At 74.5% G+C, this 55,853-nt stretch carries 56 protein-coding genes (2 of these 56 cut by a window edge); 33 read left to right on the top strand and 23 right to left on the bottom strand.

All coding sequences use genetic code 11. The features are described from left to right. On the top strand, window positions 1-48 hold the 3' portion of the coding sequence (locus tag ACGF15_RS21545) for a hypothetical protein (RefSeq protein ID WP_392801088.1). Its footprint begins 1,248 nt before the window's first position; only the last 48 of its 1,296 coding nucleotides appear in the window; its start codon lies beyond the left edge, outside the window; its stop codon occupies window positions 46-48. Window positions 49-112: 64 nt separating this feature from the next. Here the strand turns inward: ACGF15_RS21545 and ACGF15_RS21550 are convergent, their stop codons facing one another. Then, window positions 113-1,777, bottom strand: a complete 1,665-nt coding sequence (locus tag ACGF15_RS21550; protein WP_392801091.1) for a bifunctional 3'-5' exonuclease/DNA polymerase — start codon at window positions 1,775-1,777, stop codon at window positions 113-115. Between the two features lie 421 nt (window positions 1,778-2,198). On the opposite strand from ACGF15_RS21550, the gene ACGF15_RS21555 reads away from it, so the two are divergent. Both ACGF15_RS21555 and ACGF15_RS21560 read left to right on the top strand, forming a co-directional pair. Beyond that, window positions 2,199-3,932 (top strand): SpoIIE family protein phosphatase, encoded by a 1,734-nt coding sequence (locus ACGF15_RS21555; protein WP_345614330.1) that lies wholly within the window; start codon window positions 2,199-2,201, stop codon window positions 3,930-3,932. Window positions 3,933-4,013: 81 nt separating this feature from the next. Then, window positions 4,014-5,171: a DUF2786 domain-containing protein gene (locus ACGF15_RS21560; protein WP_345614329.1), complete on the top strand. Its 1,158-nt coding sequence runs from the start codon at window positions 4,014-4,016 to the stop codon at window positions 5,169-5,171. A 36-nt stretch (window positions 5,172-5,207) separates the two neighbouring features. Here ACGF15_RS21560 and ACGF15_RS21565 read toward each other — a convergent pair whose 3' ends face one another. From ACGF15_RS21565 to ACGF15_RS21585, 5 genes are all read right to left on the bottom strand, one after another. Continuing rightward, window positions 5,208-5,846: an LUD domain-containing protein gene (locus tag ACGF15_RS21565; RefSeq protein WP_345614328.1), complete on the bottom strand. Its 639-nt coding sequence runs from the start codon at window positions 5,844-5,846 to the stop codon at window positions 5,208-5,210. Beyond that, window positions 5,843-7,555 (bottom strand): lactate utilization protein B, encoded by a 1,713-nt coding sequence (locus ACGF15_RS21570; RefSeq protein ID WP_392801096.1) that lies wholly within the window; start codon window positions 7,553-7,555, stop codon window positions 5,843-5,845. The genes ACGF15_RS21565 and ACGF15_RS21570 overlap by 4 nt, the downstream gene beginning before the upstream one ends. Beyond that, the gene (locus tag ACGF15_RS21575) at window positions 7,552-8,322 is read right to left on the bottom strand and encodes a (Fe-S)-binding protein (RefSeq protein ID WP_392801099.1); all 771 of its coding nucleotides are present in this window, start codon (window positions 8,320-8,322) and stop codon (window positions 7,552-7,554) included. The genes ACGF15_RS21570 and ACGF15_RS21575 overlap by 4 nt, the downstream gene beginning before the upstream one ends. A 5-nt stretch (window positions 8,323-8,327) precedes the next feature. Further along, window positions 8,328-8,759, bottom strand: a complete 432-nt coding sequence (locus ACGF15_RS21580) for a VOC family protein (RefSeq protein WP_345614325.1) — start codon at window positions 8,757-8,759, stop codon at window positions 8,328-8,330. A 128-nt stretch (window positions 8,760-8,887) separates the two neighbouring features. Then, a complete protein-coding gene (locus ACGF15_RS21585; RefSeq protein ID WP_362607817.1) occupies window positions 8,888-9,382 on the bottom strand; it encodes a hypothetical protein in 495 nt (164 codons plus the stop codon). Between the two features lie 268 nt (window positions 9,383-9,650). On the opposite strand from ACGF15_RS21585, the gene ACGF15_RS21590 reads away from it, so the two are divergent. Further along, entirely contained in the window at window positions 9,651-9,887 is a 237-nt protein-coding gene (locus ACGF15_RS21590; protein ID WP_256526574.1) for a DUF397 domain-containing protein, read from the top strand. A gap of 70 nt (window positions 9,888-9,957) precedes the next feature. Here ACGF15_RS21590 and ACGF15_RS21595 read toward each other — a convergent pair whose 3' ends face one another. Next, complete coding sequence (locus ACGF15_RS21595) at window positions 9,958-10,473, bottom strand: ATP-binding protein (protein WP_345614323.1); 516 nt, start codon at window positions 10,471-10,473, stop codon at window positions 9,958-9,960. Window positions 10,474-10,796: 323 nt separating this feature from the next. Here ACGF15_RS21595 and ACGF15_RS21600 point away from each other — a divergent pair, with 323 nt between their 5' ends. From ACGF15_RS21600 to ACGF15_RS21615, 4 genes are all read left to right on the top strand, one after another. Further along, window positions 10,797-11,708: a helix-turn-helix domain-containing protein gene (locus ACGF15_RS21600; protein WP_376427310.1), complete on the top strand. Its 912-nt coding sequence runs from the start codon at window positions 10,797-10,799 to the stop codon at window positions 11,706-11,708. Between the two features lie 82 nt (window positions 11,709-11,790). Then, window positions 11,791-13,248, top strand: coding sequence for an aldehyde dehydrogenase family protein (locus tag ACGF15_RS21605; RefSeq protein ID WP_345614322.1), 1,458 nt, complete (start codon window positions 11,791-11,793; stop codon window positions 13,246-13,248). A 333-nt stretch (window positions 13,249-13,581) separates the two neighbouring features. Then, window positions 13,582-14,124 (top strand): DinB family protein, encoded by a 543-nt coding sequence (locus tag ACGF15_RS21610; protein ID WP_362607822.1) that lies wholly within the window; start codon window positions 13,582-13,584, stop codon window positions 14,122-14,124. A gap of 404 nt (window positions 14,125-14,528) precedes the next feature. Continuing rightward, window positions 14,529-15,170 carry a PadR family transcriptional regulator gene (locus tag ACGF15_RS21615; protein WP_392801106.1) on the top strand — a complete coding sequence of 214 codons (642 nt, stop codon included), beginning with the start codon at window positions 14,529-14,531 and terminating at the stop codon, window positions 15,168-15,170. A gap of 17 nt (window positions 15,171-15,187) precedes the next feature. On the opposite strand, the gene ACGF15_RS21620 is transcribed toward ACGF15_RS21615, so the two are convergent. Both ACGF15_RS21620 and ACGF15_RS21625 read right to left on the bottom strand, forming a co-directional pair. Next, window positions 15,188-16,615: a glutamate decarboxylase gene (locus ACGF15_RS21620; protein ID WP_345614319.1), complete on the bottom strand. Its 1,428-nt coding sequence runs from the start codon at window positions 16,613-16,615 to the stop codon at window positions 15,188-15,190. A gap of 66 nt (window positions 16,616-16,681) precedes the next feature. Beyond that, window positions 16,682-17,047 (bottom strand): YbjQ family protein, encoded by a 366-nt coding sequence (locus ACGF15_RS21625; protein ID WP_362607825.1) that lies wholly within the window; start codon window positions 17,045-17,047, stop codon window positions 16,682-16,684. A 131-nt stretch (window positions 17,048-17,178) separates the two neighbouring features. Here ACGF15_RS21625 and ACGF15_RS21630 point away from each other — a divergent pair, with 131 nt between their 5' ends. Then, window positions 17,179-17,880 carry a VTT domain-containing protein gene (locus ACGF15_RS21630; RefSeq protein WP_345614317.1) on the top strand — a complete coding sequence of 234 codons (702 nt, stop codon included), beginning with the start codon at window positions 17,179-17,181 and terminating at the stop codon, window positions 17,878-17,880. A 126-nt stretch (window positions 17,881-18,006) separates the two neighbouring features. Here the strand turns inward: ACGF15_RS21630 and ACGF15_RS21635 are convergent, their stop codons facing one another. Beyond that, a complete protein-coding gene (locus ACGF15_RS21635) occupies window positions 18,007-19,674 on the bottom strand; it encodes a threonine/serine exporter family protein (protein ID WP_345614316.1) in 1,668 nt (555 codons plus the stop codon). Window positions 19,675-19,810: 136 nt separating this feature from the next. Further along, the gene (locus ACGF15_RS21640; RefSeq protein WP_187744513.1) at window positions 19,811-20,305 is read right to left on the bottom strand and encodes an inorganic diphosphatase; all 495 of its coding nucleotides are present in this window, start codon (window positions 20,303-20,305) and stop codon (window positions 19,811-19,813) included. 96 nt (window positions 20,306-20,401) lie between these two features. On the opposite strand from ACGF15_RS21640, the gene dacB reads away from it, so the two are divergent. The 6 genes from dacB (at window position 20,402) to folE (ending at window position 27,805) form a co-directional block, all read left to right on the top strand. Then, entirely contained in the window at window positions 20,402-21,808 is a 1,407-nt protein-coding gene (gene dacB / locus ACGF15_RS21645) for a D-alanyl-D-alanine carboxypeptidase/D-alanyl-D-alanine-endopeptidase (RefSeq protein WP_392801111.1), read from the top strand. A gap of 77 nt (window positions 21,809-21,885) precedes the next feature. Further along, window positions 21,886-23,031, top strand: coding sequence for a zinc-dependent metalloprotease (locus ACGF15_RS21650; protein ID WP_345614314.1), 1,146 nt, complete (start codon window positions 21,886-21,888; stop codon window positions 23,029-23,031). Window positions 23,032-23,259: 228 nt separating this feature from the next. Then, window positions 23,260-24,297 (top strand): tRNA lysidine(34) synthetase TilS, encoded by a 1,038-nt coding sequence (gene tilS, locus ACGF15_RS21655; protein ID WP_345614313.1) that lies wholly within the window; start codon window positions 23,260-23,262, stop codon window positions 24,295-24,297. A 40-nt stretch (window positions 24,298-24,337) separates the two neighbouring features. After that, window positions 24,338-24,877 (top strand): hypoxanthine phosphoribosyltransferase, encoded by a 540-nt coding sequence (hpt, locus tag ACGF15_RS21660; protein WP_345614403.1) that lies wholly within the window; start codon window positions 24,338-24,340, stop codon window positions 24,875-24,877. A gap of 185 nt (window positions 24,878-25,062) precedes the next feature. Next, entirely contained in the window at window positions 25,063-27,087 is a 2,025-nt protein-coding gene (gene ftsH / locus ACGF15_RS21665; protein WP_345614312.1) for an ATP-dependent zinc metalloprotease FtsH, read from the top strand. A 112-nt stretch (window positions 27,088-27,199) separates the two neighbouring features. Further along, on the top strand, window positions 27,200-27,805 hold the full coding sequence (gene folE / locus ACGF15_RS21670) for a GTP cyclohydrolase I FolE (protein ID WP_256526589.1): 606 nt from the start codon (window positions 27,200-27,202) through the stop codon (window positions 27,803-27,805). Between the two features lie 133 nt (window positions 27,806-27,938). Here the strand turns inward: folE and ACGF15_RS21675 are convergent, their stop codons facing one another. From ACGF15_RS21675 to ACGF15_RS21705, 7 genes are all read right to left on the bottom strand, one after another. Further along, the gene (locus ACGF15_RS21675; RefSeq protein WP_345614311.1) at window positions 27,939-28,427 is read right to left on the bottom strand and encodes a DUF3180 domain-containing protein; all 489 of its coding nucleotides are present in this window, start codon (window positions 28,425-28,427) and stop codon (window positions 27,939-27,941) included. A gap of 113 nt (window positions 28,428-28,540) precedes the next feature. Continuing rightward, window positions 28,541-29,140: a 2-amino-4-hydroxy-6-hydroxymethyldihydropteridine diphosphokinase gene (gene folK, locus ACGF15_RS21680; RefSeq protein WP_345614310.1), complete on the bottom strand. Its 600-nt coding sequence runs from the start codon at window positions 29,138-29,140 to the stop codon at window positions 28,541-28,543. Continuing rightward, window positions 29,137-29,496: a dihydroneopterin aldolase gene (gene folB / locus ACGF15_RS21685; RefSeq protein ID WP_256526592.1), complete on the bottom strand. Its 360-nt coding sequence runs from the start codon at window positions 29,494-29,496 to the stop codon at window positions 29,137-29,139. Before folB ends, folK begins: the two co-directional genes overlap by 4 nt. Window positions 29,497-29,684: 188 nt before the next feature. After that, entirely contained in the window at window positions 29,685-30,128 is a 444-nt protein-coding gene (locus tag ACGF15_RS21690; protein ID WP_392801119.1) for a nuclear transport factor 2 family protein, read from the bottom strand. Further along, entirely contained in the window at window positions 30,125-30,985 is an 861-nt protein-coding gene (gene folP / locus ACGF15_RS21695) for a dihydropteroate synthase (protein ID WP_345614307.1), read from the bottom strand. The genes ACGF15_RS21690 and folP overlap by 4 nt, the downstream gene beginning before the upstream one ends. 101 nt (window positions 30,986-31,086) lie before the next feature. Further along, on the bottom strand, window positions 31,087-32,964 hold the full coding sequence (locus tag ACGF15_RS21700) for a phosphatidylglycerol lysyltransferase domain-containing protein (RefSeq protein WP_392801122.1): 1,878 nt from the start codon (window positions 32,962-32,964) through the stop codon (window positions 31,087-31,089). A gap of 133 nt (window positions 32,965-33,097) precedes the next feature. Next, window positions 33,098-34,267: an ABC transporter ATP-binding protein gene (locus ACGF15_RS21705; RefSeq protein ID WP_392801125.1), complete on the bottom strand. Its 1,170-nt coding sequence runs from the start codon at window positions 34,265-34,267 to the stop codon at window positions 33,098-33,100. Window positions 34,268-34,431: 164 nt separating this feature from the next. On the opposite strand from ACGF15_RS21705, the gene ACGF15_RS21710 reads away from it, so the two are divergent. The 4 genes from ACGF15_RS21710 to ACGF15_RS21725 all read left to right on the top strand — a co-directional run bounded on the left by ACGF15_RS21710 (window position 34,432) and on the right by ACGF15_RS21725 (window position 38,081). Next, a complete protein-coding gene (locus ACGF15_RS21710) occupies window positions 34,432-35,127 on the top strand; it encodes an ABC transporter permease (protein WP_392801246.1) in 696 nt (231 codons plus the stop codon). Beyond that, window positions 35,127-35,810, top strand: a complete 684-nt coding sequence (locus tag ACGF15_RS21715) for an ABC transporter permease (RefSeq protein ID WP_345614302.1) — start codon at window positions 35,127-35,129, stop codon at window positions 35,808-35,810. Before ACGF15_RS21710 ends, ACGF15_RS21715 begins: the two co-directional genes overlap by 1 nt. 113 nt (window positions 35,811-35,923) lie before the next feature. Further along, a complete protein-coding gene (locus ACGF15_RS21720) occupies window positions 35,924-36,886 on the top strand; it encodes an ABC transporter substrate-binding protein (RefSeq protein WP_392801128.1) in 963 nt (320 codons plus the stop codon). Window positions 36,887-36,983: 97 nt separating this feature from the next. Then, entirely contained in the window at window positions 36,984-38,081 is a 1,098-nt protein-coding gene (locus tag ACGF15_RS21725) for a hypothetical protein (RefSeq protein WP_392801131.1), read from the top strand. Window positions 38,082-38,129: 48 nt separating this feature from the next. On the opposite strand, the gene ACGF15_RS21730 is transcribed toward ACGF15_RS21725, so the two are convergent. Both ACGF15_RS21730 and ACGF15_RS21735 read right to left on the bottom strand, forming a co-directional pair. After that, complete coding sequence (locus ACGF15_RS21730; protein ID WP_392801134.1) at window positions 38,130-39,272, bottom strand: NADH-quinone oxidoreductase subunit D; 1,143 nt, start codon at window positions 39,270-39,272, stop codon at window positions 38,130-38,132. 12 nt (window positions 39,273-39,284) lie between these two features. Then, window positions 39,285-40,331 carry an SAM-dependent methyltransferase gene (locus tag ACGF15_RS21735; RefSeq protein ID WP_392801137.1) on the bottom strand — a complete coding sequence of 349 codons (1,047 nt, stop codon included), beginning with the start codon at window positions 40,329-40,331 and terminating at the stop codon, window positions 39,285-39,287. A gap of 95 nt (window positions 40,332-40,426) precedes the next feature. Here ACGF15_RS21735 and ACGF15_RS21740 point away from each other — a divergent pair, with 95 nt between their 5' ends. Next, window positions 40,427-41,626 (top strand): sensor histidine kinase, encoded by a 1,200-nt coding sequence (locus ACGF15_RS21740; protein ID WP_345614297.1) that lies wholly within the window; start codon window positions 40,427-40,429, stop codon window positions 41,624-41,626. Window positions 41,627-41,703: 77 nt separating this feature from the next. After that, window positions 41,704-42,363: a response regulator transcription factor gene (locus ACGF15_RS21745; protein ID WP_345614402.1), complete on the top strand. Its 660-nt coding sequence runs from the start codon at window positions 41,704-41,706 to the stop codon at window positions 42,361-42,363. Between the two features lie 48 nt (window positions 42,364-42,411). Here the strand turns inward: ACGF15_RS21745 and ACGF15_RS21750 are convergent, their stop codons facing one another. After that, window positions 42,412-43,530, bottom strand: coding sequence for a DUF5937 family protein (locus tag ACGF15_RS21750; protein WP_345614401.1), 1,119 nt, complete (start codon window positions 43,528-43,530; stop codon window positions 42,412-42,414). Window positions 43,531-43,637: 107 nt separating this feature from the next. Here ACGF15_RS21750 and ACGF15_RS21755 point away from each other — a divergent pair, with 107 nt between their 5' ends. After that, window positions 43,638-43,814: a hypothetical protein gene (locus tag ACGF15_RS21755; RefSeq protein ID WP_345614296.1), complete on the top strand. Its 177-nt coding sequence runs from the start codon at window positions 43,638-43,640 to the stop codon at window positions 43,812-43,814. Window positions 43,815-43,871: 57 nt separating this feature from the next. Here ACGF15_RS21755 and ACGF15_RS21760 read toward each other — a convergent pair whose 3' ends face one another. Beyond that, entirely contained in the window at window positions 43,872-45,356 is a 1,485-nt protein-coding gene (locus ACGF15_RS21760) for a threonine aldolase family protein (RefSeq protein ID WP_392801142.1), read from the bottom strand. Window positions 45,357-45,473: 117 nt separating this feature from the next. On the opposite strand from ACGF15_RS21760, the gene ACGF15_RS21765 reads away from it, so the two are divergent. From ACGF15_RS21765 to ACGF15_RS21810, 10 genes are all read left to right on the top strand, one after another. After that, window positions 45,474-46,394, top strand: coding sequence for a DUF2520 domain-containing protein (locus tag ACGF15_RS21765; protein WP_345614294.1), 921 nt, complete (start codon window positions 45,474-45,476; stop codon window positions 46,392-46,394). After that, entirely contained in the window at window positions 46,391-47,413 is a 1,023-nt protein-coding gene (gene panC, locus ACGF15_RS21770; RefSeq protein WP_362607856.1) for a pantoate--beta-alanine ligase, read from the top strand. The genes ACGF15_RS21765 and panC overlap by 4 nt, the downstream gene beginning before the upstream one ends. Continuing rightward, the gene (locus ACGF15_RS21775) at window positions 47,410-49,140 is read left to right on the top strand and encodes an L-aspartate oxidase (protein ID WP_392801147.1); all 1,731 of its coding nucleotides are present in this window, start codon (window positions 47,410-47,412) and stop codon (window positions 49,138-49,140) included. The genes panC and ACGF15_RS21775 overlap by 4 nt, the downstream gene beginning before the upstream one ends. Next, on the top strand, window positions 49,137-50,144 hold the full coding sequence (nadC, locus tag ACGF15_RS21780; protein WP_392801150.1) for a carboxylating nicotinate-nucleotide diphosphorylase: 1,008 nt from the start codon (window positions 49,137-49,139) through the stop codon (window positions 50,142-50,144). The genes ACGF15_RS21775 and nadC overlap by 4 nt, the downstream gene beginning before the upstream one ends. Next, complete coding sequence (locus ACGF15_RS21785) at window positions 50,144-50,941, top strand: type III pantothenate kinase (RefSeq protein ID WP_345614290.1); 798 nt, start codon at window positions 50,144-50,146, stop codon at window positions 50,939-50,941. Before nadC ends, ACGF15_RS21785 begins: the two co-directional genes overlap by 1 nt. A gap of 189 nt (window positions 50,942-51,130) precedes the next feature. Further along, window positions 51,131-51,808 (top strand): hypothetical protein, encoded by a 678-nt coding sequence (locus ACGF15_RS21790; protein ID WP_392801251.1) that lies wholly within the window; start codon window positions 51,131-51,133, stop codon window positions 51,806-51,808. A gap of 76 nt (window positions 51,809-51,884) precedes the next feature. After that, window positions 51,885-52,058, top strand: coding sequence for a hypothetical protein (locus ACGF15_RS21795; RefSeq protein ID WP_256526609.1), 174 nt, complete (start codon window positions 51,885-51,887; stop codon window positions 52,056-52,058). Between the two features lie 131 nt (window positions 52,059-52,189). Then, a complete protein-coding gene (locus tag ACGF15_RS21800) occupies window positions 52,190-52,648 on the top strand; it encodes a BlaI/MecI/CopY family transcriptional regulator (protein WP_392801155.1) in 459 nt (152 codons plus the stop codon). Window positions 52,649-52,657: 9 nt separating this feature from the next. After that, on the top strand, window positions 52,658-53,185 hold the full coding sequence (locus tag ACGF15_RS21805) for an amino-acid N-acetyltransferase (protein WP_345614287.1): 528 nt from the start codon (window positions 52,658-52,660) through the stop codon (window positions 53,183-53,185). A 156-nt stretch (window positions 53,186-53,341) separates the two neighbouring features. Continuing rightward, entirely contained in the window at window positions 53,342-53,677 is a 336-nt protein-coding gene (locus tag ACGF15_RS21810) for an Lsr2 family protein (protein WP_256526665.1), read from the top strand. Here ACGF15_RS21810 and ACGF15_RS21815 read toward each other — a convergent pair. Then, window positions 53,656-54,231, bottom strand: coding sequence for an SCO3374 family protein (locus ACGF15_RS21815; RefSeq protein WP_392801158.1), 576 nt, complete (start codon window positions 54,229-54,231; stop codon window positions 53,656-53,658). The genes ACGF15_RS21810 and ACGF15_RS21815 overlap by 22 nt on opposite strands. Window positions 54,232-54,662: 431 nt before the next feature. On the opposite strand from ACGF15_RS21815, the gene ACGF15_RS21820 reads away from it, so the two are divergent. Next, window positions 54,663-55,853 carry the beginning of an ATP-dependent Clp protease ATP-binding subunit gene (locus tag ACGF15_RS21820; protein WP_256526613.1) on the top strand. Its footprint extends 1,335 nt past the window's final position, so 1,191 of the gene's 2,526 nt are visible here — the first part of the coding sequence; the start codon lies at window positions 54,663-54,665; its stop codon lies off the right edge, out of view.

Raw genomic sequence — 55,853 nt, forward strand, 5'->3', positions numbered from 1 at the left:
CAGCTGCGCGCCCTCGCGCTCGACCCGGCCTGGCACGCGCTGGGCTGAGGCGACCGGGCCCGGGGGCGCAGTCCGCCCGGGGCCGGGGCCGGGGCCCGTCCGGCGCCGCGGCTCACTTGGCGTCCGCGTAGCACTCCACCGCGGCGAGCGTGAACGGGAAGCGCACGGGGGTGTCGCCGAAGGCCAGCCGCCCGGCGACGGCCCCCGCCTCCCGGATGGCCACCGCCACCGCCTCCGCCTCCTCCGCCGGGCAGTGCACCACCACCTCGTCGTGCTGGAAGAACACCAGTTCGGCCCGCATCGCCGCAGTGGCCTGCCGCAGCGCCGCGAGCATCAGCAGCGCCCAGTCCGCGGCGCTGCCCTGCACCACGAAGTTGCGGGTGAACCGGCCCCAGGCGCGGGCATCCGCCCCGCCGGCCCGCTCGGCGCCCTCCGGGTCCCCCTGCGGCAGGCCCGCCTCGCCGGACTCCTCCGCCCCCGGGGCCCGCGGGCTGGTCCGCCCCAGCCAGGTGCGCACCAGGCGGCCCTCCTCGCCCGCCCGCGCCGCCTCGTCCACCACGGCCACCGCCCGGGGGAAGCGGCGCCGCAGGGCCGCCAGGTTCCGCAGGCCGTCGCCCGAGGTCTGGCCGTAGACCGCGCCGAGCAGGGCCAGCTTGGCGTGCTCCCGGTCGCCGGAGAACGCCCGGTCGGACAGCGCGGTGTAGAGGTCGCCCTCGTGGCCCGCCACCTCCATCAGGCCCGGATCACGGGAGATCGCGGCCAGCACCCGCGGTTCCATCTGGTCGGCGTCCGCGACCACCAGCCGCCAGCCCTCGTCCGCGACCACGGCCCGCCGGATCACCCTGGGGATCTGGAGGGCGCCCCCTCCGTTGGTGGTCCACCGCCCGGACACGGTGCCGCCGGGCACGTACTCGGGACGGAAGCGGCCCTCGTGCACCCAGTCCTGGAGCCAGCTCCAGCCGTGCGCCGTCCAGATGCGGTAGAGCTTCTTGTAGCGCAGCAGCGGCTCCACGGCGGGGTGGTCGATGCCCTCCAGCTCCCAGCGGCGCGTGGAGCGCACCCGGATGCCGGCCCCCGCGAAGGCCCGGACCACCTCCGCGGGCAGGTCGGGGCGCACCCGGCTGCCGAAGGCCCGCGACACCTCCTCGGCCAGCTCCGCGAGGCGCCGCGGCTCGCCGCCGCCCGGGTACCGCTCGCCGAGCAGTTCGTGGAGGAGCAAGCGGTGCACGTCCGCCCGCCAGGGGAGGCCCGCGCGGTGCATCTCGGCGGCCACCAGCGTCCCGGCGGACTCGGCGGCGGTCAGCAGCCGCATCCGGTCGGGAAGGGCCGTCGCCTCGTGCCGCTGCTGCTGCCCGGCGTAGACCTCCAGCAGCGCCTCCAGCGGCATACCGGCGCGCTGCGGCTCGAAGAGCGGCGACTGCGCCGAGGGGCCGGACCCGGGCGGCGGGAGGTCGGGCGGTACGGGCGCGTCGTGCAGCCTCGCCCACGCGGCCGCCGCCGACCGGGGCTCGCCGTGGCGGCCCTCGTGCCCCAGCAGCAGCCGCTCCGCGGCCTCGACGTCGTAGCAGCGCTCCACGCGGACCCCGGCGGCGAGCAGCCGGGGGGCCACCTCCGCGGTCGAGCGCCACACCCAGCGGCGCACCTGCGGGCGGGAACGGACCGCCGCCACCAGGTCGGGCTCGTCGACCGCGGGGCCGCTGGGCAGGTGGTCGCGGCCGAGGGGGACGAGGCGCGCCCCGTCCCCCTCGGCCGCCGCCAGAGCCCAGCGCTCGTCCACGGGTGCGAGTCTGGCATCCGGCTCGGACAGCGCCCGTGCGGCGCGTCCGGGACCGGGGCCGCCCGCCGGCCCGGCGGACGGCCCGCCGCGCACGGGCCGACGCTCCCCTCGCGGGGCGGCCGCAGGCTCCCCGCGCGTCTCCCGGGCCCTCCGGCGGGCCCCGGGCCGCCCGCGCGGCGTCCCCGCCGTCCCGGTTCCGGGAGTTTTCCCCGGTCGGTGTCCCCGGACCGCTGCCGCGCGGCGCAAGCTCCCCGTACGCTCTGATCCCAAGCGGACGGCCCCGCCGCCCGGCGGGCGTGTCCGCCCTGCGCGGGGCACACTGGGGATCGAGGCGCGTGCACGTGACCGGGAGGCCGAAACAGTGAACGGGGGCAGCCGCAAACGACGCCTGACGCAGCGCCTCTCCGCGAGGACCGCCGCGATGCAGTCCTCCGGTGTCCGCGGCCTCCGCTTCCGGCGCGGGCGCGGGCACCAGCCCTCCGACGGCTTCACCACCCGCAGCCGCCTGGCCTGGCTCAACTCCGCGAGCACCCGGATCGGCACCACGCTCGACCTGGAGCGCACGGCCCAGGAGCTGGCCGAGTTCACCGTCCCCCGGTTCGCCGACGGGGCGGCCGTCGACGTGCTGGAGCGGGTGCTCCAGGGCGAGGAGGGCTCCCGCTGGACCGGGGTCGGCATCCCGGAGAGCCGGGCGATGGCGGTCTGCGCCATCGACGAACTGGCCCTGCTGGAACCCACCCCCGTCGGGGACACCAACACCATCGGCGAGTCGGTGCACGAGACGCTGCTCCACCGCTACTGCCTGCGCCAGGGCAAACCGGTGCTGCTCTCCCGGATCGCCGACGAGGACTACCTCCGCATCGCCCCCACCGCCAGCGCCGCCGCGAAGATGCGGGACGCCGGGGTGCACAGCTACCTCGCCGTACCGCTGATCGCCCGGGGCGTGCTGCTGGGCACCGCCGACTTCGTCCGTGCCGGAGGCACCCCGCCGTTCTCCACCACCGATCTGGCGCTCGCCGAGCAACTCGCCTCCCGGGCGGCCGTGTTCATGGACAACGCCCGGATGTACGGGCGCGAGCGGGAGCATGTGGTCTCCCTCCAGCGCAGCCTGCTTCCCCGGGCCACCCCCCTCACCCCCGGGCTGAGGGTCCGCGCCGAGTACGCACCGGCCGCCGCGGCACGGGGCGTCGGCGGCGACTGGTACGACGTGATGGCGCTGCCCGGGGGCCGTACCGCGCTGATGGTGGGCGACGTGATGGGCCACGGGCTGCCCGCCGCGGCCACCATGGGGCGGCTGCGCGCGGTCGGCCGGACCCTGATGACCCTCGACATGGCCCCCGAGCGGGTGCTCGCCAGGCTGGACCTGGCCACCCGCGACCTGGAGGACGAGCAGGTCGCCACGTGCCTGTGCGCCGTCTACGACCCTGCGGACTCCACCTACACCTTCGCCAGCGCAGGGCACCTCCCGCCGCTGCTGCTCGACGGCCGCGGCGGGGCCGACCTCCTCGACGTCCCCGTCGGCGCGCCGCTGGGCGCCGGGGTCATCCCGTACGACCCGCTGCGGGTCGTGGTGCGCGAGGGGGCCCGTCTCGCGCTGTACACCGACGGCCTGGTCAAGAACCGCACCGACGACATCGACGTCCAGCTGGAGGGGCTGCGCGGCCGGGCGAAGTCCATGGAGCCGGAGCGGATGGAGGGCGGCGGGCTGCTCGCGGAACCGCCGGGTGCCCGGCGCATCGACGAGGCGGTGCTGCTGGTCGCCGGGAGCACCGGCGGCCCGGACGAGGACCTGCGGGTGTGGCCGCTCCCCCGGGAGGGCAACGTCGCCTCCGTCGCCCGCGGCCTGGTCACCGGGCAGCTCGCCGACTGGGGGCTCGCGGAGCTGGCGGACGTCAGCGAGCTGGTCGTCAGCGAACTCGTCGGCAACGCCCTGCGCTACGGCAACGGCCCCGGTCAGCTGAGGCTCCTCCGCGGCGAACGGCTCACCATCGAGGTCTCGGACACCGGCCCGGACCTCCCGCAGATCCAGCACGCCGACGTCAGCGACGAGGGCGGCCGGGGCCTCCAGCTGATCAACATGCTCTGCCGGCGCTGGGGTTCGTGCCGCACGGTGGGCGGCAAGGTCGTCTGGGCGGAGCAGAACGTCGCACCGTGACCCCGCCCCGGCCGGCGGCTGCCGCTTCCCGGCCCGGCCCGCGCGGGGCCCCCGGGGCCGCAGCGTGACACCATCCCGTGTGTGGGCACGGTGAACACGGTCGAGAAGGCACTGGCGGCGGCGCTGTACGCGGAGGGCGACGCCTCCCTCGACGCGGCCGCCTCCCTGCTCGCCGCCGACCCCGGGGCCGACGCGGAGCTGCGGCGGCGCGGCGAGGAGCTGCTGCGCCGCGCCTGGGAGCGCGGCTGGCAGCCCGCGGACGTCGCCCGGCTGGTCCGGCGGGACCTCGGGGAGGTGCACCACCGGCTGCTCGCGGAGCTGGTCGCGGCGGAGTCCGCGCACTACGGGCCGCGGCTGCCGCACCGCTGGGAGGCCCAGCTGCGGGACCTCGCCGGGGAGGTCCCGCCGCAGCGCGGCGACCGCTTCGGCCGTGCCACGGCGGTCCTGGAGCTGTACCGGCTGCTGGCCCGGCTGCCGCGCATCGAGGCCGTCGCCCCGCCGCCCGGCGCCGGGCCCCGGGCCGCACCGGCTCCCGGCCGCGAGGGCACCGGCCGGGAGCCGCGGATGCTCACCCGTGTCCGCGCCCTGCTGGCCAAGGCGGAGGCCACCGGCTACCCGCAGGAGGCGGAGGCGCTCACGGCCAAGGCCCAGGAGCTGATGGCCCGCCACAGCATCGACGAGGCGGTCCTCGCGCAGGGTGCGCCCGCCGCGCACACGCCGTCGGCGCGCCGCATCGGCGTGGACGCGCCCTACGAGACGGCCAAGGCGGTGCTGCTGGACGTGGTCTCCTCCGCCAACCGCTGCAAGGCCGTGTGGAACGGCCCCTTCGGCTTCTCCACGGTGGTGGGCTTCGAGGGGGACCTGGAGGCGGTGGAGCTGCTCTACACCTCCCTGCTGGTGCAGGGGACCAGGGCGATGACGGCCGCCGAGTCCGCCCAGCGGGCCGGGGGGCGCAAGCGCACCAGGACCTTCCGGCAGTCGTTCTGGACGGCGTACGCCTCCCGCATCGGCGAGCACCTGGCCGCCGTGGCCGAGGAGGCCGTCCCCGGGGAGCTGCTGCCGGTGCTGGCCACCCGCGACCTGGCCGTGGCCGACCGGACCCGGCGGATGTTCCCCGAGACGCGCACCGCTCGGGTGCGGTCGGCGACGGACGCCGCCGGATGGCGCGACGGCACCTCCGCCGCCGACCGTGCGCACCGCGCCTCCCCCGGGCGGCCCCTGCCCGGGCGCCGGGCCTGACCGCTCGGCGGCCCGGCCGGGGCCGGTCCGCACCGCTCAGGCGTCGGTGCGCAGGACCACCTCCAGGGTGCGCGGCCCGTGGACGCCCTCCACCCGCTCCAGTTCGATGTCGGAGGTGGCGGAAGGTCCGCTGACCAGCGTCGTCGGCCGCCCGGGTACGAGCAGGGCGAGCGCCTCGGGCACTCCCGCCGCGACGGTCGAGAGGTCGACCACCAGGACGTGGACGTCGGGGACGAGGGACAGCGCGCGGCGGCCCTGGCCGGGGGAACCGTCGAGGAGGACCGTACCGGTCTCGGCGCAGCCCGCGGCGGAGGCCGTGACCACGGCGTCGAGGCCGTCGAGCATCCGGGGGGAGACCGCCTGCGAGTCGACCAGGACCTCCCCGCCGAAGCGCTCCAGCCACGCCCGGTCCAGTCCTGGCGGTACCCCGACGCGCCGCGCCCCGTGGGCGTCCAGGGCCCCGGCCACGGCCTCGGCGGTGGCCGCGGCGGTGCAGACCCGGACGCCCGCCCGGTAGTCGGCCAGCCGCCCGGTGAACAGCGCCAGCCGCTCGTCGTCCGGCAGCGTGCGGCCCGTGCGGTAGGCGCGGGGGACGGGCTGCCGCCTGGGGGGCGCCAGCTCCAGGGCGTCCCGGATGCGCCCGAGCACCGCCTCCCGCGCCGTCGGCCCGGTCACCGCTCCTCCTCGCGCCGGTCGTGCCCGTGCGCCGGGTCGCCCCCGCCCGGCCCGTCGTGCCCGTGCGCCGGGCCGCCCCCGCCCGGACGGTCGTGCCCGTGCGCCGGGCCGCCCCCGCCCGGCCCGCCGTGTGCCGCGCGGCGGCGCTCGCCCTCGTGTGCCGCGGCGCGCATCGCCGCGGCACCCTCCGGCGAGGCGAACCACGACCGGAAGGCCTCCTGCGCGGGGACGGGCGCGTCCCGGGCCTCCGTCCAGCCGGCGAGCGGCGGGGGGAGCCGGGTGATCCGCCCGTCCCGCCTCGCCGCGGCGCGGGCGAGGCGGGCGGCGGTCCGCTGGGCGGCCGTGTAGAGCCGGGGCCGCCGCATGACGGCCCCGGCGGCCCGCATCGCGAGCGCCTCCGGGGTGCGCCCCGCCTCCTCCGTGTGGCGGCGGCGCAGGTCGACCAGCATCGCGGGGAGGTCGATCCGGACCGGACAGGCGTCCAGGCAGGCCCCGCAGAGCGTCGAGGCGTAGGGGAGGGTGCGGTTCGGATCGTCCCCGGTGGCGTGCATCCCGGCCAGGTACGGGCTCAGCACCGCCCCGATCGGCCCCGGGTAGGTGGAGCCGTAGGCGTGGCCGCCCACCCGCTCGTACACCGGGCAGACGTTGAGGCATGCGGAGCAGCGGATGCAGCCGAGCGCTCCCCGGCCGAGCGGGTCGGCGAGCGCCGCGGTGCGGCCGTTGTCGAGGAGGACCAGATGGACCTCCCGGGGCCCGTCGCCCGGGGTGACCCCGGTCCACAGGGAGGTGTAGGGGTTCATCCGCTCGCCCGTGGCGGACCGGGGCAGCAGTTGCAGGAAGACCTCCAGGTCCCGGTGGAGCGGGACCACCTTCTCGATGCCCATGACGGTGATCAGCGTCCGCGGCAGGGTCAGGCACATCCGGCCGTTGCCCTCCGACTCCACCACGCACAGGGTGCCCGTCTCCGCGATGCCGAAGTTGGCTCCGGAGACGGCGACGGGCACCGTGAGGAACCTCTCGCGCAGATGCGCCCGTGCCGCGGCGGCGAGTTCCGCCGGGTCGGATCCCAGCCGGGGGCCGGCATCCGGGATGCCGTCGCGGAGGATCCCGCGGATCTCCTCCCGGTTGCGGTGGATCGCGGGGACCAGGATGTGGGAAGGGCGGTCGCCGGCGAGCTGGACGATCAGCTCGGCCAGGTCCGTCTCGTGGGCGGTGATGCCCTGCCGTGCCAGGTGCTCGTTGAGCCCGATCTCCTGGGTGGCCATGGACTTGACCTTGACGACCTCCTCGGAGCCCGTCTCCCGGACCAGGCGGGTGACGATCGCGTTGGCCTCCGCCGCGTCGCGGGCCCAGTGCACGGTGCCGCCGCGCTCGGTGAACGCGGCCTCCAGCTGCAGCAGCAGTTCGGGCAGGCGGTCCAGGGCCTCGGACTTGAGCGCGGCGCCCGCGTCGCGCAGCTGCTCCCAGTCGGGCAGTTCCCCGGTGGCGGCCAGCCGCCTGGCGCGGATGGTGCCGGTCGCGCGGCGCAGATTGCCCCGCAGGGTGCCGTCGGCGAGGGCCGCGCGGGCCGCCCGGGGGAAGGGCGTGTCGCCGCGCAGGCGGCCGGTGCCCGGTGGAGCGTGCGGGGGCGGGGCGGGTGTCCCGGGGAGGGGACGCTCCGGCGGGTCGTCCCCGGACCCGGCGGCGCCGGGGCGGTCGGGACGGGTCATCGGGCGGCCTCCTCGGTCAGGGGGTGGGGCGCGTCGCGGGTGGCGGCGAGGATCTGCGCGAGGTGGAGGGTCCTCGGGCCGGACCGCAGGCGGGAGAAGCCCCCGCCGAGGTGCATCAGGCAGGAGGAGTCCGCCGCGGTGCAGACCTCCGCGCCGGTCGAGGCGATGCGGTGCAGGGTGTCCTGGAGCATCGCGGTGGAGGTCGCGGCGTTCTTCAGGGCGAAGGTGCCGCCGAAGCCGCAGCAGGAGTCCTCCCGGGGCGGCCGGAGGAGTTCGATGCCCTCGACGGACCGCAGCAGCGCCAGCGACCTGTCGGCCGACCGGAGCATCCGCAGGGAGTGGCAGGTGGGGTGGTAGGCGACGCGGTGCGGGAACCAGGCGCCCACGTCGGTGGTGCCCAGGACGTCGACGAGCAGCTCGCTGAGTTCGTAGGTCTTGGCGGCCACCTCCTTAACCGCGGCGGCCAGGCGAGGGTCGCCGTACCGTGCGGCGACCTGGGCGTGCTGGTGGCGGACGCAGCCCGTGCACGAGGCGGAAGGCAGGACCACCGCTTCCACGGCGGGGTCCCGGAAGAGCCCGGCGAACTCCCGCACGAGGGGCAGGGCGGTGCGCTGGTAGCCGGTGTTGACGTGCATCTGGCCGCAGCAGGTCTGCTCCGGCGGGAACACCACCTCGTGGCCCAGCCGGGCGAGGAGCAGGGCGGTGGCCCGTGCGGCCTCGGGGAAGAAGGTGTCCGCGAGGCAGGTCGCGAAGAGTCCGACACGCACGGCGGTCAGGCCGGGCCGGCGGCGACGCAGAACTCGTTGCCCTCGGGATCGGCCATGACGACATGGTGCCCGTCGAAGGTCTCCAGGACGGTGCCGCCCGCCGCGGCCAGCCGCCCGGCCTCGTCCCGGATGCGGGCCCAGCGCTCGTCGGCGGTGCCGTGGCCGGGGAGGCGGATGTCCAGGTGCAGCCTGTTCTTGGCGCTCTTCGGCTCGGGGACCTCCAGCAGGCTGAGCCGGGGGCCGCTGCCCTCGGGGTCGCACAGCCAGGCACCGCCGAGCCCGTCCTCCTCGTCCTCCCCGAACTGGGCCAGCCATTCCTCCCGTGTGGCGAAGGGCGGCGGTGGGGGCTCGTCGACGTAACCCAGCGCGGTGCGCCAGAAGGCGGCCAGCCGTTCGGCGTCCGCGCAGTCCAGCGTGAGATCCAGTCGGGATGCCATGGAGGGACGGTACTCCTCGCCGCCGACAGCGTCCCGGGACGCGGCCGGACCTGGTGGCGCGGCGGGACGCCGCGGGCGGGGGCGGGCGGGGGCGGCAGGCGGGCCCGGGCGGGCGGCGGTGCCGGGGCTCAGGGGGTGGGCAGCGCCGTGGGCAGGCCCTCGGGGAGCGAACCGCCCTCGCTCCTGCGCAGGGTGTCCTCCGTGCCGCCGTCCCAGGCGACCACCAGGGTGGTGCCGTCCCCGGGCCGGATGGTCCCCGAGGTCCGGTCGGTGCTGCCGTCCGAGCAGGTCAGTGCCAGCTTCCAGGGGCCGGCGCCGGTGACGTCGCCCGTGCAGGCGCGGCCCTCGGCCAGCAGGGCCGCCTTCCCCCGGGTGAGGGAGAGCACGACGGGCTTGGCGTCGGTCAGTCCGGCCCAGGTGCCCTCGATGCCCCCGGCGGCGCCGTCCGCCCCGCCGTCCTGGACGCCGGTCGGGTCGGGCGAGGCGGTGGCGGCGGGCGTCGTGGGGGCCCCGTCCTTGTCCTCGCCGTCCGCCGCCTCGTCGCCGCTGCCGCAGCCGCCCAGGACGAGGGCCGCGAGGGCGGCCGCGGTGGCGGCCGCCGTGCGAAGAGCGGTGGTGCGCATGGAGGTTCCCCCTGGGTGGTGTCGGAGAGACCGCGCAAAGCTACCAGGGCCCCGCGGCTGCTTCCGGAGCCCTCGCCGGATCTCCACAACCGGGCCGCGGGCGGGGGAGGCGAGGGGAGCCTGCCGTGGGCCGGGGCGTGCCGTGTAACCGGGGGAACACCCCCTGTGCACGTGCATCGACCCGTGCATTGGCTTCTGCACATGGCATATGAACGCGGCTATGATCCGGCGTAGTTGACACCTGCACCTTGTACCCCGGGAGCGACTTGTGCACCACGTGTACAGCGGCATGGCGGCCACGGAGCTTCAGGGGGTCGTCTGGCAGAAGAGCAGACACAGCAACTCCCAGGGCTCCTGCGTCGAGTTCGCCAAGCTGCCCGGCGGCGATGTGGCGATGCGCAACTCGCGGCACCCCGAAGGTCCCGCGCTCGTGTACACGACGGCGGAGATAGAGGCGCTGCTCCTGGGGGCCAAGGACGGCGAGTTCGACCACCTGGTGGCCTGAGCCTCCCGGGTGCCCGGCCGGTGCCGCCCGGGCGTCCGGCGGGGCGGGGGCGCGGCCCGTGGGGCGCGTCTCATCCCAGCCGGAAGAGCGCCCAGACGACCTTGCCCCGCAGCGCCCCGGCGAGCGGGTGCCAGCCCCAGCCGTCGCTGAAGGACTCCACCAGCAGCAGCCCGCGCCCCGACTCGGCGGCGAAGTCCTCCTCCGCCTGCCGGGCGGTGGGGCCCTCGTCGCTGGGGTCGCGCACCGCGCACACCAGGCGGCCGGTCCAGCGCATCAGGTGCAGCCGCACCGGCGTCTCGCCGCCCTGCTCGTGCACCTCGCCCCCGGGCTGCGCCGGCCCGCCCTCGGGGGCCAGTGCGTGCCGCAGGGCGTTGGTGACGAGCTCGGAGACGACCAGCGCCACGTCGTCGAAGCGGTGCGCGAGGTCCCACTGGCCGAGCGTCGCCCGGGTGAACTGCCGTGCGCCGCGCACCGCTTCATGGCGGGGCGGCAGGGCGCAGGAGGCGGAGGTGGCCGCGGTCGAGGGGTCGGTCGGGTAGAGCCCCTGCCTTAACGGCGCGAGCATGGTCGATCGATTCGTCCCCATGCGAGGCACTCCCGGGATTCGCTGCTGTGGCGCTACGACACGAACGAGCACGCAGGTGCGCGAGCACCATCGTTCCCAATGCGTAGGGCAGATGCAAGGGCAGATGCACGTGCACGCGCCGGACCTGTCCGTGCCCGTGGCGGTTGCTGCTCATTTCTTCCAGGGGCCGGTCGGGAGACCCGGCGGTGCTGTCTACTCTTTCCGTAACCGAGCGAGTACAGGCTGAAGCCTTTTGGTGGCAGAATCCGGCTCTTGGGTTTCGGGAGGTACTCGGCGACGATCGGACGCGGTGAAATGGTGCACGGGCAGGGAGGGTTCGGGTCGTGACAGCAGGAGTGTCAGGGGCGGCGTCGCCCGCATGGGGCGATCCCCGCGGCGAGGGGCCGGGCGGAGGGTCGGTCGTCCGGCGCATCCTGCTGGGGTCCCAGCTGCGGCGCCTGAGGGAGTCCCGGGGGATCACGCGGGAGGCGGCCGGGTACTCCATCCGTGCCTCCGAGTCCAAGATCAGCCGCATGGAGTTGGGCCGGGTGAGCTTCAAGGCGCGCGACGTGGAGGACCTGCTCACCCTCTACGGCGTGGGCGACGAGGCGGAGCGCGCCTCGCTCCTCGGGCTCGCCAGGGAGGCCAACGTCGCCGGCTGGTGGCACAGTTACGGCGATGTGCTGCCGGGCTGGTTCCAGACCTACATCGGCCTGGAGGGCGCGGCCTCGGTGATCCGTATCTACGAGGTCCAGTTCGTGCACGGGCTGCTGCAGACGGAGTCCTACGCCCACGCGGTGGTCTCCCGCGGGATGCCCGGCGCCCCTGCCCCGGAGATCGACAAGCGGGTCGCCCTGCGGCTGGAGCGGCAGAAGGCGCTGGTGTCGGAGAACGCCCCCCTGCTGCACGTCGTCCTCGACGAGGCGGCGCTGCGCCGCCCCTACGGCGACCGGAGCGTGATGCAGGACCAGTTGCGGCACCTGATCCATGTCTCCGAGCAGTCCAACATCACGCTCCAGGTGATGCCCTTCGGGTTCGGCGGGCACGCGGGCGAGAGCGGGGCGTTCACCCTGCTGAGCTTCCCCGAGTCCGATCTCTCCGACGTGGTCTACCTGGAGCAGCTGACCAGCGCCCTCTACCTCGACAAGCGCGAGGACGTCGCCCAGTACGCCCGGGTCATGGAGCGTCTGTGCGAGGACAGTCCGGATGCCGCCGACACCCGGGACCTGCTGCGCGGGCTCCTTCAACTCGCCTGAAACATGCGTACGATGACGAAGCATCAGACAACTTGACGCGCGCCGGCGCCCCCGCCGCCCCTGCCCATGGAGCAGTGATCACATGTCCTTCTTCAGCGACCTGGCACTCCAGTACATAGACGGCGAATGGAAGCCGGGCAGCGGTTCCTGGGACATCATCGACTTCAACCCCTACGACGGCGGGAAGCTGGCCTCGATCACGGTGGCCACCGCCGAGGAGGTCGACCAGGCGTACCGGGCGGCCGAGCGCGCGCAGACCGCCTGGGCCGAGACCAACCCCTACACCCGCCGGGGGGTCTTCGAGAAGGCGCTGCGGATCATCGAGGACCGCGAGGAGGAGATCGCCGCGGCGATCGTCGCGGAGCTCGGCGGCACCCACCTCAAGGCCGCCTTCGAGCTCCACCTCGTCAAGGAGTTCCTCCGCGAGGCCGTCCAGTTGGCCCTGCGGCCCGAGGGGCGCATCCTGCCCTCCCCGGCCGACGGCAAGGAGAACCGCGTCTACCGCGTCCCGGTCGGCGTCGTGGGTGTCATCAGCCCGTTCAACTTCCCCTTCCTGCTCTCGGTCAAGTCGGTGGCCCCCGCCCTGGCGCTCGGCAACGCGGTGGTGCTCAAGCCGCACCAGAACACGCCCGTCTGCGGAGGGACCCTGGTCGCCAAGGTCTTCGAGGACGCCGGTCTGCCCGCCGGCCTGCTCAACGTCGTCGTCACCGACATCGCCGAGATCGGCGACGCGCTGCTGGAGCACCCCGTTCCGAAGGCCATCTCCTTCACCGGCTCGGACCGGGTGGGCCGCCATGTGGCGACCGTCTGCGCCGCCCACTTCAAGCACGCCATCCTCGAACTGGGCGGCAACAGCGCCCTGATCGTGCTCGACGACGCCGATGTCGACTACGCGGTGGACGCGGCCGTCTTCAGTCGTTTCGTCCACCAGGGCCAGGTGTGCATGGCCGCCAACCGCATCCTGGTCGACCGCTCGCTCCAGGCGGAGTTCACCGAGAAGTTCGTCGCCAAGGTGCGGACCCTCGCCGTCGGCGACCCGGCCGACCCGGCGACCCACATCGGCCCGCTGATCAACGCCTCCCAGGCCGAGGCCGTCTCCGCCCTCGTGGAGCAGACCGTCGCGGCGGGGGCGACCGCCCTGCTGCGCGGCACGGTGGAGGGGAACCTGGTCTCCCCGACGGTGCTCGCGGACATCCCCGAAGGCGCACCCGTCCTGGGCCAGGAGATCTTCGGCCCCGTGGCGCTCCTCATCCCGTTCGAGGGGGAGGACGAGGCGGTGCGGATCGCCAACGACACCCCCTACGGGCTGAGCGGCGCCGTCCACACCGGGGACGTGGAGCGCGGTGTGCGGATCGCCAAGCGGATCCACACGGGCATGATCCACATCAACGACGGCACCGTGCACGACGAGCCGATCGTCCCGTTCGGCGGGGAGAAGCACTCCGGTCTCGGCCGCCTCAACGGCGACGCCATGCTGGACGCCTTCACCACGCAGAAGTGGATCTCGGTACAGCACGGCCGTTCGCGCTTCCCCTTCTGAGGCGCTTGAGGCGCTTCCGGTTCCGAGTCGCTTCCGGTTCCGAGGCGCTGCCGGGCCCCCGTGCCCCGACCGGACGCCCGCGCCCCGCCCGGGCCCGCCGCCCGTCGGCGAGCCCCGCCGGGCGCTCCCGCTCGCCGTGCCCCGCCGCCCGGTCCCTGCCGGGGGGCGGGGCTTCGCCGTGACCGGTGGCCCCCGTCCCACCGGATGCGCGTCTCTTCGGGGCCTCCGCGCCCGCCCCGGTCCCTTGCGGACAGAACCTGTCCGCAAGGCTTCGTAGCGTGGCAGGTGCAGCAGGGGAGAGGACCCCGGCGCGGATCGGAAGGCGGCACCACCATGGTCACCCACATTCCCGCGGAGGCACCCGGCGACGAGCGCGGCGCCCTGCTCGCCTACGTCGAGGGCCAGCGGGCGGCGATCCGGCGCTCGGTGCTCGGGCTGACGGAGGAGCAGGCCGCGAGCCGGCCGAGCGCCAGCCGGCTCTCACTGTCCGGACTGCTCAAGCACGTCGCCGAGATCGAACTGAACTGGCTGCGGTTGGCCCAGCAGCGCCCCAACGAGCGGCAGCGCACCGAGGAGACCTGGGAGGAGGGCTTCCGGCTGGTCGGGGACGAGACCGTGCCCGGCTTCCTGGCGTTCTGGGACGGAGTGGCGCGGGAGACCGAGGAGTTCATCCGCTCGGCGCCGAGCCTGGACCAGGTGTTCCCGCTCCCCGAGGCACCCTGGTTCCCGGTGGACGGCAGGATGTCGCTGCGCGCGCTGCTGCTGCACCTCGTCGAGGAGTTCGCCCGGCACGCGGGCCACGCCGACATCATCCGCGAGTCCCTGGACGGCAAGGACGCCTTCGCCCTGATCGACCTGGCCGAGGCCGGGCACTGAGGCGAGGGCCCGGGGCCGCGCGCCCGCACCGCCCCGGGCCCCCGCCCCGCCGCGCAGCTCACCCCGCCGGGCGAGCGCGTCCGCCGCCGCCTCGCGCTCCGCGGCGGTCGGCCCGTCCACGATCCCGGCGACCCCATGGCAGCCGGAGCGGGCGGCCGCGGGCCCGTGGCCCGCCCTACCCGTGGCCCGCCGTACCGTGGACGTGGAACCCGGCCGGGCAGCGGCGGACCGCGGCGCCGGGGGAGGGCCTGGCCCGGAGGCAGGTCGTCCCGGAGCCCGGGGCGGTGGAGAAGCGGTGTAGAAATCGACCACCGGCCGGACGGCCCGGCACGGCGGGAGCGGGACGGCCTTCTCCGCCATCCGGACCAGGCTGGCCACACCCGACGAGAAGGGGACCCCGGCAGATGTCAGCGATCCGGCTCCTGGTGCTCGGCGCCGTGCGGCAGCACGGACGGGCCCACGGCTACCAGGTGCGCAACGACCTGGAGTACTGGGGCGCCCACGAGTGGTCCAACGCCAAGCCCGGCTCGATCTACCACGCGCTCAAGCAGATGGCGAAGCAGGGCCTGCTGCGCGCCCACGAGACCGCGCCCTCGGACGCGGGCGGCCCCCCGCGGACCGAGTACGAACTCACCCCCCGGGGCACCGAGGAGTACTTCGGCCTGCTCCGGGAGTCACTGGCCGCCCACGACCAGCGGACGGACGTCCTGTCCGCGGCGCTCGGCTTCATCGTCGACCTGCCCCGCGCCGAGGCCGTCGGGCTGCTGCGCACCCGGGTGCGCGCCATCGAGGAGTGGCGCTCCTCGGTCACGGAGTACTACACGCCCCCGGAGGGGACGGCCTCGCTCGGCCACATCGGCGAGATCATGGACTTCTGGCTCGCCTCCGCGGACGGGGGCTCCGCCTGGACCCGCGGGCTGATCGCCCGCATCGAGGCCGGCGCCTACACCTTCGCCGGGGAGGGCGAGCCGTTCGTCGGCGTGCTGGCCGAGGGGCAGGAGAACCCCTACGCCAACGGGATCCCCCACGAGGGCGACGGCCGCTGAACGCCCCGGCGGCGTGCTCAGTGGTGGAAGGCCGTCGCGGCGGAGCGGTCCCGGGCCAGCGGCCCCGGCTGCCGCCGCAGCTCGGGCAGCACCTGGTCCAGGTCGTCCAGGAGCAGGTCCGCCAGGTCGACCGAGAAGCCGTTGCGGCACACGACCCGCAGCACCGACAGGTCCTCCCGGTTCGCCGGGAAGGTGTACGCGGGCACCAGCCAGCCCCGCTCGCGCAGCCGCTGCGAGACGTCGAAGACGTCGAAGGACCCCACGCCGTCCGCGGTGGTGAAGGCGAACACCGGCAGCTGGTCGCCCCGGGTCAGCAGCCGGAAGTCCTCCAGGGCGCCGATCCGCCCGGCCAGCCCCGAGGCCACGTCCCGTGCGGCCTGCTGCACCGCCCGGTAGCCCTCCCGGCCCAGCCGCAGGAAGGTGTAGTACTGCGCCACCACCTGCGCCCCCGGGCGGGAGAAGTTCAGCGCGAAGGTCGGCATGTCGCCGCCCAGGTAGTTGACCCGGAAGACCAGCTCCTCCGGCAGGGCCTCGGAGGACCTCCACAGCGCCCAGCCGACGCCCGGGTAGACCAGCCCGTACTTGTGGCCCGAGGTGTTGATCGAGGTCACGCGCGGGAGGCGGAAGTCCCAGGCCAGGTCCGGGTCGAGGAAGGGCGCCACCATCGCCCCGGACGCCCCGTCCACATGGACCGGCACGTCCACCCCGGTGCGCTCCCGCAGCGCGTCCAGCGCCGAGCAGACCTCCGCGACGGGCTCGTAGGAGCCGTCGAAGGTCGAGCCCAGGACGGCGACCACGCCGATCGTGTCCTCGTCGCACAGCGCGGCCGCCGCCTGCGGGTCGAGGTGGAAGCGGTCGCCCTCCATCGGCACCAGCCGCGGCTCCACCTCCCAGAAGGTGCAGAACTTCTCCCAGCAGACCTGGACGTTCACCCCCATCACCAGGTTCGGCCGCGCCCGCGCCGGGTACCGGTCGGCGTTCCGTTGCGCCCAGCGGCGCTTCAGCGCCATCCCGGCGAGCATGCACGCCTCGCTGGAGCCCGTCGTCGAGCAGCCGACCGCCGCCGTCGGGTCGGGGGCGTGCCACAGGTCCGCCAGCATCGCCACGCACCGGCGCTCCAGCTCCGCGGTCCGCGGGTACTCGTCCTTGTCGATCATGTTCTTGTCGCGGCACTCGCTCATCAGCACCGCGGCCTGGGGCTCCATCCACGTCGTGACGAAGGTCGCCAGGTTGAGGCGGGAGTTGCCGTCCAGCATCAGCTCGTCGTGGACCAGCTGGTAGGCGGTCGACGGTGTCATGGGCCCGTCGGGCAGGCGGTGGACGGGCGGAGCCGCGGTCATGTCGCCGACGGGGTCGGCCGCCCCGAAGAAGGGGTTCAGCGCAAGCCGGCGCCGCCGGGGGTCGTCGTCACCGCGCGTACCGGGGGAACCTGGGTGAAGTGCCATGGGACCCAGGCTCGCCTCGGCGGACACCCCCCGCAACGCGAGCCCCGCCGCACCGCCGGACGGGCCTCAGGCCTGCGCGACCACCACCGCCGTGCCGTAGGCGCACACCTCGGTGCCCACGTCCGCCGCCTCCGTGACGTCGAAGCGGAAGGCCAGCACGGCGTTCGCGCCGCGCGCCGCCGCCTGGTCGACCAGCCGCGCCATGGCCTGGTTGCGCGTCTCGACCAGGGTCTTCGTCAGCCCCCTGAGCTCACCGCCGACCATCGACTTCAGCCCGGCTCCGATCTGGCTCCCCAGGTGCCGCGAGCGCACGGTCAGGCCGAAGACCTCACCGATCACCCGCTCCACCCGGTACCCGGGCACATCGTCCGTGGTGACCACCAGCACGTCGACGCCGGGGTTCTGCCCGCCGCCGTATTCCTCGATACCCATGGGCCCAGCTTCGGGCCCACCGGCCCGGCCCGCATCCCGGTACCCCGTGGAACCGGAGGCGTTCATCGTGCGTTGATAGTTTTGGGCGGCCTACTGTCCCGAACGACTTACACCACAGGAGCCCGGACCTCGTGAACACCCTTGCGCTCGGACCGAGCTGGCTCGACCCGGACTACCTGATCACCACGTTCGGGCTGATCGGGGTCCTGGTCATCGTCTTCGCCGAGTCCGGCCTCCTGATCGGCTTCTTCCTTCCGGGCGACTCCCTGCTCTTCACCACCGGTCTGCTGGTGACCACCGGCAAGATCGACATGCCGCTGTGGCTCGTCTGCACCCTCATCGTGGTGGCCGCGGTCATCGGCGACCAGGTGGGCTACCTCTTCGGCCGCAAGGTGGGCCCCGCGCTCTTCAAGCGCCCGGACTCGCGCTTCTTCAAGCAGGAGAACGTCGAGAAGGCCCACGACTTCTTCGAGAAGTACGGCCCCAAGTCCCTGGTCCTCGCCCGTTTCGTGCCCATCGTGCGCACCTTCACGCCGATCATCGCCGGCGTGAGCCGGATGAACTACCGCTCCTTCGTCACCTTCAACATCATCGGCGGTGTGCTGTGGGGCGCCGGGGTGACGCTGCTCGGCGCGGCGCTCGGCAAGGTCGAGTTCGTGCACCAGAACATCGAGGCCATCCTCATCCTGATCGTGCTGATCTCCGTGGTCCCGATCGTGATCGAGCTGCTGCGCGCCCGCTCCAAGAACAAGAAGGCCGCCGCGGACGGCTCCGCGGGCGGCGACGACGACACGCCCCCCTTCCCGCAGCGCGGGCGCCACGCCCGCCGCTGACACCGCCCGCCCGTACCCCGGTACCGCCGCCCGAGCCCCCGCCCCGCGGGGGCTCGCGCGCGTGGCGGGTGCGGAGCACGCGGGCCCCCGCGACCGCCGTCGCGCGCGAGCGGACCGCCCGGCGCCTCAGAAGCCGCGGGTCCGCTTGGCCGCGCGGCGCCCGCCGGGCAGCTGGATCTCGCCGGGCGCCCCCGGTACCCGGAGGAAGAGCCGGGTCACCTCGGAGCCCAGGTTCACCCCGATCGCGATGGCCAGCGCCAGCGCCGCGGCCTTGCTCAGGGAGCCCAGCCCGTCGTTCAGGTCGCCCCGTGCGATGGACAGCAGCCCGAAGTACAGCGCGCTACCGGGGAGCAGCGGACCGATCGAGGCCGTCACGTACGGCATCGCCGAGGTGAACTGGTAGCGCGCGAGCATCTGGCCGAACAGGCCCACCAGTCCCGCCGCCGCCGCGGTGGCCGCCACGGGCGAGACGCCGCCCTGGATCGCCAGCGCCCCGTACACCACCCAGGCGACGCCCCCGTTGAGGGTCGCGAGCCACACCGTGTGGCGCTCCTGCTGGAGCATGACCGCGAAGCACAGCGACAGCGTCATCGCCGCGAGCGTCTGCACCTCCGGGCGGTCCACGCTGTGCAGCGCGGTCTCCGGCTGCAGCCCGGCGTCCAGCGCGAACCCGAGGTAGAGCACGCTGAGCACACCCACGACGATGCCGACGACCAGGTAGCCGACCTCCAGCAGACGCGCCGAGGCCGTGATGTAGAAGCCGGTCAGGCCGTCCTGCACGGCCGCGACCAGTGCCCGCCCCGGGATGAGCGCGAACAGGCCACCGGTGATCACCGCGGAGGCCCGGACGTCCAGCGGGGACAGGCTCAGCCCCACCCCGAAGGCCGCCGGGGGCATCGCCGCCACCACGAACTGGTAGAACTCCGGCAGGCCCCGCCCCGCCGCCAGCCACGCCAGCCGGTCCCCCAGCATCGCGCTGATCGCCGCGGCCAGGAAGACGATGACGTTACCGCCGACCAGCACGGCCGCGGACCCGGCCAGCAGCCCGCCCGCCAGGGTGATCGCCCAGCCGGGGAAGGGGTGCCGGTTGCGCCGGATCTCCGCGAGCCTGCGGTACGCCTCCTCCAGGGTGACGTCCGACTCCTCGACGCTGATGTCGTGCACCAGGCGGTAGACGGCCGCCAGCCGGGTGTAGTCCGTGCCGCGGCGGCGCACGGTGCGGTTGGCCGTCACCGGGTCGTCCACCAGCGACGGCTGGTAGGTGATCGACAGCAGGGTGAAGGTGACCGTGGGCTCGCAGCGGTCCAGCCCGTAGGAGCGGGAGACGGCGAACATGGCCGCCTCCACGTCCTCGGCGCCCTCGCCGCCCGCGAGCAGCAGCTCGCCGATCCGCAGGGTCAGGTCGAGCACGCGGGGGACCGCGGGCCCCTCCTCGTCGGCCCGCGGGACCGTGTCCGGCACCGGGCGCTCCCCGACGGGCAGCCGCAGCATCGCCCGCATCCGGTCCTGCCAGGGGGCGTTCTGCGTCACCCTGACCAGGGCCGTGCCGTGCGCCGGGGTGAAGGCCGCAGGAGAACTCCGGGCGCTGTACGTGGACGGCGGGGCGAAGGCCGAACCCTCCGGCTCGGCCTGCACGGGGTCCGCCAGGAAACCCTTCGGCACGGAGAACTCGGAACTGGGATGGTCCTCCTCCGGGGCCTCCCGGTGCTCCACGCCCACCGGCGGGGCGAAGGCGCTGTGCGCCTCGTCGGACTGAGGCTTCCGGTCTTCCGGACCCTCGGACTCCGCCACCACTCGCCGTCCTCGCTCCCTCTCGCTCCTGCCCTCTGCCCGGCACTCCTGCCCAGTATGGGCGCGGTCAAGGGGAGGTACGCGTCGCGGGCGGGACACCTGTGTGTCCCGCCCGCGACCGGGGCCCTGCGGCGGAGCGTCAGTGAGCGCCGCCCTGCGCCTCCAGGCGCTTGTAGCTGGCCTCGATCTCGGCCTCGGCCTCGGCGCGGCCGACCCAGTTGGCGCCCTCGACGGACTTGCCGGGCTCCAGGTCCTTGTAGACCTCGAAGAAGTGCTGGATCTCCAGGCGGTCGAACTCGGAGACGTGGTGGATGTCGCGCAGGTGCTCGACGCGCGGGTCCGACGCCGGGACGCACAGCAGCTTGTCGTCGCCACCGGCCTCGTCGGTCATCCGGAACATGCCGATGGCCCGGCAGGTGATCAGGCAGCCCGGGAAGGTGGGCTCGTCCAGGATGACGAGGGCGTCCAGCGGGTCGCCGTCCTCTCCGAGGGTGTTCTCGACGAAGCCGTAGTCCGCCGGGTAGCTGGTCGAGGTGAAGAGCCGACGGTCCAGGCGGATCCGACCGGTCTCGTGGTCCACCTCGTACTTGTTGCGCGAACCCTTCGGGATCTCGATGGTGACGTCGAACTCCACGGGTGGCTCCTCCATGATCAAGACATAGCAAGACGCGAATCTGGTGGTTAAGTGTCCCTCACGCACAGGTGTGATCGCGAAAGGGGCTGGTGCGGGGTGCCGAAGGTCGGAACATGGCAGCTCGCGACGGGTGCCGCCGTGGTCGGGCTCGTCCTGTCGGTCGGGGCGGTGACCCTGGCCGGACCCTGGGACACGGGCCAGCGTACGGCCGAGCGCCGATGGGCGGCCGCCCGCGCCGACCCGGGTGGCGCACATCACGACGCGTCCGCCGCCCACCGCCCGCCGCCCGCCCCGAGCGCACCCCCGGTGCTCGACCCGCTCGGCGGCACCCGTGCCGCTCCGGCGGACGCCCCGGGCGCCGCCCCCGGCGGCCTCGCGACCGCCCTCGCCCCGCTGCTGGCGGACCCGGCGCTGGGCACCGCCCCCACCGCCTGCGTCGTCGACCTCGCCACCGGCCGCCGCCTCTACGGAGCGGGGGCCTCCCGGCCGATGGTCCCGGCCTCCACGATCAAGATCGCCACCGCCGCCGCCGCCCTGGGCGCGCTCGGCCCCGACCACCGCGTCCCCACCACCGTCGTGGCCGTCCCGGGCGAGGTGCGGGTGGTCACGCTCGTCGGCGGCGGCGACGCCACCCTGGACCGGGACCGCCTGGACGACCTCGCCGACCGCACCGCCCGCGCCCTCGGCGACCGGGGCGCCGACGCGGTGCGGATCGCCTATGACACGGCCCTCTACCCCGGGGCCCGCCTGCACCCCATCGGCCCCAACGACAACATCGCCCCGATCAGCGCGCTCATGGTCGACCAGGGCCGCAACGACCCCGCGAGCAGCGGACCCGCCACCCGCTCGGCCGACCCGGCCGGCGAGGCCGCCCGCGTCTTCGCCGACCGGCTGAGCGAGCACGGCGTACGGGTGGACGGCACTCCCGCGCCGGGCCGCGCGCCCGAGGAGGCCGTGCCGGTGGCCCAGGTGCTCTCCGCCCCCCTGGCCCGGGTGGTCGAGCGGATGCTGACCCACAGCGACAACGACATCGCCGAGTCGCTGGCCCGGCAGACCGCCGTGGCCGCCGGCCGCCCCGCCGACTTCGCCGGGGCGGAACGGGCCGTCACCGACCAGCTCCGCCGCCTGGGCCTGCCGTTGGCCGGCACCCGGTTCGCCGACGGCAGCGGCCTCGACCGGCGGGACAGGGCCACCGCCGAACTGCTCACGGCCCTGCTCGCCAAGGCGGCCGACCCGGAGCACCCGGAGCTGCGCCCGGTGCTGACCGGGCTGCCCGTGGCGGGGTTCACCGGCACCCTCGACGGCCGCTACCCGGCCGCCTCCCCGGGCTCCGGGCTCATCCGGGCCAAGACCGGCACGCTCACCGGCGTCGACACCCTGGCGGGCACCGTGGCCGCCCCGGACGGCCGTGTGCTCGCCTTCGCCTTCCTGGCCGGCGACACCTCCTCGCCCTACGCCGCCCGGCCCGCGCTGGACCGCCTGGCGGCGGCGCTGCTGGAGTGAGACCGGGCGCCCCGTCCCGGTGGGAAGGCACCGCCGACACCTCTACGCGGCACCGGTCGAGAACGTACGGTTGACGCATGACGAGCATCGGTGGTGCCGAGATGGTCGACTGGAACCTCGCCGTGGCGACGGCCACCCGCTTCGTGCGGCCCGGGCCCGACGCGAGCCGGGACGAGGCGCGCGCCGTCGTCGCCGAGCTGCGGCGGCACGCCAAGGCGTCCGAGGAGCATGTGCGCGCCTTCACCCGCATGGTCCCCGAGGGGGTGACACCGCGGGACACACCGGTCCTCGTCGTGGACAGGGCGGGCTGGATCCGGGCCAATGTCGCGGGCTTCCGGGAACTGCTCAGCCCCCTGCTGGACAAGATGCGCGAGCGCCGCTCCGACACCGCGGGCGGGGCCGTCCTCGGCGCCGTCGGCGGCAAGGTGACCGGCGTGGAGCTCGGGATGCTGCTGTCCTTCCTCGCCTCCCGGGTCCTCGGCCAGTACGAGACCTTCGCCCCGGCGAGCCGGACGCTCCCCGACGGCGCTCCCGCGGGGCCCGGCGGCAACGGCGGCGGACGGCTGCTGCTGGTGGCCCCGAACATCGTGCACGTCGAGCGGGAACTCGACGTGGACCCGCACGACTTCCGGCTCTGGGTCTGCCTGCACGAGGAGACGCACCGCACCCAGTTCACCGGGGTGCCCTGGCTGCGCGACCACCTGGAGGGCGAGATCCAGTCGTTCCTCGCGGAGACCGACGTGGACCCGATGACCGTCCTGGAGCGGTTGAGGGAGGCCGCCCAGTCGCTGGCGGGGGCACGCCCCGAGGGCGAGGAGGACGAGGGCCGGTCCCTGGTCGAACTGGTGCAGACGCCCGCCCAGCGCGAGATCCTCGGGCGCCTGACGGCCGTGATGTCGCTGCTGGAGGGGCACGCCGACTTCGTGATGGACGGAGTGGGGCCCGCCGTGGTGCCCTCGGTCGCCGAGATCCGGGAGAAGTTCCAGCAGCGGCGCGCCCGCGGCGCCGGCCGTCTGGACCTGGCCCTGCGCAAGCTCCTCGGCCTGGACGCCAAGCTCCGCCAGTACCGTGACGGCGAGCGCTTCGTCCGGGCGGTCGTGGAGGAGGTCGGCATGGACGGCTTCAACCGGGTGTGGACCTCCCCCAACACCCTCCCCACCAAGGCGGAGATCGCCAAACCGGCGGACTGGGTCGCGCGGGTGCACCGCAGGGCGGAGTCGTGAACCGCGGGTACGGGGTCGCGAACGGCGGCTCGCCGGGAGCACGTGAGCGCCCCTCCAATCACCCGTCCGAGGGACCGTAGGCGTTGGATAGGCGTGCAATGCTCGGGTATTGGCTCGGCTCTGTCACCATCGACGCACTCTGAGTGACGAATGCGGGCGGCCGGTTCGCCGGCCCCGCACCGTCCTCGGGCCGACACCCCTCCCGACACTCCACGAAGGGCACCGGACATGGGTCCCCATCCTGCGGTCGCGGCGATACGCCTGGCGGTCCGCCGCGTTCTGAACGACGTCCTCACCCAGCACGCCCGGCACGCCGTCGGGGCCGGCACCCGCGCCCCGGAGCCCGCCGACGGCCCTCCCCTGGTGCTCGTCGCCTGCTCCGGCGGGGCCGACTCCATGGCCCTGGCCTCCGCCCTCGCCTTCGAGGCCCCCAAGCTCTCCGTCCGCGCCGGCGCCGTCACCGTCGACCACGGACTCCAGGCCGGCTCCGACCTCCGCGCCGCCGAGGTGGCCGCCCGCCTCACCGCGCTGGGCCTCGACCCCGTCGAGACCGCCACCGTGCGCGTGGGGCGCGCCGGCGGCCCCGAGGCCGCCGCCCGCGACGCCCGCTACGGCGCGCTCGACGCGGCCGCCGAGCGCCTCGGGGCCGCCGCCGTGCTCCTCGGGCACACCCGGGACGACCAGGCCGAGACCGTGCTCCTCGGGCTCGCCCGGGGATCCGGCATCCGCTCGCTCTCCGGTATGGCCGCCGTCTCGGGGGCGGCGGGCCGCTACCGGCGCCCGTTCCTGCTGATCGACCGCCAGACGGTCCGCAAGGCGTGCATGGTCCAGTCGCTGCCGGTGTGGGACGACCCCCACAACGCCGATCCGGCCTACACCCGCTCCCGGCTGCGCCACGAGGGGCTGCCGGCCCTGGAGAAGGCGCTGGGCAAGGGCGTCGTGGAGGCGCTCGCCCGCACCGCCCAGCTCTCCCGCGACGACGCCGACGCCCTCGACGCCTGGGCGGCCGAGGCGGCCGCCGGAGTCCGCAGCGCGGACGGCGGCCTGGAGTGCGCCAAGCTCTACGTGCTGCCCCCCGCCGTGCGCCGCCGGGTGCTCCGCCGGGCCGTGATCGAGGCCGGGTCGCCCGCCGGTTCGCTCTTCGCCCGCCACATCGAGGAGGTGGACCGCCTGATCACCGGTTGGCGGGGCCAGCGGGCCATCAATCTGCCCGGGCGGATCCAGGTGCTGCGCCAGGGTGGCAGACTGGTCATTCGGCAAGGGTGAACCGCCGAGACAGAAAGCGACGCGGGTGAACGAGAAGGACATGGGCAGCGACCTCCAGTCGGTGCTCATCACCAAGGAAGAGATCGACGCCAAGCTGGCCGAGCTGGCGGCGAAGATCGACGCGGAGTACGCGGGCAAGGACCTGCTCATCGTCGGCGTCCTCAAGGGCGCGGTGATGGTGATGGCGGACCTGGCGCGTGCGCTCGCCACCCCCGTCACGATGGACTGGATGGCCGTGTCGTCGTACGGCGCGGGCACGCAGTCCTCCGGCGTGGTGCGGATCCTCAAGGACCTCGACACCGACATCAAGGGCAAGCACGTCCTGATCGTCGAGGACATCATCGACTCGGGCCTGACGCTGTCGTGGCTGCTGAGCAACCTGGGGTCGCGCGAGCCGGCCTCCCTGGAGGTCTGCACCCTGCTGCGCAAGCCCGACGCGGCGAAGGTCGCCATCGACGTGAAGTGGATCGGGTTCGACATCCCGAACGAGTTCGTCGTCGGCTACGGCCTGGACTACGCCGAGAAGTACCGCAACCTGCCGTTCGTGGGCACACTCGCCCCGCACGTCTACGGGGGCTGAGCCGCCGGCACGCTGGGGAACCCAGCCCGCCTTTCCGCCGTTGGTGCAAGGGAAGGCGGTCGCCGGTGCCGAAGCTGGGGTACCGTCCGAAGAACAGTTGTCATTTCTCATAGCAGTCGCATAAACGAGTCAACAGCGGCATTTCACTACGGGCAGGAGGGACGGGGCGTTCTCGCTCCGTATGGATGGACGTGAAGCGATACTTCCGTGGGCCGGTCATGTGGATCGTGCTGGCCGTCCTCGCCGTGGTCGTGCTGATGCAGGTCGTCGGCTCGTCCGGCGGCTACAAGACGGTGGACACCGGCAAGGTCGTCCAGGCGATCGACAGGAACCAGGTCCAGCAGGCCAAGCTGACCACAGGCGACGAGCAGCTCGTCAAGATCGAGCTCAAGGAGGGCCAGAAGGTAGACGGCGGCACCAAGGTGCAGGCCAGCTACATCGGCACCCAGGGCGTCGACCTGGCCGACAAGCTGCAGGAGAAGTTCGAGGCGGGTGAGATCGAGAAGGGCTACACGGTCTCGGTCTCGAAGCAGAGCCCCTTCGTCTCGGTGCTCTTCTCCCTGCTGCCGCTGCTGCTCATCGTGGTGGTCTTCCTCTTCCTGATGAACCAGATGCAGGGCGGCGGCTCCCGCGTCATGAACTTCGGGAAGTCGAAGGCCAAGCTCATCACCAAGGACACCCCGAAGACGACCTTCGCCGACGTGGCGGGGTCGGACGAGGCGGTCGAGGAGCTCCACGAGATCAAGGAGTTCCTCCAGGAGCCGGCGAAGTTCCAGGCCGTCGGGGCCAAGATCCCCAAGGGCGTGCTGCTGTACGGCCCGCCGGGAACCGGCAAGACCCTGCTCGCGCGCGCCGTCGCCGGCGAGGCGGGCGTCCCGTTCTACTCGATCTCGGGATCCGACTTCGTCGAGATGTTCGTCGGTGTCGGCGCCTCCCGGGTCCGTGACCTCTTCGAGCAGGCGAAGGCCAACGCCCCGGCGATCGTCTTCGTCGACGAGATCGACGCCGTCGGCCGCCACCGCGGTGCCGGCCTCGGCGGCGGCCACGACGAGCGCGAGCAGACGCTCAACCAGCTGCTCGTCGAGATGGACGGCTTCGACGTGAAGGGCGGCGTGATCCTCATCGCCGCCACCAACCGGCCCGACATCCTCGACCCGGCGCTGCTGCGACCGGGCCGCTTCGACCGGCAGATCGCCGTGGACCGCCCCGACATGCAGGGGCGGCTGGAGATCCTCAAGGTCCACCAGAAGGGCAAGCCGGTCGCCCCGGACGTCGATCTCGGCGCCGTGGCCCGCCGGACGCCCGGCTTCACCGGTGCCGACCTGTCGAACGTGCTGAACGAGGCCGCGCTCCTCACGGCGCGCAGCGACCGCAAGCTCATCGACAACCACTCGCTGGACGAGGCCATCGACCGCGTGGTGGCGGGCCCGCAGAAGCGGACCCGGATCATGTCCGACAAGGAGAAGAAGATCACCGCGTACCACGAGGGCGGTCACGCCCTGGTCGCGGCGGCCTCACCCAACTCCGACCCGGTCCACAAGATCACCATCCTGTCGCGCGGACGGGCACTGGGCTACACCATGGTCCTGCCGGACGAGGACAAGTACTCGACCACGCGCAACGAGATGCTCGACCAGCTCGCCTACATGCTGGGCGGCCGGGCCGCGGAGGAGCTCGTCTTCCACGACCCGACGACCGGCGCGGCGAACGACATCGAGAAGGCCACGGCCACCGCCCGGGCGATGGTCACGCAGTACGGCATGACCGAGAGGCTCGGCGCCATCAAGTTCGGCGGCGACAACAGCGAGCCCTTCCTCGGCCGCGAGATGGCCCACCAGCGCGACTACTCGGAAGAGGTCGCCGCGCTGGTCGACGAGGAGGTCAAGAAGCTCATCGAGTCCGCGCACAACGAGGCGTGGGAGATCCTGGTCGAGAACCGCGACGTCCTCGACAACCTGGTGCTCCAGCTCCTGGAGAAGGAGACGCTGGGCAAGGAGGAGATCGCCGAGATCTTCGCCCCGATCGTGAAGCGCCCGGCCCGTCCGGCGTGGACCGGTTCCTCCCGGCGCACTCCCTCCACCCGCCCGCCGGTGCTCTCCCCCAAGGAGCTCGCACTGACCAACGGCGCGGCGAACGGAGCGGCCCCCTCGGTGACGGACCTCACCAAGGCACCGGCCGAGCCGGTAGCGGAGGAGCGCCCCGAGGCCTGAGCCCCAGGCCAGGGCACTGCCCCGGAATGACTGCCGCGCCCCCCGGGCTCTAGCCTGGGGGGCGCGGCATTCTCATATGCCCGCGCTGCGAGCAGACAGGAACGAGGCACAGATGACCGACCCGGTGACGCTGGACGGCGAGCGTTCGATCGCCGAGTTCGACGAGAAGCGGGCGGAGAACGCGGTACGGGAACTGCTCCTCGCCGTCGGGGAGGACCCGGACCGCGAGGGCCTGCGCGAGACGCCGGCGCGCGTGGCGCGGGCTTACAAGGAGATCTTCGCCGGCCTGCGGCAGCAGCCCGAGGACGTGCTCACCACCACCTTCGACCTGGGCCACGACGAGATGGTGCTGGTGAAGGACATCGAGGTCTACTCGACCTGCGAGCACCACCTGGTCCCCTTCCGGGGCGTGGCGCACGTCGGCTACATCCCCTCCACCACCGGCAAGATCACCGGCCTGTCCAAGCTGGCCCGCCTGGTGGACGTCTACGCCCGGCGCCCGCAGGTGCAGGAGCGGCTCACCACCCAGATCGCCGACTCGCTGATGGAGATCCTGGAGCCCCGCGGTGTGATCGTGGTCGTCGAGTGCGAGCACATGTGCATGTCGATGCGCGGCATCCGCAAGCCCGGCGCCAAGACCCTCACCTCGGCGGTCCGCGGGCAGCTGCGCGACGTGGCCACCCGCAACGAGGCCATGAGCCTGATCATGGCGCGCTGACCTGCGCTGACCCGTGCTGACCTGCGGGGCGCGCCGTTCGCTCCGGCTCCGGGACGCCGGCCGGGCCGGCGGCTCCCGCGCCGGGACTCCCGGGCCCCTGGCGCCGCCCCCTTCCGCGTCCGGGCCGGGCGGATCAGGCCGTGCTGGCCTTGGGGTCGTTGTCGTCGTCGCCGTCCTCCGGGAGCTTGCAGACCCGCTCCAGCCACAGGGCGGTCGCGATGACCGCGATCCCGGCCACCACCGCGAAGCCCGCGTAGATCGCCTGGTCGCGCCGGGCCGGAACGTCCAGGGAGCCCAGCAGAAAGACCCCGGCGCCGCCGTACATCCCGCTCACCAGCGCCGCGACCAGGGCGCTGGCCTGCGCGAACACCACGGCCCGCGCGGCCATCAGCGGCTCCACGCCCTCGGCGCCGGGACGCCGTTCGCGCTGCGCCTTCAGCCGGTTGCGCAGCGAGAGGGCCGTCGCCGCCAGCACGGTCGCGATCACCGCGAGCACGATCGGCGCGGCCAGCGGGACGCTCGGCAGCGTGCCGAGCGCGTCCCACAGGCGGGCGCCGCCCCAGGAGAGGACGCCGGCCGCGACGAAGATCCCGGCCAGCACTCCGAGCCGTAGTTGCCTCACCGCTGCGAGCCGCCCTTCACCGTGTCCACCTCGTCCGTACGGGGCCTCGTCCGCCGCGCCCGTACGGGGCCGCGCCCGTACGGGACGGTGATCGCCCCGTACGAGCCTAACGACTACTCGGGCAGCCGCAGTTCCAGGTCGGCGCGGGCGTGGACCGTGCCGTCGCCGACCCCGGCGAGCAGCTCGGCCACCGCACCGCGGCCCGGAAGCTGCGCCTCCGGCTGTACGTCGTGCCAGGGGGCCAGCACGAAGGCCCGCTCATGGGCCCTGGGGTGCGGCAGGGTGAGGGCCGGGTCGTCGGAGACCACGTCCGCGTAGGACACGATGTCCACGTCGATCGTGCGGGGGCCCCAGCGCTCCTCGCGGACGCGGTGGAAGGCCTCCTCGATCGCCTGGCCCCGCTCCAGCAGCGAGGACGGCGGCAGCGTGGTGCGCACCACCACGACGGCGTTGAAGTAGGAGGGCTGGCTGCCGGGCTCCACGCCCCAGGGCTCGGTCTCGTAGACCGGGGAGACCGCCTTGACGCGCAGCCCCGGCGTGTCCTCCAGCAGGTCCACGGCGCCCTGGAGGGTCTCCAGCCGGTTGCCGAGGTTGGACCCGAGGGAGATCACGGCCTGCTTCGGGTTGGACAGGGTCACGTCCGCGGCGTCCACCTGCTCGACCACGGATGCGGGCACCGGCTGCACGGTCGGGTCGCTCGCTGCCTGGTTCATACTCGGCTCCGGGTGATCGTGATGGTCACGTCGTCGAAGGGGACCGTGATCGGTGCGTCCGGTTTGTGGACCACGACCTCGACCTCCTCGACACCGTCGTGTTTCAGGCACTGGCGGGCGATACGCTCCGCCAGCGTCTCGATCAGGTCGACCGGATCGCCCTCGACGACCGCGACGACCTCCTCCGCCACCACGCCGTAGTGCACGGTCTTCGCCAGGTCGTCGTCGGCCGCCGCCGGGCGGGTGTCCAGGCCGAGCACCAGGTCCACGATGAAGGTCTGGCCCTCCTCCCGTTCACGGGGGAAGACGCCATGGTGCCCGCGGGCCTTGAGGCCGCGCAGCGCGACACGATCCACGCGAATCACTCCTGCTTTCTCTGCTGGCGGACGGGTCGCCCGCCACGTGCGGGTGGCGCGGTACCCGACGTCGAATCTACCGCCGGGCACCGACGGCCCGCGCCCACGGGGTCCCGCCGGGCCGGTTGTGCGGAGACGGGTGAGCGGCGCCTACCCGCCGAGGCGGGGGACGAACCTCCCCCGGGGCGTCAGGAGGCGCCGTCCTCCTCCTCGCCGTCGGAGTCCGCCAGCACGGGGGAGCCGTGGTGGGACCAGAGCTTCCAGCCGTCCGGCGTGCGGCGGAAGACGTTGGTGGCGACGACGAGCTGCCCCAGCAGCGGCCCGAGCTCGCCCGCCTCCTCCGCCGGCCCCCCGCTGAGGATGTTCTCCGTACAGGTCACCAGGGCGGTGTCGCCGGCCACGTCGACCGTGACATCGGTCAGGAAGAACTGGATGTACTCCGTGTTCGCCATGATCAGGGCGTAGGAGCGCAGTACCTCGCCGCGCCCGGAGAGCACCGGCCAGCCGGGGTGGACGCAGAAGACGCCGTCGTCCATCCACAGGGCCGACAGCCCCTCGAAGTCCCCCCGCTCCATCGCCTCGTAGAAGGCGGTGTTGGCCGACTCGACCCGCTCCGCGTCGCTACGGCTCACCGGGCGGCGCCCTCGACGGCCCGGGCGACGCGGACGGCGTCCGCGGTGGCCCGCACCTCGTGGACCCGGACCGCCCAGGCGCCCCGGTGCGCGGCGATCGCGGAGACCGCGGCGGTGGCGGCGTCCCGCTCCCGGGCGGGCGGGGCGGTGCCCTCCTTGGCCAGCACATGCCCGAGGAACCGCTTGCGGGAGGCGGCGACCAGCACCGGGCGCCCCAGGGCGCGCAGCGCGTCGAGACCGGCGAGAAGCGCGAGGTCGTGCTCGGCGTTCTTGGCGAAGCCGAGACCGGGGTCGACGACCAGCCGCTCGAAGGCGATGCCGCCCGAGACCACCGCGTCCAGCCGCTCGGCCAGCTCGGCCGTCACCTCGGCGACCACGTCGCGGTAGACGGCGCGGCTGTTCATGTCGGCGCTGAAGCCGCGCCAGTGCATCACCACGAAGGGCGCCCCGGCCGCGGCGACCACGGGCACCATCCGGGGGTCGGCGAGACCGCCGCTGACGTCGTTGACCAGCCGGGCCCCGGCGGCCACCGCCTGCTCGGCCACCGAGGCGCGCATGGTGTCCACCGAGACGGCGACGCCCTCGGACGCCAGCCCCCGTACCACCGGGACGACCCGGCGGAGCTCCTCCTCCTCGTCGACCCGGGTGGCGCCCGGCCGGGTGGACTCGCCGCCGACGTCGACCAGGTCGGCGCCCTGGGCGACGAGGTCCAGGCCGCGCTTGACCGCGGCCGTGGTGTCGAACCAGCGGCCTCCGTCGGAGAAGGAGTCGGGTGTCACGTTGACGACTCCCATGACCGCGCAGCGGTCCCACTCCGGCAGGCCGTCGGCCGTACCCCGTCCGCTTGAGCTCTTCATGCTCCCAGCCTAGGTCTTCCGTTCGGACGGGGCCGAGCCGGTCGGACGGCCGGGAGGCCGGTCCCGGCGGGGGCGCCGGCCGCCCTCGGGGGCGGCCCCCGTCACGCCGCCCTGGTCCGGGAGGACCCGTCCTGCGGGGGTCCGGCGGGGTCCCTCGCGGACCTGGCCAGGGCGGGGAGGTGCGCGCAGGGGGCAGGCTCCCGGGCGGGGCGGCGCCCGGCGAGGGGCCGCGGGAGGGAGAGGTCGACGAAACCCTCGGCGCGCAGCGCCGCCAGGCCGATCCGGGGCAGGTCGCGGGAGCCCCGGAAGACCACGAAGCGGGGCTCCCACCGGGGCCGGAACTTCGCGTTGAAGCGGTACAGCGACTCGATCTGGAACCAGCGCGACAGGAACACCAGCAGCGCGCGCCAGGTCCGCAGCACCGGTCCCGCGCCGATGCGCTCCCCGCGGGCGAGCGCGGCGCGGAACATCGCGAAGTTGAGCGAGACCCGCACCACGCCGAGCGCGGGTGCGCCGCGCAGCGCGGCGACGATGAGCAGCTCGTTCATCCCCGGGTCCGCGGCGCGGTCGCGGCGCATCAGCTCCAGCGACATCCCGTCGGCACCCCAGGGGACGAAGTGGATCACGGCCTTCAGATCGCCGTGGGGGCCGTCGCCGCCCGGCTGGTGCGCGGTCGCCAGGACCGCGTCGCCGTCCGCCGGGTCGCCGATGCGGCCGAGCGCCATGGAGAACCCGCGCTCGGTGTCGGTTCCGCGCCAGTCGGCGGCGGCGCGGCGGATCCGCTCCAGCTCCTCGGCCGGGACGTCACGGACGCGTCGTACGCGGGTGCGGTAGCCGGCGCGCTCGATCCGCCCCACCATCTGGCGCACGTTGCGCATGGCGCGCCCCGCCAGGGAGAAATCCGCGACGTCCACCACCGCCTCGTCGCCCAGCTCCAGCGCGTCCAGGCCCGTCTCGCGCGTCCAGACCCGTGCACCGGTCTCGGAGCAGCCCATGACCGCCGGAGTCCAGGAGTGCGCCGTGGCCTCGTCCATGAAGCGCTCGATGGCGCCGGGCCACGCCTCCACGTCCCCGACGGGGTCGCCCCCGGCCAGCATCACCCCCGACACCACCCGGTAGCAGACGGCGGCCTTGCCGCTCGGGGAGAAGACGACGGCCTTGTCGCGGCGGAGCGCGAAGTGGCCGAGGGAGTCGCGACCGCCGTGCTCGGCGAGCAGGGCGCGCAGGCGCTCCTCGTCCTCCGGGGTGAGCCGGGCCGCGGGGTGCTCGGGCCGCAGCGCCAGGTACACCGTGGTGACGGCCGTCAGCAGCCCCAGGGCGCCGAGCGAGTACGCGACGGTGCCGGAGGCGCCTCCGGTGTAGGCGAGGGGGCCCTCGATGCCGACCAGCCCGTACATGACGTGCTCCAGGCGGTCGGCGAGGCCGGGGCTGCCCCGGGTCGCGCCCGGGTGGGCGCTCACGATCACCAGGCCGAGGAGGATCGAGCCCGCGCCCATGGAGACGAAGTTGACCGGCGCCCGCCACCGGCTGCGGGGGTCGGGCAGAGCCGCGAACTGCCCGCGGTGGCGCACCAGCAGCCACAGCAGGGCCAGCGACAGCAGCACGCCGACGGGGGAGTGCCGGTAGGCGAACTGGGCGGCGGCGCCCAGCGGCAGCAGGACCACCGCGGCCCGCCACGCCCGGTGCTTGCGGCGCCGGAGGCCGTGCGCGAGCAGGAGCAGCAGGATGCCCGCGCTGAGCGAGAGCGCCGCGGCGAACGGGCCGAGCGCCCCGGGCAGCACCTCGGCGACCGTGTGCACCCGGCTGTGCCGGAACCGGGGGAACACCCCGGCGGCGATGTCGACCAGGCCCACGAAGGTGCAGGCGGCGCCGACGATCGCGGGCGCCGCCTCGGGGCGGGGGCCGCGCAGCCGCCGTCGGCCGCCCTTCGGCGGTCCCGGATCCGGCCGTGGGGCGTCCCTGTCTACCGTTGCGGACATCGCTCGCGTGACTCCGATGAGGTCGTGCGCCCGGACCTCGGGGGGTGCGGTCCGGGCGATGGCGCCTTCTATGACGGCACCCGCCCCGGCAGGGTTCATCCGCCCGCGGCAAAATCCCGGCGGACGGCGGGTCTCAGCCCCGGCCCGGACCCTCCGCGCCGGCCGCTCCGGGAGCGGACCCGGGCCTCGCGGAGCCGGCTCCGGCGGTCGGCTCCTGGGCGCCGACCGAGCGCCGGAGCGCCCGGTGCAGACGCGCGGGCGTCAGCACCCCGGCGAAGCGGTCGCCGTCCTCGGGGTCGACCACCGCGATCCACCCGGCGTCGTGCCGGAGCATCAGGGACAGCGCCTGCTTGAGCGGGGAACCGAGCGGAACGCTGGCGTCCATCCGGCGGACCCGGTCGCGCACCTCCCCGCCGAGCCGCACCTCCTCGGCCGGGATCCAGCCGTAGGGCTGCCCGGCGCCGTCGAGCACCACCGCGGGGCCCTCGGCGCCGCCCGGCAGCCGGTCACCGACCTGGAACACCGCCGGGTGCTCCAGGTCGACTCGCGCGAGCGGGGTGACCGCGAGCCGCTTCAGCCCCCGGTCGGCGCCCACGAACCCGGCCACGTACTCCGTCGCGGGGGCGCCGAGGACGGTGGCCGGGGCGTCGAACTGCTCGATCCTGCCCTGCCCGTAGACGGCGATGCGGTCGCCGAGGCGCACCGCCTCCTCGATGTCGTGGGTGACGAACAGGACCGTCTTGCGCACCCGCGACTGCAGGGCGAGGAACTCGTTCTGGAGGCGCTCGCGCACCACCGGGTCGACGGCGCCGAAGGGCTCGTCCATCAGCAGCACCGGCGGGTCCGCCGCCAGCGCGCGGGCCACGCCCACCCGCTGGCGCTGCCCGCCGGAGAGCTGCTCGGGGTAGCGCGGGCCGTGGACGGACGGGTCCAGCCCCACGAGTTCGAGGAGTTCGGCGGCCCGGGCCCGCGCCCGGGCCCGGCCCGTGCCGAGCAGCTGGGGGACGGTGGCGGTGTTGTCGAGCACCGTGCGGTGGGGGAAGAGGCCGACCTGCTGGATGACGTAGCCGATGCGGCGGCGCAGCTGCACCGGGTCGACCCCGGCCACGTCCCGGCCCTCCACCAGGACCCGCCCGGAGGTCGGCTCCACGAGGCGGTTGACCATCTTCATGGTGGTCGTCTTCCCGCAGCCCGAGGGGCCGACCAGGGTGACCAGTTCGCCCTCGGCGACCTCGAAGGAGAGGTCGTCGACGGCGCTGGTGCCGTCCGCGTACCGCTTGCTGACGTGCTCGAAACGGATCATGGCTCCCGATTCTCCCCCCTGCCGCGGACAGCGCCCCGGCGAGGTGGGGGCGGTGGGCACCGCGCCTGTCGGTGGCCGGGGTTAGGGTCGTCCCCGGTGTGCACCGTACGTGCCGTCGACATGCGTGCGGCTTTTCGGGGGAGGTGGGAAGGGTGACATCCGAGCTGGCCGCGGGCGACTGCCTGGTGGCGAACGACTGGATCTGCGGCGCGTATCTGCGCAGCCGCGGCCCGGAGCTGACCGACGCCACCCTCCAGCACGTCTGGATCACGGTCCTGTCCGTGGCGATCGGTGTGGCCGTCGCCCTGCCGCTCGCCCTGCTGGTGCGGGCGCGGCCCCGGTTCGCCGCGCCGGTGCTCGGCCTGACGACGCTCCTCTACACGATCCCCTCGCTGGCGATGTTCTCGCTGCTGCTGCCGCTCTTCGGGCTCTCGGCCGCCTTGGTGGTCACCGGGCTCGTGCTCTACTCGCTGACCATCCTGGTGCGCAACACCCTCGCGGGCCTCCAGGCCGTGCCGGAGGAGGCGCGGGAGGCCGCCCGGGGCATGGGCTACGGGCCGCTGCGCCTGCTGTGGGAGGTCGAACTGCCGCTCGCGCTGCCCGCGCTGATGGCCGGGGTGCGCATCGCGACGGTGTCGACGGTCGCGCTGACCACGGTCGGGGCGCTGGTCGGCAAGGGCGGCCTGGGCAACCTGATCGACGAGGGCCTGCAGACCACCTTCAAGGCCCAGGTGCTGACCGCCTCCCTGCTGTGCGTGCTGCTGGCGGCCGTCGCCGACGTGCTGCTGCTCGGACTCCAGCGGCTGCTCACCCCCTGGACCAGGACCCGGTCCGACCGGGCCGGAAGGGCGGCGCTCTGATGGGATTCCCGGCCGACGTCTGGACCTGGCTCACCACCGCCTCCCACTGGAGCGGGGAGGGCGGGGCCTGGCAGCGCCTGGTGGAGCACCTGTACGTCAGCGGGGCGTCCCTGCTCCTGGCCTGCGCGCTGGCGCTGCCGCTCGCGCTGTGGCTGGGCCACATCGGCCGGGGAGGGGCCCTGGCGGTCACCCTCGCGAACGCCGGGCGCGCGATCCCGGTCTTCGCCGTGCTGGCCCTGTTCATGCTCACCCCGCTGCGGAGTGCGGGCTACTGGCCGACCGTCCTCGCCCTGGTGCTCTTCGCGGTGCCGCCGCTGCTGACCAATGCCTACACGGGCATGCGCGAGGTGGACCGGTCGGTGGTGGAGGCGGCGCGGGGCATGGGGATGTCCGGGGGCCAGCTCTTCCTGCGGGTGGAGCTGCCGCTGGCCTACCCGCTGCTGATGACGGGCGTCCGCTCGGCGGCCGTGCAGGTGGTGGCCACCGCGACGATCGCCTCCATGGTGGGCCAGGGGGGCCTGGGGCGGATCATCACGGCCGGGTTCGCCACGTACGACACCCCCCAGGTGGTCGCCGGGGCGCTGCTGGCGGCCCTGCTCGCCCTGCTGGTGGAGGGCGTGCTCGTCGCCGCGGACCGGCTGCTGAGCCCGCTGCGCAGGCCGGCGACCGCCGCCGGGCGGTGAGGCGCCCCCGGTGCCCCGGCCCGCCCTGTTCGCCCTGTTCGCTGTGTTTGCTGTGTTCGCTCGATCGGTTGCCGACGACGGAAGGGTCCGAAGTGTCCAGAACGGAGAGCCTGATGGGAAAGACTTTGCGCGTGACGGGTGCGGTACTCGGCGCGGCGGCGCTGGTGGGGGGACTCACCGCCTGCGGCGGCGACAGCCTGGAACAGCGGTCGGGCGGCTCCCCGGGGGACCGGGGGAGCCTGGTCGTGGGGGCCGCCGCCTTCACCGAGTCCAAGGTGCTCGCCGAGCTCTACCGCGGAGTCCTCGACGAGGCGGGCTACACCGTCTCGATCACCACGGTGAAGAACCGGGAGCTGTACGAACCCGCCCTGGAGAAGGGCGAGATCGACATCGTGCCGGAATACGCGGCGACCCTTGCGGAGTTTCTGAACGCCAAGGTCAACGGCCCGGAGGCGCCCGAGGAGAAGCCGGTGGCCTCCAGCGATGTGGAGTCCACCGTCGCGGCGCTGACCGCTCTCGCGGAGCCGCTCGGGCTGAAGGTCCTCGACGCGGGAGGGGCCGTCGACCAGAACGCCTTCGCCGTCACCCGGGAGTTCGCCGAGAAGAACGACCTCGCGTCCCTTTCCGACCTCGGCCGGGCGAAGATCCCGGTGAAGATCGCCGCCGGTGACGAGTGCGAGGTGCGGCCCTTCTGCGCTCCCGGCCTCACGTCCGTCTACGGCATCGAGGTCGCGGGCATCGACCCCAAGGGAGTCGGTACGCCCCAGGCGAAGCAGGCCGTCAAGGACGGTGAGGACCAGCTCGTCCTGACCACCACCACCGACGCCACCCTGGAGTCCTTCGGGCTGGTCCTGCTGGAGGACGACAAGGCGCTCCAGAACGCCGACAACGTCCTGCCGGTGGTCAACGCGAAGGACGCCGGGGACCAGGAGATCGCCGATGTCCTCGGCCGCCTGACCGCGGCGCTCACCACGGAGGACCTGGCGCGGCTCAACCGCGCCGTGGACGCGGAGCGGGCGAAGCCGGAGGACGCGGCGCGGGACTACCTGGTGGAGAAGGGACTGATCGAGAAGTAGGGCCGTTCCGCAGGCGGCGTGCCGGCCCGGCATCGCGTTCCAGAGATTTGCCGGGCCGACACCCCATTCGGCCTCTACGCACGGTAAATTTCGGGCCATGCCACGTGGACGCCACCGCCATTCACCGCCCCTGCACAAGCAGCTGCCGCCCTCGGTCGTGGCCGGAGCCTCGGCCCTGTTCGCCCTCGGAGCGTGGTTCACCGGTGAGACCCTCGTGCTGCGTCTGCTGGTGGTCGCCGCCGCGGCGGCGGCCGTCACCGGCGCCGTGATCATGCGCAGCTGGGACCACGGCGCGGGCCGCCGGGTCGCCGAGCTGACCCGTGCACGCGCCAGCGACCAGTGGAAGGCCGAGGAGCGCATCGCCGAACTGGAGGCGGACGTCGAGGAGTCGCGCGAGCTGCGCGCCAAGCTCGACGCCAAGCTCCGGGCCAAGCGGGTGGAGCTCGCCGGGCTGCGCGGGGAGCACGCGGCCCTGTTGCGCCGCTACGCCACCGCCGAGACCGAGCGCGCCAGCGCCCTGGAGGGCCGGCGGCAGCTCGCCGTCGACTCCGCGTCCCCGGCCAGGGCGCTCCCGCCGGCCGGCTCCACGCCGACCCCGGCGGTCTTCGCCCGCGCGGCCCGCGCCCTGACGGAGCTGTCCCGCAACGCCGCCGCGCAGGAGGCACGGCGCACCGTCGAGGAGGCCCGTGCCCGGGACCTCGCCGACCGCTCCCGCGAGACGGAGGACGCCACCGGCCGGCACGCGGCCCGCTCCGCCGCCCCCCGGACCCGCACCGTTCCCGCGCTGCCCGCCCGGAAGGCCGTCCCGGCGGCCTCCGCCGTCCTCCCCCACGGTGCCCAGGGCCTGCGGGCCCGGCGCCCGGAGGGCGGCTTCGACTTCTTCGGCACACAGGCCGGTGCGGAGGGTTCCGCCCAGGGCGGCCCCGCGCCCCGGACCGGTGCGGAGCCGGCGGCCGGTACCCCGGCGGGGCCTGCCGGGGAGCGGGCTGCGGAGGAGGCCGCCCCCGCGGCCCCGGCCGCGCGGGAGCAGATCGAGGCGGTGCAGGACGAGGACCTGGCCGACGTGGTCGGCCCGGAGGCACTGGCGGCGGAACGCGCCAAGGACACCCGTGCCATCGGCAAGGTCATCGACCTCACCGCGCACGACGAGACGGAGCAGCTGGACGTGGCACGGCTGCGCGGCGCCGTCTCCTGAACCGTCCCGGCGCCTGCCGCGCGACCGCGGCGGGCGCCGTCCCCGGCCCTACTTGTCGATGTCGCCGACGACGAAGAACAGCGACCCCAGAATGGCCACCATGTCGGCCACCAGGGTCCCCGGCAGCAGCACGCCGAGCGCCTGGATGTTGTTGAAGGACGCCGAGCGCAGCTTGAGACGGTAGGGGGTCTTCTCTCCCTTGGAGACCAGGTAGTAGCCGTTGATGCCGAGCGGGTTCTCCGTCCAGGCGTAGGTGTGGCCCTCGGGGGCCTTGAGCACCTTCGGCAGACGCTGGTTGACCGGCCCGGGCGGCAGCTCCGCGATCCGGTCCAGGCAGGCGTCCGCCAGGTCGAGGGCGTTGTGGGTCTGGCCCAGCAGCACCTCGAAACGGGCCAGGCAGTCGCCCTCGGGGCGGGTGACCACCTCCAGGGCGTCCCCCAGTTCCCCGTACGCCAGGTACGGCTCGTCCCGGCGCAGGTCCACGTCCACCCCGGAGGCCCGGGCGATGGGTCCGCTGACCCCGTAGGCGTGCACCGCCTCGGCGGAGAGCACCCCCACTCCCCGGGTGCGGCCGCGGAAGATCTCGTTGCCGAGCACCAGGCGGTCGTAGACGTCCATCCGGGAGCGGACGGAGGCGACCGCGCCCCGGGCGCGGTCGAGCCATCCGGCCGGCAGGTCCTCCTTCAGTCCTCCGACCCGGTTGAACATGTAGTGCATCCGGCCGCCGGAGACCTCCTCCATGACGTGCTGGAGCTCCTCGCGCTCCCGGAAGGCGTGGAACACCGGGGTGATGCCGCCGAGTTCGAGGGGGTAGGAGCCGAGGAACATCAGGTGGTTGAGGACCCGGTTCAGCTCGGCGAGCAGGGTGCGCGTCCACACCGCCCGCTCGGGGACCTCCATGCCGAGCATCCGCTCGACGGCCATGACCACGCCCAGCTCGTTGGAGAACGCCGACAGCCAGTCGTGGCGGTTGGCCAGCATCACGATCTGGCGGTAGTCACGGGCCTCGAACAGCTTCTCGGCCCCCCGGTGCATGTACCCGATCACCGGCTCCGCCTCGCGGATGCGCTCGCCGTCGAGGACCAGGCGCAGCCGCAGCACGCCGTGCGTGGAGGGGTGCTGGGGGCCGATGTTGAGCACCATGTCGGTGCTCTCCGCCGCACCGCCGATGCCGACCGTGGTCTCCGTCATGTGCCCAGTCTCTCAGAGCGGACCCGCCGCCCACGGCCCGGCCGGGGCGCCCCGGCCGGGCCGTGGGCCGGGTTCCTCACCGGCCTCCGGAGCCCCCTCGGGGACGGGCTGGACCAGCCAGGTGAAGTCCCCGAGCCCGCCGCGCGCGGTCAGCTCGGCCGCCTCGCCCGCCCGCGCCAGCGCGCGGACGTACCCCGCCGGATCCGACGACGCCAGGGACAGCGGCGGCCTGCGGCCGGAGACGCCGAGCTCCCGGAGCACCTCGTGCTGCGGGCGCAGCCGCGCCCCGGGGGCCCCCGCGGCGCAGGCGTCCAGTGCCACATGGGCGGTGATGTCGCAGCTGCCGTCGGGCACCGGGCGCACCTGGCGGCCGTCCCGGAATCCGGTCAGGGTGCCGAGGACGGGGCGTTCGTCCGCGGTGTGGGCGTAGTCGACGGCGACCGCGAGGCCGGCCTCCAGACACCCCGCGGCCCGCGCCCACGCCTCGTCGCGCGGACGGCCGATCTCAGCCCGCGACCCCGGCCCGGCCGGGGGCCACCAGCGCTCCAGCCAGCGCGCGTCCGCCCCGGTGACCTCCCCGCCCAGGCGCTCGGTGCCCTCCCGGTCGACCAGCACCCGCCGGCGCCGCCCCCGTGCGTCCACCTCGGCCACGTCCACGGGGACGTTGTCCAGCCACTCGTTGGCGAAGAGCAGCCCGCTCTCGCCGCGCGGGACCTCCCGGTGCCAGCGGATGCGCGGGTCCAGCCCCTCCGGGCGCCCGGCGCGCTCCACGGCGTGGGCGCGCACCGGGAAGTCCGGCGGCAGCGCGGCCAGCACACCGCTCAGCAGCTCCCCGCGGCCCGCCCCCACGTCGATCAGCGCGGGTTCGCGCAGCCCGAACCGGTCCGCCGTGCCGACCAGCAGCCGGGCCACGGCCGAGGCGAACAGCGCGGAGGCGTGCACCGAGGTGCGGAAGTGCCCCGCGGGACCCTCGGGCCTGCGGTAGAAGCCCTCGGGCCCGTACAGCGCCACCTCCGCCGCACGGCGCCAACCGACCTGCTCACCGGCATCGGACCTCATGTGCACAGTCTCCACCTTGGGGAGTACGGCCCGGCCGGGCGGATCGCCCCTCCGGTTGACTCCGGCACCTATCCCGCTTCCTTACGCTTGGTCGCGTGCAGCGCCTCTACGACTTCATCCGCAGACACCCCACGGGCGTCGACTCGCTCTGGGCCCTCGGGCTCGTCGGGCTCACGCTGCTGTCCGCGGCCGGGGTCACCGAGGGACCGGCCCATTTCTGGACCGCCGTCGGGATCGCGGTGCTGTACGGCGTGGTCGTCGCGCTGCGCCGGCGGATGCCGGAGCGGATGCTGCTGCTGGCCGCGGCGCTGGGCGTGGCCCAGCTGGCGGCCGATGTGACGGTCTACCCGGCCGACTTCGCCATGCTGGTGATCATCTACACGGTCGCGGCGCACGGGGGCCCCCGATGGGCGTCCCGGCTGGCGCTGCTCGGCGGGATCCTCGCCGCGCCGCTCGCCCAGATCCGCTGGCCGCTGGAGGACGCCGGGCCCGGCGGGCGGGTGTTCTTCACCGTGGTCATGGCGCTGCCCTTCGTCCTCGCCTGGGTGCTGGGCGACTCGATCCGCACCCGGCGCGCCTACTTCGCCCAGCTGGAGGAGCGCGCCACCCGGCTGGAGAAGGAGCGCGAGGCGCAGGCGAAGGTCGCCGTGGCGGCGGAGCGCGCCCGGATCGCCCGGGAGCTGCACGACGTGGTCGCGCACAACGTGTCGGTGATGGTCGTCCAGGCGGACGGTGCCGCCTACGTCCTGGACTCGGCCCCCGACCAGGCGAAGCAGGCGCTGGAGACCATCTCCGGCACCGGGCGGCAGGCGCTCGCGGAGATGCGCAGGCTGCTGGGCGTGCTGCGCACGGGGGACGCCCCGGAGAGCGGGGAGTACGTGCCGCAGCCGGACGTCGGCCAGATCGAGGACCTGGTCGAGCAGGTGCGCGGCGCCGGCCTGACCGTCGACTTCCGCGTCGAGGGCACCCCGAGGCCGCTGCCGAGCGGGGTGGAGCTCACCGCCTACCGCATCGTGCAGGAGGCGCTGACCAACACCCGCAAGCACGGCGGCCCGGAGGCCGGGGCGAGCGTCCGGCTGGTCTACTTCGACGACGGCCTCGGGCTGCTCGTGGAGGACGACGGCCGGGGGGCCTCGCACGAGCTGTACGAGGACGGCGGCGCCGACGGCAGGGGCCACGGGCTGATCGGCATGCGCGAGCGGGTCGGCATGGTCGGCGGCACCCTGGACGCGGGGCCCCGGCCGGGCGGCGGTTTCCGGATCAGCGCCCTGCTCCCGCTCAAGCCCGCCCCGTAGCCGTACCGGCCCCGCTCCGGGGCCCTGCCCTTTCCGAGCCGAGAGAACGAGGACCGACCGTGACGCCCATCCGAGTGATGCTCGTGGACGACCAGGTGCTGCTGCGCACCGGCTTCCGCATGGTGCTCGCCGCCCAGCCGGACATGGAGGTCGTGGCCGAGGCGGGCGACGGGGCCGAGGCGATCGGCATCCTGCGCTCCACGGCGGTGGACGTGGTGCTGATGGACGTGCGCATGCCCCGGCTCGACGGGGTGGAGGCGACCCGCCGCATCTGCACCGGGCCGGACGCGCCCAAGGTCCTCATCCTGACCACCTTCGACCTCGACGAGTACGCCTTCTCCGGTCTGAAGGCGGGCGCCAGCGGGTTCATGCTCAAGGACGTCCCGCCCGCCGAACTGCTGGGCGCCATCCGGTCCGTCCACAGCGGGGACGCGGTGGTGGCCCCGTCCACCACCCGGCGGCTGCTGGACCGGTTCTCCCCGCTGCTGCCGAGTTCCGGCAGGGAGCCGGAGCACAAGGAGCTGGAGCGGCTCACCGAACGGGAGCGGGAGGTGATGCTGCTGGTCGCGCAGGGGCTGTCCAACGGCGAGATCGCGGCCCGGCTGGTCCTGTCCGAGGCCACGGTGAAGACCCATGTGGGCCGGATCCTGACCAAGCTCGCGCTGCGCGACCGGGTGCAGGTCGTGGTGCTCGCCTACGAGACCGGGCTCGTCCGCGCGGGCGGCGGCGCCGGCTGACCCGGCTGTCCGGAGGGCCCGTCGGCCGCAGGCGGTCGCCGGGCGCCCTCAGCGCAGCACGGTCTCCAGGAAGTCGCTGCCGATCCGGGCCACCGCGGCGACGTCCAGCTGGTGCAGGACATAGCGCCCGCGGCGGCGGGTCGTCACCAGCTGCGCCTTCTTCAGCACGGCCAGGTGCCGGGAGACCTCGGGGGCCGTGATGCCGCAGGTCTCGGCCAGTTCGCCGGTGGTGTGCGCGGCACGGGCCAGATGGCGGCACAGGCGCATCCGCAGCGGATGGGCCAGCGCCTCCATCCGCCGCTCCAGCAGCTGCACCGTGCCCGGGCCGGTGAGCTCGGGCGCGGAGACCGGGTAGTGGATCACGGGCCGCCAGCCGGGGGCGTGCAGCACCAGCAGATGCGGCCAGCCGAAACTGGTGGGGACCAGGGTGAGCCCGGCCCCCACGGCCGGGTCCACCGCCGTGGTGCGCCCCTGGGCGAGCTTGTCGGCCGTGATCCTGCCCCGGTCCTCGTCCACGGCGAGTGCCGGGGAGGCGGCGTGCAGCGTCTCGGCGAGGCCCTTGCGCCGCAGCAGGTCCGTCTTGCGGCGGGCGTCCGCGGCAAGCCGCCCGGCGGTGCGGCTCCAGGTGTCGGCGAAGAAGGCCTCGTCGCAGTCCTCGAACAGCCGCCTGACCCAGGAGCGCACCGCGGCGGGGTCTGCCAGCAGCCGCCGGGTGAAGTCCAGTTGCCGGGGCCCGCGGGTGGCCGCGAGGTCGAGTGCCTGCTTGCGCCGCCGCTCGTCGCTCAGGGCGGAGTAGCCGCCCGCCGAGTAGTGGCTGGCGCAGGTGAACTCCAGGGCGGCGGCCACGAAGCGCTCGTCGTCCAGCCGGTCGAGCAGGTCGAGGTCCTCCGCCAGCGTCGTCCCGGGACGGCCCCCGCCCTCGGCCGCCGTGAGCCCCGCGAAGGGCATGAACACATCGGAGAAGATCGTCCGCCACAGGAAGTCGGCCTCGCACAGCCGGTCGGCGAGGTCCGGCTTGAGCCCCGCGGAGGTGGCGGTGGCCCAGCCGTGCAGCCCCGGGTGGTGGCCGGGCTCGGTCAGCGCGTGCAGCGCCACGCCCAGCTCGGCCAGGGGGGAGATGTCGAAGACGATCCGCTCGGGCGCCAGGCCCGCGATCTCGATGGTCACGCTCACGGCACCCATCGTGCGCCGTCGAGGGCGTTTCGGCCGCATCGTTTGACGGGGGGCGTCAATCGGCGCGACGCGGGCGGCCCCGCCGCGCCAGCGTGGGCACCGTGAACGCGATGCACCAGCACATGATCGACCTCCGCCGGACGGCCCTGGAGGGCGGGGCCGCGCCCCCGCGGCCCGGCGAGGTGGAGGGGCGCCGGCTCCTCGCCTGGCTCGACTCCCGCCGCGCGGCCCGCCGCGCGCGGTACCGGGCGGCGGACGGCGGCGCGGACGGAGGCTGACGGGGCCGTCCGCCGCCGTGCCGGCGGCGCGCCCGGGCGGCGCGCGGCGGGCCGGGCTCAGGGCAGCCGGCGGGCGAAGTCCGCCGCGGCCTCGCCGACGTCCCCGGCCGACCACCGCAGCCCCTCGGCGGACACCGTCACCTCGGTGCGGCACATCCCCGGCGGCCCGTCCGGGAACCAGCGCCGGAAGAGGGTCACCCCGGTCTCCTCCGACTGCGCCAGCGCGGCCGCGTTCGCGGCGTCCGCCTCGACGGGCAGCCACACCTGGAACTGGTGGGTCTGCGGCACGGGCGGGTTGACGCGGTGCCAGGGGACGCCCGCGGCGGCCAGCCCCTCGCCCAGCGCGGCCGCCACCGTCCTGGCGTGGGCCACGTAGGACGGCAGGCGGGGCAGCTCCCGCTCCAGACCGACCAGCCCGGACAGCGCGGCCGGGTACTGCTGGAACACCTGCCCGCCGTAGCGGTGGCGCCAGGCCCGGGCCTCCTCCACGAGGGAGTGCGGGCCCGCGAGCACCGCCCCGGACAGTCCGCCCAGCGACTTGTAGAAGGACACGTAGACGCTGTCCGCGAGGCCGGCGATCTCGTCCAGCGGGCGCCCGAAGTGCGTGCCGCACTCCCACAGCCGGGCTCCGTCCACATGCACCACCGCGTCCCGCTCCCGGGCGGCGCCGACGGTGGCCACGAGGTCGTCCCACTCCGGCAGCACGAACCCGGCGTCCCGCAGCGGGAGCTCCAGCATCAGCGTGCCGAAGGGCTCCTCCAGCTCCTGCACCTCCTCCGCCGAGGGGAGGCGGGGCTCGTGCGTGGGGTGGACGGTGCGCAGACCGCCGACGACCGACAGGGCCGAGCGCTCGTGCACCTCCGGATGGGACAGCGGGTGCAGCGCCACCGTCCGGTTGCCGGTGCGCCCCGCCCAGCAGCGCAGCGCCACCTGCTGCGCCATCGTGCCGGTGGGGAAGTGGACGGCGGCGGGGAACCCGAGCAGGGCCGCGGTCCGCCGCTCCAGTTCGGCGACCGGGCCGTCGCCGTAGAGGTCCACCGGGGAGTCCATGGCGTAGACCTCCGCGGCCCCGGCGGCCAGGGCGGTCAGGCCCTCGCGCACGGTGCGCTCCGCGGAGCTGCGCCACAGGACGCGCGTGGAGGCGCGCCAGGCGGCGACATGGCGTGCCCTGTCGTCCGCGTCCCGGGGGCCGTCCGCGTCCGCCGGGCCGTCCGCCGCGGGGGCGCGCCCGTCCCGGGGGCCGTCCTCCGCGGCTCCGCCGCCGCCCGCCGGGCCGTCCCCGGCGGCCGGGTCGGCGCGCCGGACCCCTTCCGGCTCCCCGCCCCCGCCGCCGCCCCCGCCGCCGCCCGCCGCGGAGCGCGCCCCGGGGGCCGCAGCGCCGCGCGAGGGGACCGCGCCGCCCGGCCCCGGGCGGGACGCCCCCGCGCGCGGCGCGCCGGGTCCGCCGGGCGGCGGACCGCCCCGGGTGCCGGGAAGGGGAGTCCGGGCCTGCCGGGACTCCTGCTGGGTGCGGGGCTCGCCGTGCTCACTTCTCTCGCTCACGGTGCGATCATCGCCCACAGCCTGTGGACAACGGGGGAGAGCGCGGCGGGCGCTGGCGTAGCATCGTGACGAGAAATCGTCCGGTACCCCTCGCGGACTGGAACGGAAGGCCCCCGCGTGAACGCCACACCAGCACAGGAACCGCTCGATCCGCGGGACCGCCCCGCCCGGCTGGCCGTGGGGGTGGTCGGCGCCGGGCGCGTCGGCCCGGCGCTCGCGGCCTCCCTCGCGCTCGCCGGCCACCGGCCCGTGGCCGTCTCCGGGGTGTCGGACGCCTCCCGCCGCAGGGCCGCCGCCCTGCTGCCCGACGTCCCGCTGCTCACCCCCGCCGAGGTCCTCGAACGCGCCGAGCTGGTGCTCCTCACCGTGCCCGACGACGCGCTGCCCGGGCTCGTCGAGGGGCTGGTGGAGACCGGGGCGGTGCGTGCCGGGCAGCTCCTGGTGCACACCTCCGGCCGCTTCGGCGCCCGGGTGCTCGACCCGGCGACCCGCGCGGGCGCCCTCCCGCTCGCCCTCCACCCGGCGATGACCTTCACCGGCACGGCCGTGGACGTCCAGCGGCTGGCGGGCTGCTCCTTCGGGGTCACCGCCCCCGAGGAGCTGCGGCTCGCCGCCGAGGCCCTGGTCATCGAGATGGGCGGCGAGCCCGAGTGGGTCCGGGAGGAGGCCCGCCCGCTGTACCACGCGGCCCTCGCCCTCGGGGCCAACCACCTCGTCACGCTCGTCGCCCAGTCCATGGAACTGCTGCGCACCGCGGGCGTCTCCGCCCCGGACCGGATGCTGGGCCCGCTGCTGGGCGCCGCCCTCGACAACGCCCTGCGCTCCGGTGACGCCGCCCTGACGGGCCCGGTCGCCCGGGGCGACGCGGGCACCGTCGCCGCCCACGTCGAGGAGCTGCGCCGCCACGCCCCGGGCGCCGTGGCGGGCTACCTGGCCATGGCCCGCACCACCGCGGACCGCGCCCTCGCCCACGGCATGCTCAAGCCGGAGCTCGCCGAAGACCTGCTGGGCGTCCTCGCGGAGGGGGACCTGCGATGAACCGTGCCGCCGCCCGGACCGTGGACCTGCTGCCCACCCGCGCCGGGCTCCACCGCACCCTCCGGGGACGCGCCGCCGGAACCACCGCCGTGGTCATGACCATGGGCGCCCTCCACGAGGGCCACGCCGAACTGGTCCGGGCCGCCCGCGCGCACGTCGGCGAGGAGGGCTTCGTCCTCGTCACCGTCTTCGTCAACCCCCTCCAGTTCGGCGCGGGCGAGGACCTCGACCGCTACCCGCGCACGCTCGACGCCGACCTCAGGACGGCCGCCGCCGCCGGGGCGGACGCGGTCTTCGCCCCGTCCGTCGACGAGGTGTACCCCGGGGGCGAGCCGCAGGTGCGCATCGCCGCGGGCCCGATGGGGGAGGTGCTGGAGGGCCGGACACGCCCCGGGCACTTCGACGGCATGCTCACCGTGGTGGCCAAGCTGCTCCACCTCACCGGCCCCGACGCGGCCTTCTTCGGGCAGAAGGACGCCCAGCAGCTGGCGCTGATCCGCCGGATGGTCCGCGACCTGAACTTCCCCGTGGAGGTCGTCGGGGTCCCCACCGTCCGGGAGGAGGGCGGGCTGGCCCGCTCCAGCCGCAACGCCTACCTCTCGCCCGCCGAGCGCACCACCGCCCTGGCGCTGTCCCGGGCCCTGTTCGCCGCCCGCGACCGCCTCGCGGCCCAGCACGCCCTGCACGCCCGGGCCGAGGCGGTGCCCGGCGCGGCCGCGCGGGCCGCCGCCCTGTCGGCGATGGGCGAGGCCCGGGCCGCGGCCGACGCCCACGCCGTGGCGCGGGCCGCCCCCGCGGGCGGAGCGGACGCCGTGCGGGCCGCCGCCCGGGCGGTGCTCGACGAGGCGGCGGGCGCCCGGCCGCCCCTGGTCCTGGACTACCTGGCGCTGGTCGACCCCGGCACCTTCACCGAGGTCCCCGACGACCACGCGGGCGAGGCCGTCCTCGCCGTGGCCGCGAAGGTGGGCGGCACCCGCCTGATCGACAACATCCCCCTGACCTTCGGAGCCCCCCAGTGACCGGAATACGGCTGGCCGCCCCCGCCCCCGGGTGGGCCATCGAGGCCGACGTCGTCGTCGTGGGCTCCGGGGTGGCGGGGCTGACCGTCGCGCTGCGCTGCGCCGCCCGCGGACTGAGCACCGTCGTGGTCACCAAGGCCCGCCTGGACGACGGGTCCACCCGCTGGGCCCAGGGCGGCATCGCCGCCGCCCTCGGCGAGGGCGACAGCCCCGAGCAGCACCTGCAGGACACCCTCGTGGCCGGCGCCGGCCTGTGCGACGAGGAGGCGGTGCGCGTCCTGGTCACCGAGGGACCCGGAGCCGTGCGCCGGCTGATAGGCACCGGCGCCCGCTTCGACACGGACCCCTCCTCCGGCGCGATCGAACTCACCCGCGAGGGCGGCCACCACCGCCGCCGCATCGCGCACGCGGGCGGCGACGCCACCGGCGCGGAGATCTCCCGCGCCCTGGTCGACGCGGTGCGCGAGCAGGGCCTGCGCACCATCGAGAACGCCCTCGTGCTCGACCTGCTCACCGACGCCGAGGGCCGCACCGCCGGTGTCACGCTCCACGTCATGGGCGAGGGGCAGCACGACGGCGTCGGGGCCGTGCACGCCCCCGTGGTGGTGCTCGCCACCGGCGGCATGGGCCAGGTCTTCTCCGCCACCACCAACCCGGCCGTCTCCACAGGCGACGGGGTGGCACTGGCCCTGCGGGCCGGGGCCGAGGTCTCCGACCTGGAGTTCGTGCAGTTCCACCCGACCGTGCTCTTCCTCGGCCCCGGCAGCGAGGGCCAGCAGCCGCTGGTCTCGGAGGCCGTGCGCGGCGAGGGCGCCCACCTGGTCGACGCCGACGGCGTCCGGTTCATGCTCGGCCGGCACGAGCTCGCGGAGCTGGCCCCGCGCGACGTGGTCGCCAAGGGCATCATGCGCCGGATGCACGAGCAGGGCGCCGAGCACATGTTCCTGGACGCGACGCACTTCGGCGCCGCCATGTGGGAGCAGCGCTTCCCGACGATCCTCGCGGCCTGCCGCGCGCACGGCATCGACCCCGTCACCGAGCCCGTCCCCGTCTCGCCCGCGGCCCACTACGCCTCCGGCGGCGTGCGCACCGACCTCGACGGCCGGACGACGGTCCCCGGCCTCTACGCCTGCGGCGAGGTCGCCTGCACGGGGGTCCACGGCGCCAACCGCCTGGCCTCCAACTCCCTGCTGGAGGGCCTCGTCTTCGCCGAGCGGATCGCCGCCGCCGTCGCCCCGGGCCCGGTCGGGCCGCCGGTGGCGGGCGGCGAGCGGGTGCCGCTGCTCGCCCCGGAGGCCCGGCGGGAGATCCAGCGGGTCATGACCCGGGGCGCGGGCGTCATCCGGACGGCCGCCAGCCTCGACGAGGCGGCCGCCGGGCTGGAGTCGCTCTCCCGGCAGGCCGCCGAGGAAGCCGGCTCCACCGGCAAGTCCGCCGAACCGGGTGTCGAGTCCTGGGAGGCGACGAACCTGCTGATGGTCTCCCGCGTCCTGGTGGCCGCCGCCCGCGAGCGCGCCGAGACGCGCGGCTGCCACTGGCGCGAGGACCACCCGGACCGGGACGACTCCGCCTGGCGCCGCCATCTGGTGCTGCGCCTCCCGTCCTACCGCCGCCCGGTCGCCGCCCGCACCGGCTCCGAGGCGTTCCCGCCCGTCCTGCCCGTACCGCCGGGAGGCTCCTCCGCGCCCCCGGCCCCGACCTCCACCCCCAGGGAGACGCAACCGTGACCACGCCCGAAGAACGTCCCGAGCCCGTGGACGTCCCGCTGATCCAGATCGGCGGCACCGCCGCCGGCACGGGCTGCGGCGACGGCTGCGGCTGTGCCGACGAGGTCCCCGAGAGCGGCCTGGACCCCGCGCTCGCCGAGCTCCTCGCCGCCTCCGGCCTCGACCCGGTGCAGATCGAGGACATCGCCCACCTGGCCGTCGAGGAGGACCTCGACGGAGGCGTGGACGTCACCAGCGTGGCCACGGTCCCCGAGGACGCGGTGGCGACCGGCGACTTCACGGCCCGCGAGGCCGGGACGGTGGCGGGCCTGCGGGTCGCCGAGGCGATCCTGTCCATCGTCTGCACCACCGACTTCGAGGTGGAACGCCATGTCGAGGACGGGGACCGCGTCGAGGCGGGCCAGAAGCTGCTCTCCGTCACCGCCGGCACCCGGGAGCTGCTGACCGGCGAGCGCAGCGCGCTCAACCTGCTGTGCCGGCTCTCCGGCATCGCCACGGCCACCCGGGCGTGGGCCGACGCCCTGGAGGGCACGGGCGCGAAGGTCCGCGACACCCGCAAGACCACGGTCGGGCTGCGTGCGCTGGAGAAGTACGCCGTGCGCTGCGGGGGCGGGGCGAACCACCGGATGTCGCTCTCCGACGCGGCCCTGGTGAAGGACAACCACGTGGTGGCCGCCGGAGGGGTGGCGGAGGCGTTCAAGGCGGTGCGCGACCGCTTCCCGGACGTCCCGGTCGAGGTCGAGGTGGACACCCTCCACCAGGTCCGCGAGGTCCTGGACGCGGGTGCCGACCTGATCCTGCTGGACAACTTCACCCCGGCCGAGACGGAGGAGGCCGTCACCCTGGCCGCGGGCCGCGCCGTCCTGGAGTCCTCCGGCCGCCTCACCCTGGACAACGCCCGGGCCTACGCCGAGACGGGCGTGGACTTCCTCGCGGTGGGCGCCCTCACCCACTCCTCGCCGATCCTGGACATCGGCCTCGACCTCCGCGAGGTCGAGTCCTGATGCTGCTCACCATCGACGTCGGCAACACCCACACCGTCCTGGGGCTCTTCGACGGCGAGGACATCGTCGAGCACTGGCGCATCTCCACCGACTCGCGCCGCACCGCGGACGAGCTCGCGGTGCTGCTCCAGGGGCTGATGGGCATGCACCCGCTGCTGGGCGACGAACTCGGCGAGGGCATCGAGGGCATCGCCATCTGCTCCACCGTGCCGTCCGTCCTGCACGAGCTGCGCGAGGTCACCCGGCGCTACTACGGGGACGTGCCCGCGGTGCTGGTGGAGCCCGGAATCAAGACCGGCGTACCGATCCTCATGGACAACCCCAAGGAGGTGGGCGCCGACCGCATCATCAACGCGGTCGCGGCCGTCGACCTCTACGGCGGCCCGGCGATCGTGGTCGACTTCGGCACCGCGACGACCTTCGACGCGGTCAGCGCCCGCGGGGAGTACGCGGGCGGGGTGATCGCGCCCGGCATCGAGATCTCCGTCGAGGCCCTGGGGGTCAGGGGCGCCCAGCTCCGCAAGATCGAGCTGGCCCGCCCGCGCAGCGTGATCGGCAAGAACACGGTGGAGGCCATGCAGGCCGGCATCGTCTACGGCTTCGCCGGCCAGGTCGACGGCGTGGTGCAGCGCATGAAGCGGGAGCTCGCGGACGACCCGGACGAGGTGACGGTCATCGCCACCGGCGGCCTGGCCCCGATGGTGCTGGGCGAGTCCTCGGTGATCGACGAGCACGAGCCCTGGCTCACCCTGATCGGCCTGCGCCTGGTCTACGAGCGGAACGTCTCGCGGATGTGACGGGGGCGCGCCCCGCGGCGCGCCTGCGCGGTCCCGGGGGCGTACACGGCCGCCGGGGCCGCTTCCCCCGCGGCACCGGGGGCCCGGAGAGCCCCCACGCAACGCCCCCTTTCGTACCATTAGGCGGAATACGGCCGATCGGCTCGTATGGTCGGCCTCATGCCCACGCCACACGGACCCCACGGCGGCATGGCCTTCGGTGCGGACGAGCTGCGAGTGCTCCGCCGCGCCCTCGCCGCCGCCCTCCATCCCGTCCCGCTCCCCGCCGAGGACGCCCGCGCCTGTCTGCGCCTGGCCGACGCCGTGGACGAGGCGGTGCGCGAGTCAGCCCGGCAGCGGGCGTTCCTGGCCGCCGACCTCGCCCGCTACCGCCGCGCCCTGCCCGGGGCGGCCTCCACCTATCTGGAGCTGCTCCAGGAGGCCCTGGCGGCCGGGTACGAGCCGGCGGCCGAGGACCTGGCGGCCCTGCGGCCCCTCTCCGGCGACCCCGAGGCCGCGGCCGTGCTCCGGCGCTGCCTCTCGCTCGCCGAGCAGGCCGTGCGCGACCGGCTGGCGCAGGGCCCCGCGCCCGTACCCGCCTCCGCGCCCCTACCCGTCTCCGGCCCCGCGCCGCGCGCCTCCGGCCCCGAGCCCGCCGCGCCCGAGCCCTCCGGTCGCCGCCGGGGCCGGCTCCTGGCGCTCCCCGGGGGCCGCGCGGCCGACGAGCCGCGCAAGCCCTCCCCGCAGGCTCCACGGCCCCGCCCCACCCCGGGGGAGCGCCCCACCCCCGGAGAGCGCCCCACGCCCCCGGTTCCCAAGCCCTCCGAGGTCTTCCCGCCGCGCCGCAAGCCCACCCCGCCGCCCTCCGGCACCCGCGCCGCCGGCTGACCGGGCGCGCCGCGCCGGGCGCCGCCCGGCGGGCCCGGCCGGTTCGCACGGAGGGGGCCTCGCTACCCTGGACGCCATGGACTACGTTTCCGCGCTCGTGCCCCCGGTGGTGATGGCCGCGTTCTTCATCGGCCTGGTGGTGACGATCGTCAAGAGCCAGGGCGGCCCCAACAAGGCCAAGGAGGACGCGGCGGTGGACGCCGCCCTGAGCCGCGCGGAGTCCGCGCGGCAGCCCGGCACCGACGCCTGAGCGGGGCGGCCCGCCCGGCGGGCACCCGACGCGACACCGAAGGACGCACGGCACTCACGCGCCGTGCGTCCTTTTCGATGCCTCCTCCGTCAATGGCCCGCTGCCGGACTTCCTCCCACTATGGTGGCAATGTGCCCCGCCAATTGGGAGAGCTCGAAGACGCCGTCATGACCCGCGTCTGGCGATGGAACCGGCCGGTCACCGTCCGGGAAGTCCTGGAGGACCTCCAGAAGGACCGGTCCATCGCCTACACGACCGTCATGACGGTTATGGACAATCTCCATCAGAAGGGCTGGGTGCGCCGCGAAGTCGACGGCCGCGCCTATCGGTATACCGCCGTCTCCACACGCGCCGCCTACGCGGCGGCGCTGATGAACGAAGCCTGGGCCCAGAGCGACAACCCCGCGGCCGCTCTCGTCGCCTTCTTCGGGATGATGTCGCCGGAGCAGCGGGAGACGCTGCGCGCGGCGATGCGCATCCTCCAGGGAGATCTGGGCGACGCGGGCGGCGAAGACGCCGAAGGCGCGGCGGGAGGCGAACCCGGCGAGGACGGCGAGGCCGCCGACGGGGCGGGCGGGACGGGGCGATAGCGTCGCGCCATGCCTTATGCCGCAGCAAATGCCGTCACCATCCGGCGGGCCAGGACCGGCGATGTCCCCGACGTGCGGCGACTGGTCGATCCGTACGTGAGTGAAGGCATCCTGCTCGACAAAGCGACGGTCACTCTTTACGAGGCCATCCAGGAGTTCTGGGTCGCGGAACGCGACGAGGACGCGAAGGTGGTGGGCTGCGGCGCCCTGCACGTGATGTGGGAGGACCTCGCCGAAGTCCGCACCCTGGCGGTCGACCCGGAGTTCCGCGGGCACGGCGTCGGCCACCGGGTGCTCGGCAAGCTCCTGCAGACGGCGCGCTGGCTGGGGGTGCGCCGCGTATTCTGCCTGACCTTCGAGGTGGACTTCTTCGGGAAGCACGGCTTCGTCGAGATCGGGGAGTCCCAGACCCCCGTCGACACCGATGTCTACGCCGAGCTGCTGCGTTCCTATGACGAGGGCGTCGCGGAGTTCCTGGGGCTCGAACGAGTGAAGCCGAACACCCTGGGCAACAGCCGCATGCTTCTGCACCTGTGAGGGCAGCATGGGCCGGAGGGAAGCAGCGAACCCTATGTCCGAATCGCGTACGTTTCCCGCGTTCTCGTGGTTCTGAACCTCGGCCGAGGGTTTGTGTTTTCCACGGAAAAGCGGTTTCCTTTCCGCGTACTGCATTTTTCGATGAAAGGAAATCCGGTGGCGCAGAAGGTTCAGGTCCTTCTTGTCGACGACCTCGACGGCGGCGAGGCGGACGAGACCGTGACGTTCGCTCTGGACGGCAAGACCTACGAGATCGACCTCACCACCGCCAATGCGGACAAGCTCCGGACACTGCTGGAGCCTTACGCGAAGAACGGCCGGCGAACCGGCGGTCGCGCCGCGGCGGGCCGGGGCAAGGGCCGTGCGGCGGCGGGTGGCAACAAGGACACCGCGGAAATCCGCGCATGGGCGAAGGCGAACGGCTACGAGGTCAACGACCGCGGCCGTGTCCCCGCCGCCGTGCGCGAGGCCTACGAGAAGGCCAACGGCTGAATCCCCGTCCCTCCGGCACGGGCGCGCACCGCGCGCAGCAGCCGGACCCGGTGGCACTCGGCGGCCGCCGCGGCCACCAGCCGGACCAGGTCGGGGCCGTCCGCCCTGCCCCCGAGTCCGCTGAGGGCCGGGAGCTGCGCCCGGCGTCCTGCCACGGGCGGGCGCAGCCAGCGGTGCTCCCCGCGGGCGGCCTGCCCGGGCGGCGGTGGAGCGGTGATCCGCCCGCCCGCCCCCACGGAGGCGAGGTCCAGGTCCACGCCGCCCCAGTCCAGCCACTCCAGCAGGGACGGCAGCTCGTCCGCCGTCCCGGCGGCCGTCAGCAGCCGCATCCGGTCCCCGGCCGCGGCGGCGGGCCCCGTCGCGGGCCCGCGCGCGAGCAGCGCGGCCCCGGCGTCGAGCGGCAGCTCCAGCACGTCGAAGACGGCGCCGGTCAGCAGCTGGACGGGTGGTCCGGCCACCGCGTCCCAGCCGAGCGCCGTGCGGTACCAGTCCGCCGCGCCGTCCTCGGCGGACGCGCGGGGGTGCGGGACGGCGGGCGGGACGGTTGCGGCCATGATCCGGGAACTCCTCGACCCTCCGGGACGTCACACAGGGTGTGTGCGACATCGCACAGTGTGTCGGATCGGGCAGGGTCCGCGGGGGGTGAACGGCGCAAGGTTGTTCGCCCGTAGCTGAGGGAACGGGGGTGCGCCGCATGGACTGTCGGTGGCGGCGGGTAAGACATTCCTAGTGGGGAGGGGCGACACGCTCGCCGGGCCGTCCCACGTTCGCCATCGGCGTACTGGTGGCGAGCGTATGTGCCTGGCCTGCGGGAACATCGTCTCGCACCATCGGGTTGGAGCAGTTGTCGGCGTTCAGGGGTCAGGAGGCCACAGACGGGTGTCGGCAGTTGGAATGAGCGGTCCCCGCTTGCGGGACTAAGCTGCGGAAGGACAGGGAGGGGACCGACCCCTTACTGCCTGACCGCTCTGAGGAGCGATTAACGATGTTCGAGAGGTTCACCGACCGCGCGCGGCGGGTTGTCGTCCTGGCTCAGGAAGAAGCCCGGATGCTCAACCACAACTACATCGGCACCGAGCACATCCTCCTGGGCCTTATCCACGAGGGTGAGGGTGTCGCCGCTAAGGCCCTGGAGAGCCTCGGGATTTCGCTCGAGGCGGTCCGCCAGCAGGTGGAGGAGATCATCGGCCAGGGCCAGCAGGCCCCGTCCGGGCACATCCCCTTCACGCCCCGTGCCAAGAAGGTCCTGGAGCTGTCGCTCCGGGAGGCCCTCCAGCTGGGCCACAACTACATCGGCACCGAGCACATCCTGCTCGGCCTGATCCGCGAGGGCGAGGGCGTGGCCGCCCAGGTCCTCGTGAAGCTGGGCGCCGATCTCAACCGGGTGCGGCAGCAGGTCATCCAGCTGCTCTCCGGGTACCAGGGCAAGGAGGCCGCCACCGCGGGCGGCCCGGCCGAGGGCACGCCCTCGACCTCCCTCGTCCTCGACCAGTTCGGCCGGAACCTCACCCAGGCGGCCCGCGAGTCCAAGCTCGACCCGGTCATCGGGCGCGAGAAGGAGATCGAGCGGGTCATGCAGGTGCTGTCCCGCCGCACCAAGAACAACCCCGTGCTCATCGGCGAGCCCGGCGTCGGCAAGACGGCGGTCGTCGAGGGCCTGGCGCAGGCCATCGTCAAGGGCGAGGTGCCCGAGACCCTCAAGGACAAGCACCTCTACACCCTGGACCTGGGCGCCCTGGTCGCCGGCTCCCGCTACCGCGGTGACTTCGAGGAGCGCCTGAAGAAGGTGCTCAAGGAGATCCGCACCCGCGGCGACATCATCCTGTTCATCGACGAGCTCCACACCCTGGTGGGTGCGGGCGCCGCCGAGGGCGCGATCGACGCCGCCAGCATCCTCAAGCCGATGCTGGCCCGCGGTGAGCTCCAGACCATCGGCGCCACCACGCTGGACGAGTACCGCAAGCACCTGGAGAAGGACGCGGCCCTCGAGCGCCGCTTCCAGCCGATCCAGGTCGCGGAGCCCTCGCTCCCGCACACCATCGAGATCCTCAAGGGCCTGCGCGACCGCTACGAGGCGCACCACCGGGTCTCCATCACCGACGAGGCGCTGGTCCAGGCCGCCACCCTGGCCGACCGGTACATCTCGGACCGCTTCCTGCCGGACAAGGCGATCGAC

Origin of the sequence: Streptomyces sp. NPDC048001 (assembly GCF_043203115.1) — a bacterium.
GTDB classification, from domain to species: Bacteria; Actinomycetota; Actinomycetes; order Streptomycetales; family Streptomycetaceae; genus Streptomyces; species Streptomyces sanyensis.

What these genes read in the sequence shown, in the direction of transcription:
- folE (WP_256526589.1), top strand. Translation starts at nt 27,200, where the DNA reads ATGACCGACCCGGTGACGCTGGACGGCGAGCGTTCGATCGCCGAGTTC.
- panC (WP_362607856.1), top strand. Translation starts at nt 46,391, where the DNA reads ATGAACCGTGCCGCCGCCCGGACCGTGGACCTGCTGCCCACCCGCGCC.
- ACGF15_RS21785 (WP_345614290.1), top strand. Translation starts at nt 50,144, where the DNA reads ATGCTGCTCACCATCGACGTCGGCAACACCCACACCGTCCTGGGGCTC.
- ACGF15_RS21555 (WP_345614330.1), top strand. Translation starts at nt 2,199, where the DNA reads ATGCAGTCCTCCGGTGTCCGCGGCCTCCGCTTCCGGCGCGGGCGCGGG.
- ACGF15_RS21735 (WP_392801137.1), bottom strand. Translation starts at nt 40,331, where the DNA reads ATGAGGTCCGATGCCGGTGAGCAGGTCGGTTGGCGCCGTGCGGCGGAG.
- ACGF15_RS21730 (WP_392801134.1), bottom strand. Translation starts at nt 39,272, where the DNA reads ATGACGGAGACCACGGTCGGCATCGGCGGTGCGGCGGAGAGCACCGAC.
- ftsH (WP_345614312.1), top strand. Translation starts at nt 25,063, where the DNA reads ATGGACGTGAAGCGATACTTCCGTGGGCCGGTCATGTGGATCGTGCTG.
- ACGF15_RS21815 (WP_392801158.1), bottom strand. Translation starts at nt 54,231, where the DNA reads ATGGCCGCAACCGTCCCGCCCGCCGTCCCGCACCCCCGCGCGTCCGCC.
- ACGF15_RS21615 (WP_392801106.1), top strand. Translation starts at nt 14,529, where the DNA reads ATGTCAGCGATCCGGCTCCTGGTGCTCGGCGCCGTGCGGCAGCACGGA.
- ACGF15_RS21790 (WP_392801251.1), top strand. Translation starts at nt 51,131, where the DNA reads ATGGCCTTCGGTGCGGACGAGCTGCGAGTGCTCCGCCGCGCCCTCGCC.
- ACGF15_RS21650 (WP_345614314.1), top strand. Translation starts at nt 21,886, where the DNA reads ATGACGAGCATCGGTGGTGCCGAGATGGTCGACTGGAACCTCGCCGTG.
- hpt (WP_345614403.1), top strand. Translation starts at nt 24,338, where the DNA reads ATGGGCAGCGACCTCCAGTCGGTGCTCATCACCAAGGAAGAGATCGAC.
- ACGF15_RS21570 (WP_392801096.1), bottom strand. Translation starts at nt 7,555, where the DNA reads ATGACCCGTCCCGACCGCCCCGGCGCCGCCGGGTCCGGGGACGACCCG.
- ACGF15_RS21705 (WP_392801125.1), bottom strand. Translation starts at nt 34,267, where the DNA reads ATGATCCGTTTCGAGCACGTCAGCAAGCGGTACGCGGACGGCACCAGC.
- ACGF15_RS21700 (WP_392801122.1), bottom strand. Translation starts at nt 32,964, where the DNA reads ATGTCCGCAACGGTAGACAGGGACGCCCCACGGCCGGATCCGGGACCG.
- ACGF15_RS21745 (WP_345614402.1), top strand. Translation starts at nt 41,704, where the DNA reads ATGCTCGTGGACGACCAGGTGCTGCTGCGCACCGGCTTCCGCATGGTG.
- ACGF15_RS21795 (WP_256526609.1), top strand. Translation starts at nt 51,885, where the DNA reads ATGGACTACGTTTCCGCGCTCGTGCCCCCGGTGGTGATGGCCGCGTTC.
- ACGF15_RS21625 (WP_362607825.1), bottom strand. Translation starts at nt 17,047, where the DNA reads ATGGGTATCGAGGAATACGGCGGCGGGCAGAACCCCGGCGTCGACGTG.
- ACGF15_RS21720 (WP_392801128.1), top strand. Translation starts at nt 35,924, where the DNA reads ATGGGAAAGACTTTGCGCGTGACGGGTGCGGTACTCGGCGCGGCGGCG.
- folK (WP_345614310.1), bottom strand. Translation starts at nt 29,140, where the DNA reads ATGAACCAGGCAGCGAGCGACCCGACCGTGCAGCCGGTGCCCGCATCC.
- ACGF15_RS21715 (WP_345614302.1), top strand. Translation starts at nt 35,127, where the DNA reads ATGGGATTCCCGGCCGACGTCTGGACCTGGCTCACCACCGCCTCCCAC.
- ACGF15_RS21725 (WP_392801131.1), top strand. Translation starts at nt 36,984, where the DNA reads ATGCCACGTGGACGCCACCGCCATTCACCGCCCCTGCACAAGCAGCTG.
- ACGF15_RS21595 (WP_345614323.1), bottom strand. Translation starts at nt 10,473, where the DNA reads ATGGGGACGAATCGATCGACCATGCTCGCGCCGTTAAGGCAGGGGCTC.
- ACGF15_RS21585 (WP_362607817.1), bottom strand. Translation starts at nt 9,382, where the DNA reads ATGCGCACCACCGCTCTTCGCACGGCGGCCGCCACCGCGGCCGCCCTC.
- folP (WP_345614307.1), bottom strand. Translation starts at nt 30,985, where the DNA reads ATGAAGAGCTCAAGCGGACGGGGTACGGCCGACGGCCTGCCGGAGTGG.
- tilS (WP_345614313.1), top strand. Translation starts at nt 23,260, where the DNA reads ATGGGTCCCCATCCTGCGGTCGCGGCGATACGCCTGGCGGTCCGCCGC.
- ACGF15_RS21620 (WP_345614319.1), bottom strand. Translation starts at nt 16,615, where the DNA reads ATGGCACTTCACCCAGGTTCCCCCGGTACGCGCGGTGACGACGACCCC.
- ACGF15_RS21610 (WP_362607822.1), top strand. Translation starts at nt 13,582, where the DNA reads ATGGTCACCCACATTCCCGCGGAGGCACCCGGCGACGAGCGCGGCGCC.
- ACGF15_RS21580 (WP_345614325.1), bottom strand. Translation starts at nt 8,759, where the DNA reads ATGGCATCCCGACTGGATCTCACGCTGGACTGCGCGGACGCCGAACGG.
- ACGF15_RS21805 (WP_345614287.1), top strand. Translation starts at nt 52,658, where the DNA reads ATGCCTTATGCCGCAGCAAATGCCGTCACCATCCGGCGGGCCAGGACC.
- ACGF15_RS21605 (WP_345614322.1), top strand. Translation starts at nt 11,791, where the DNA reads ATGTCCTTCTTCAGCGACCTGGCACTCCAGTACATAGACGGCGAATGG.